The sequence below is a fragment of the Syntrophotaleaceae bacterium genome (assembly GCA_041390365.1).
GTDB lineage: Bacteria > Desulfobacterota > Desulfuromonadia > Desulfuromonadales > Syntrophotaleaceae > JAWKQB01.
The window spans coordinates 288,358-345,601 of sequence record JAWKQB010000002.1 but is presented as its reverse complement, the minus strand read 5'-3'; the positions used below and the strand labels follow the sequence as shown (position 1 = coordinate 345,601).

The following is a 57,244-nucleotide window of genomic DNA, read 5'->3' as shown; positions in this document are numbered from 1 at the left end:
GTCGGTCACCACCAGATCGAACTGACCCGGCCGGAAACTGTCTACCGCCTCATAGGACCGGGTATTGTACTCGACACCGTAACCGCTGTCCGTCAGCACCGCTTCCATCATGCGGCACATCCCCTCTTCATCGTCAATCAACAGAATCCGGTTTTTATGAGGCATAGGCGGGAACCTCCTGTCGTAACGGCAGACGGATCACGAAACGGGTCCCCTTCCCGGCTTCGCTTTCAACGGCGATACTGCCATGATGAAGCGTTATGATCTGCCGGGTTATGGCAAGCCCCAGGCCGGTGCCGCTTTTTTTCGTGGTATAGAAAGGCTCGAAGATCTTTTCGATGTGCTCGGGATCAATACCCACACCGTTGTCCTCGATGGTCAATAGAATATTCTGGTCATTCTCTCTCGAGGTCCGGACCGTAATCTCTCCCCCTTCGGGCATGGCCGATCCGGCATTGAGAATCAGGTTGATCGCCACCTGGCGTATCTGATCGCCGTCCATCATGACCGGCGGCAGATCCCCGGCCAAATCCTTTCTCACCAGAACGTTCTGCAGGTCGGTATGGTTTGCTGCAAAATCGACAATCTGCTCCAGCAGCTCGTTCAGGTCAACCTCCTCGAAAACCGGCTTGGGGATGCGGGCATAGCTGAGCAGATCCTGCACGATCTTCTTGCAGCGCTTGCTCTCCCGCTTGATTTCGTGAACGAAGCGGTAATGAGGATTGTCTTCACCCATTTTTCCTTCGAGGTACCCGGCGTAACCGAGAATGATACCAAGGGGATTGTTGATTTCGTGAGCGACCCCGGAGGCAAGAACGCCGAGGGAGGCCAGCTTGCCCTGTTGGGCCAGGCTGGTCTCGAGCTCCCGGTTCTGGCGGATAATGTCGGCCATATGATTGAAGTGCGTGGCCAATTCACTCATTTCATCATTGCCGGGAACCTCCATGCGTTCCTCCAGGCGACCGCTTTTCACCTTATGTATGACCTCGATCATGTTATGGATCGGATCGGTCAGCTGTTTGGCCGCCTGACAGACAAGGGAGACGGCGATGACGCCAACGAAAAAGGTCAGAACCAGCAGGCTGGCGATAATGTGCCCCTTGATCAGATTGGCCTCCCGGTAGAACTCGTCCTCATAGGAGCCGACCGCGACCACCCAGTCCCAGGGTTGGAAATAGAGATAACGGACGATTTTCATCCGCGCTTCCGGTTCGCCGAGGTTCTGCCAGGGGTAACGAATCCAGCCTTCTTTGTTGCGGACCATTTCCTGAATGAAGAAATTGCCGTCGGTGTCCTGGGACCCCCGGATATTCTCACCCTCCTGCTCGGGATGAATGGTCAGACGCCCGTCGCCGTCCAGAGCGTAGATATAGCCTGTCTGCCCCACCCTCTTCTGCTTGATCCGCTCCTTGAGTTGCGCGAAGGAGCGTTTTTCGAATTCAATATCCTCGTAGGTTTCTTCCAGGTAGCCGCCGGTGGCGATGATCCAGTCCCATTGCGGAAAATAGCGATAGGCGACCATTTTTTTGCGGGGCGCCACATCGCCTAAGATCGCATTACGCCAGGGGTAGACGGTAAAGAGCACATCCCCCGGAGAGGAAGCGAGGGCGGACTGGCACATGGAGCGGATGAAATAGCGGCCGTCCTCGTCCTGTTCGTCATAGATATTGTCGCCTTCCCTGGCAATGTGCGCCACCAGCTGCCCCTTGCTGGTCATGGCATAGATGTAACCCGACTCTCCAACGTTGACTTCCTTCAGCGCCTGCCGGGCGGCGGATTTCGCCGCGCCCAGGTCCAGTTGCCCTTGGGAATAGAGACGGTGCTGCGCTTCCACAAGGTTATAGGCCAGGTTGGTCAGAACCGTCATCTCCTCCTGAACCGTCTTCTTTTTGTCTTCCTTGTAGACCTCGAACTGCCGGTAGTGCGCATCGAGCAGATCGATGGTGAATTGCGCCATATGGTCGAGGTCGTCCTTGCTCGTCTGGGTGATGCCGAGATAGGCCTGGCGATAGGAGATGAAACCGGCGAGTCCGCCGACAATGATCAGCGGCAAAACCACCAGAGGGATGACCAGCGCCAGCATTTTGCTGCGCAAGGTGTGGAGGTGAAAAAATTTCTTCAGAAAATCGCTCATTTGCCGTCCGGATCAGTCGTTACCGAATAATAGAAACATGCTCCTGCAAAAGTCAAGCAGCGCTCGGGATCACTCACTTTGATCCGCTGCATCCAATCGAAGCCTCATCATTTTTCGTTCACGCCCGGGAGATAAACCGTCCTTCCCGGGTATCTATCTTGATCCTCTCGCCCGCCTCGAGATATCCGGGCACCTGAATCTTCAGTCCGGTCTCCAGCACCGCTTCCTTGGTCTGGGCGGTGGCGGTTGCATGTTTGATGGCCGGAGCGGTTTCCGCAACCGTCAGTTCCACCGTCAGTGGCAGGTCGAGGCTGACCACCCGGCCTTGAAACAGGCCCAGCTGAACATCGGCTCCCTCGAGCAGATACCCTTTGACCTCGTCGAACATCGCCCCTTCCAGTTCGTACTGGTCGAAACTTTCGAGGTCCATGAAAACCCCGCCTTCCCCCTGGGGATAAAGATACTGCCCTTTGCGCTTTTCAAAATCGGCTTCTTCGATCCTCTCGCCCCCTTTGAAGGCCTTTTCCAGGACCTGACCGGTGAGCAGGTTCCGGTATTTGGTCTTGACCAGGGTGCTGCCGCCGCGGGCGGAAGGGGTTTGGGTATTGACATCAAGAACCAGGCAGGGCGCCTGGTCGATCTGAATGACCAGTCCGCGTTTCAGGTCGGCGGTTGTCGGCATTTTTGTCTCCTGTTGCTGAAAGTCGGTGAAAAATCCCGGGAAATCTAGCACAAACCGGTTGTCTCTGGCAATCTTTCACCTCGCTGCGAGCCGTGGTTTTATATACAAAAAGGCCGAAAGCCGATTTCGATTTCGATTTCGATCCCGATTTCGATTTGAATTATTCATCCTAAGGCCTGAACCGGTGATCGATCGGCCATGCTATACTTTCGGGGAGCGAGGAACCATGACACCCAGACCGGATCAGGAACCGGAAAAAAATTCGGGGGCAAAAGAGGGCAGCGACCAGACCCGTCGCGTTTGTCCGGAAAAGAGCTCCGAGGTGGAGCTGCTGGACGCCTATTCGCGGGCGGTCATCACCGTTGCCGAGACCATCGGACCGGCCGTGGTCGGCATTTTGGCCGGTCCTTCCGACGTTACCGGGCAGACGGGAACGGTCGGTGCCGGATCGGGGGCGATCATCGCTCCGGACGGTTATCTTCTGACCAATGCGCACGTCGTGCAGAACGCTCTGCAACTGGAGGTCCTGCTTGAAGACGGCTCCCGTCTGCAGGCGACCCGAACCGGGATCGATCCGGCAACGGATCTGGCAGTGCTGAGAGCGGCCGGGTCCGGGCTCCCCCATATGACCCTGGGAGACTCCTCCCGCCTTCGGGTCGGGCAGTTGGTGATTGCCATCGGCAATCCTTTCGGGTTCCAATCCACTGTCTCCACGGGCGTCGTCAGCGCTCTGGGCCGTGCCCTGAGGAGCAGGGAGGGGCGCCTGATCGAGAACATTATCCAGCACACCGCGCCCCTCAACCCGGGCAATTCCGGGGGGCCGCTGGTCGATTCAAGAGGGAGGCTGGTGGGCGTCAATACCGCCATCATCGCGCAGGCCCAGGGAATCGGTTTCGCCCTGCCCGCCGCGACCGCTCACATGGTCGTCTCCCAACTGATAAGCCACGGCCGGGTGCGAAGGGCGCATCTTGGTCTGGCCGCCCAGCAACGTCCTCTCGCCCGGCAGGTGGTGCGGATCCTCAAATTGCCGCAATCAACCGCGGTGGAAGTGGTCGCCGTCGATTCTCTGGGGCCGGCGGGCAAAGCGGGCATCAGGCAAGGGGATCTGATCCTTGCTCTCGCCGGGCAACCGGTGGAAAGCGTGGACGATATCCACCATTTTCTCGCAAAATGGACCATCGGGGAACCCCTCTCCCTGACCATCCTGCGTTCCGGCGAAACCACCCATCTCGAGATCATACCGACGGAGGCGCCGGCATTCAAAAGCTGAAGCCGGCAGAGACGACTCGCCCCCTTTCACTTATTTGAATCTGCTTGATCCACCTGGTACAAGAGGTTATAAACAGAACATCCTTTTTATTCACTTGCTCAAGAGAGCGTACCGGACTCCCTAATCGAAAAAACAGTTTCGATACCGACACCGCTCCCATGCAACTGAAAGACTGTTCGCATCGAACCGCTCAAGGTTTGCCGGCATGAATACTCCCCCCAATCATCATCTGCTCGTGGTTCAGAGCGTTCCGCGCGAACAGGAAAACCTGTCGGCATTGATAGGGAAACTGGCAGAACAAAAGGCCGTCGATCCCTTTAACGCACGCCAACGACTTATAGGGCGTGGACCCAATCTTCTCGCCCAGGGCTCCAGAAAGGATCTGGAACCGCTGGGGAGACTGCTGAACACCCACGGCTTCGTCTGCTGGATCATTCCGGCCAACCGTCTCTACAAGGTGCCGTCGCAACTGAGCGGATTGCATTGCGGGCCCGAATACCTGACCCTGTTCACATCCGTCGAAAAAATCAGGCTGCAGCGTGGCGACCGGGTCATGGCGGTACTCGCCGACCTTTCCGGAAGCGCCGTGGACAAACAGCTTCGCAGGCAGATGGCCGGCAGAATCTATAACGGGACGGAAACGGTCGCGGCCCTGGATGATGAGGACCTTTACAAAGTCATTCTGCGAGGAGCGCCGGTTCTCGATTTCTATCTTTTCGACGGCCCGGGCAAGGTGCGCAATGCGGTTCGGGTGCAGGCGGGGCGGTTCGACCCGAGCGGCCTCGGCGAACGCAAACAACTGAGCACCGCGGCCAACCTGGAGGAAATTGTCAAACTCGTCCGTGAGTATGCCGGCACCTTCATGCTGTCCCTCGATTTCGGCTTCGCCAATCTGCCCGGCTGTTCTCTCCAGAAGGCAGCCGGGGAGGATCTCCGACTGCAGCGGAACAACCTGCAGAGCTTGACCCGCTTCGGCGCTCTGTTGACGGAGATGACCAGCGCCGGCCCTTTTTCAGGGGCATCAACGTCCCGGGATGTCACAACGTCAGTCTCAAGCGGGGGCCGGGGCGATCTTGAAGATGTTCAGGGGTTGCTGGATGAAATGCGTGGGGAAATCCCCGCCAAGCCTGCCGAAAATTTGCCGGGACCATCCTCCTCCCTGCCGCCGCCTCCCGACCGTCCCCACTTCAGAAGGCCGAGCAGAACTTTCTGGTCCCTGTTTGCAGGGTCAGCAGGAGTGGGCTTCTATGTTTTCGGAGAAAACCGGATTTTCTGGCATTTGATCTACCGCTACGGCATTCGTCCCGGCATCATCCCGGCCCTGCTGGCAGGCGTCTGCCTCTGGGGCGGCTTTTATTTCCTGCGCCTCAAAAGAAGGGTGGAGAATACCCCCACCAGCCGCATCCGCTCACTGGCCATGGGGCTGGTGGAGGTCCAGGGACGGGCCCGGCGCAAATTTGCACTGGTGTCCCCAATGACCCATCTCCCCTGCGTCTACTATCGGCTGCGCCGTTACAGTCGGGACCGGCGCAACAACTGGAGACTGACCTCCACGACGGATAGCGGCCATGTGCCCTTCTATTTGGAGGACAACAGCGGGGTCGTGACTGTCGATCCGGCCAAGGCAAGCATCCGCACCGGTTACAGCCAGACCGGTTATGGCGGACCATCCGATCTTTTTTTCACGTCCGCCGCCCACCTCGACCGGGATGAAAAATGGGTGGAGGATACCATTCCCGAAGGCACCAAACTGTACATTCTCGGCGAAGCCACCGAAAACCGCCTCGGCCACCTTCCTCTGAGGGAGCAGCTGACCCTGGCCCTGCGTGCTCTGAAAGGAAACCCCGAAGCCCTTGGGCGCTACGACGAAGACGGGGACGGAAAGATCAGCACCGAGGAATGGAATCGGGCCCGCCGGGATGTGGAAGAGCAGTTGCTGCATCAAAATCTGAACAACCGCGAACCTGATCCGGACCGGAAGGATCGGGTTGTCATCCGCCGCCCCCGCCGGCGCTCCCTGCCCTTCATCCTGGCTGAAACCAGCTCGGAAGCCCATTTGGTCCGCGGTTACGGTCTCTACTCCATCCCCCTTTTCGCCGGCGCGCTGGTGGCCGTGATCTGGACTGTGGCCATGCTGGCCGACTTTTTGCAAATCTATTGAACCGAAACTTTGTGGAGACCTTTGCCCTTTTTTGAATGTTTTGAGCTGACAAGGAGAAAATCATGATCGTCCTGATTGTCCTCGGCATCCTGCTGCTTCTGCTGGTCGTACTGATCGTTTACGGCATCACCATCTACAACGGCCTGGTCGGAATGAAAAACGACATCGACAAAGCCTGGAGCAACATCGACGTGCTGCTCAAGCAGCGCTTCGACGAAATCCCCAAACTGATCAAGGTTTGCGAGGGATATATGCAGCATGAGCGGAAAACGCTTGAAGCGGTGATCAAGGCCCGCTCCATGGTTCAGCAGGCCGGCAACGATAAGGACCGGATGGAGGCCCAGAACGTGTTGACCGAAACCCTCCGCTCCCTGTTCATGGTGGTGGAGCGTTACCCCGACCTCAAGGCCGACAAGGCCTTCCTGAACCTTGGCGCCCGCATCAGCGAGGTCGAGGATATGATCGCCGACCGCCGCGAGTTCTACAACGACTCGGTCAACATCTACAACATCCGCATCGCTCAGATCCCCGACGTGCTGATCGCCCGGGCGGGCAATTTCACCGGCCGCCCCCTGTGGCAGATCGATCCCGCCCATCGGCAGGATGTGCAGGTGAGTTTTCAGCACCTGTGATGGGGAACTCTCCTCGTTGTCGTTGTCGTTATCGTGGTCGTCCATAAAAAATTCGATCACGATGACGACAACGACAACCCTTCCGCTACCGCTCCACTGACAACGAGTCGATCATCATATAAACCGCTTCATCAGTTCGGCACAGATCTCCTCCACGTTCTCGGGAGTCGCCCCCAGTTGTTGGCCCAGCTGTTCGGCTGCCGCCAGACGGCTCGGCTCCCGCATGTCGTTCAGCCCCCGGAAAAAGCCGGCCCTGCGACCCAGCAGGTAAAGGGTGCGTCTCTCTTCGTTCAGGGCCGCAAAGACGCGCAGCAGGTCGACCATCCGATGTTTGTCTCCGGGCAACTTACCTTCCAGATCCTCGAACAGATTCAGGGCGTGATCGCTGGCTACGTAACTGCCAATTCCCTCCAGGGATTCAATCAGCGACAGCAGTTCTTCGGCGATCTGCAGGGAGTTGCAGGGCTCGAACCGCCCTGCCCGGAGGTCCTCCTCCAGCGGACTTCCGGGCGGCACCGCCAGGGTGCGCAGGCGGATGAAATGCGGATCGATCTGGTTGAGGGCCGAGGCTGTCTCCCGGGCATGTATGCCGGAAAGCGCTCTGCCCCCCAGCCCCGGCATGACATAGACCGACAGTTCCATCCCGGCCTCCCGTGTCATTCGACCTGCCCGGATATGCAGCGCCCGGCTGGCCCCCTTGCGTACCATCCGCAAAACCTGGTCACTGCCCGACTCCAGCCCCAAATGCAGTCGGTCCAGACCCGCCCAGCGAAGGTTTTCCAGTTCCTTGGGGGTGTAACCGACGATCGTCGCGGACCGGCTGTAGCAGGTGACTCTCGCTACCTGCGGGAATACACGGCGCAGGTGTTCCAGAACGCTTTTCAGTACCCCGTAGCCCGCGGCAAGAGCGTCGGCATCCTGCAAAAAAACCGACTGCAGTCCGTTCAGGAGCCAATGGGCCGCGGCCCGAAACGGTGCCTTTTCCGCCAAAGGCAACCCCTCATGCCATTGCCGCAATTGGGCGGGATGCAGCATCCCGCCCGCCTCCTGGCGCTGCCGCAGGGTCTCCACGTGGCGGGCCACGGCATCGATGTCCTCCACCACCTCGCTGACTGGCCGGACGGAAAAATCCTGTCCCTTGTACAAGGTGCAGAATCTGCAGCGGTTCCATTGGCAGTTGCGCGTCACCCGCAGCAGCAGACTGCCCGCTTCGCTCGGCGGCCGGATCGGCCCCTGCTCGAAGGGACGGGGCTCTTCGTTTTCCATAGTCACCTCCCGACGAAACATCATAACATCCGGCTGTGTCATAATGAAGACAGACCTTGCAGCGGAGCCGGTATTGTGGTAGATACGCCAACCACTCCTCCCCGCCACTGCACCTTTATCCAGACTCCCTTCGGAGGCATCATGTATCGGATCGGACAAATAAACACCCTGCAAATCCATCATTTCGACGAAGAAGGGGCCTGGCTGCAGGCTGGACGTTACCATATTCTGCTGCCGGCGACCGAGATTCTGCCGGAGATGAAAAAGGGTGACAAACTAGCGGTGTATCTCTACCGGGGAGGGTCGGGCGATGTTGAGGCAACGCTCAAAAAGCCGTTGGCGCAGGTCGGCGAATTCGCCCTGCTCAAGGTCAGCGCCGTCACCCAGTACGGCGCCTTTCTGGACTGGGGTCTGGACAAGGAACTGCTGGTCCCCTTCAGCGAACAGCCGGAGCGGATGCGGACGGGGCGCAAGTATCTGATCAAGGTCTGCCTCGACAGCCAGGGACGGACGGTCGGAACCGCCCGCATAGATCGGTGTCTTGAAACGGAAAAGATCGATCTCGTGGACGGACAGGAAGTTTCGCTGATCCTGTGGGAATTCACCGACCTTGGAGCAAAGGTGATTATCGACAATCTCTATCCCGGCCTGCTCTACCAGGATGAGCTCCTTCCGGGAAAGCGGCGAGGGGACCGACTGCGGGGCTTTATCAAGCGAATTCGCGAGGACGGCAAGATCGACGTGACCCTGAAAAGGGCCGGCGCCGGGGGAATCGAGGAGGCCAAAAAAATGCTCCTAGCCGCCCTGCGGAGCGAAGGCTTCCTGCCCCTGCACGACCAGAGTCCGCCTGGCGACATCAAGGCGCGTCTGGGCATGAGCAAGAAAATGTTTAAAAAAGCCGTGGGCGGACTCTACAAGGCAGGACTGGTAGAGCTGACGGAGCAGGGACTCCGGCTGAAAAGGCAATAACCCGCGACCGGACAAAAAAAAGACGCGTTGCTCAGGAGACAGAGGCAACGCGCCAAAAGATGGAGGTTTTGATCCCACGGCGGGTTCGCCGTCGAATCGCTTTCACTATATCCAAGGAGCTCCGTCGTCACCACGTGGCTTCCCGTAAAAGATCGACGGCGGAAGAACGCTTCCGACTGTGCATATGAACAGAATCGCATCTCATCCCCGGGCGGCTTGAAAACACCCCTGTCCTTTCTTATAATTATTTATGTTCGCCGGGCAATTCTTCTGGTATTTCACAGGCCTTCGAACCGGCGAAGGCCAGCGTCCGGCTTTCTTCTATAGAAGTTGAATCCGGTGGAAAGGAGATCGAAGCATGGCAGAATCGATGGAAACCGCTCGCCAAAGATCCATGGAAAGAATCGTAGAAGCGGCTCGTCATCTGGAAAGAATTCTGTCCAGCACCACCCATCCGGGAATCGAGAACGAAAAATCACTGGCGCTGGACGGGCTCAAAAGGCGGGTCCACGAACTGGATGAAATCGAAGGGAAACGGGAGCCTGTCGGCAAAATGGAAAAATGGCAGGAAGATATGGCCGGTCCCAAATAGAGCCTTATGTCTTTCGCATTCGCAATCCCTTGCAAAGGTGGTTAAATCTGCCCGAGGCCCCGGCAGCATCTGCCGGGGCTTTTTCCGTCAACTTTCCTGATCACGAGGATTGTTCATGGTTCTTTTTCTGCTGACTTTTCTGACGCTCTACGCGTCCATGCACGCCCTGGTCTTCTGGGGCATTTATCCTCTGTTGACCGGCCATCGGGCACTCCCAACCCTTGTCGGGGTCTGGATGGGTATGATGATTCTGGCGCCGGTGATGGTGCGTCTCCTCGATCGCAACGGCTACATCCTGTCGGCCCGGGGTTTGGCCTGGATCGGCTACAGCTGGATGGGAATGCTGTTTCTCGCCTTCAGCGTCCTGGCGCTGGTCGGGGTCTGGCATTTGATCGCTCTGGCCCTGAGAGGAATGCAGCCTGGGTGGCCGCTGCTGAGCCCCTACGGCCCGGCTTTCTCCTGTCTGCTGTTGCTCGTGGTTCCAGCGGCCGGCATCTACGGTTTTTTCGAGGCCACTGACCTGCGGGTGGAAAAGGTTGTCATCCACACGGAAAAGCTTCCGGCCTCCGCTGAGCCTCTGCGTGTGGCCCAGGTTTCAGACGTCCATCTCGGACTGATCCATCGGGAAGAGACCCTGGCCCCGATCATCACGAGGCTGCAGGAACTGAAACCGGATCTGCTGGTGTCCACGGGCGACATGGTGGATGCCCAGATGGATCATCTCGACGGCCTCCACGATCTCTGGCTGCGGATCGATCCACCCCTGGGGAAATTTGCGGTCACCGGCAACCACGAGTATTACGCAGGGCTTGATCAGGCGATCGCCTTCAAGGAGAAAAGCGGATTTCGTGTTCTGCGGGGAAACGCGATCACCATCGGCAACCGGCTGACCTTGGCAGGGATCGATGACCCGACCGGCAAATCCGCCGCGGATGAAATTGAAGTTCTGAAGAAAGCCGATAGCAGCCTTTTCACGATCCTGCTGAAACATCGTCCCCGTTTTGAAGAAAAATCCGCCGGTCTGTTCGACCTGCAGTTGTCCGGACATGCCCATCGCGGTCAGATCTTTCCCTTCAACTTTCTGACAGGCCTTGAATATCCAATGCAGAACGGGCTTTACGAGTTGACGGAAGGAAGCCGTCTCTATGCGAGCCGCGGCACGGCGACCTGGGGCCCGCCGATGCGCATCGGCTCCCCGCCGGAAATCACCCTGTTCGAAATCGTTGGAACCGGAAAACGGACTAGAAAAACCGAAAGTAGAGAAAAAGACTGATCAGGGACGTCAACAGGAGCAACCACAGATTGATCCGCCATTCGTCGCTGCTGCGCCGCCGACGCGAGGCGTTGGCCGCCAGCCCCAGCAGACTGATGACGAGCCCCGCCCACAGCAGGGACTGCATCCGCCCGGCCATTTCCGCATCCCACCAGGTGCGCAGGTGGATGCCGAAATGCCGCTCGAACACCGTCGTCGTTTCCGGCTTTGCCTGATCGAAAACAAAGAGGGTCGCAGCCATCAGGCCCCATCCGGCCAGCGCCAGCCAGCGCAGGGAACGCAACATCATATCGGGGCCCTTGCGGCGACAGGATTCGGACAAGGTCCTTCTCGGTAATTTTTTCATGACAAACCGCCGTACGCTGTGGTTTAATAGCGGACTTTTGGAAAATCATCGCATGCCGGTATTTTAATCCCTGAAATAATAGCATCAAGATAAGGCACAAAGGAGAAAATTCATGCTGACCTGTTCCGACCTGCGCAAAGGCTCCAAACTGATGATCGATGGAGAGCCGCATGTCATTGTCCAGTTCGATTTCACAAAGCCCGGCAAAGGCCAGGCTCTCTACAAATGCAAGCTGCGCAACATGATCACCGGCTCCCTTTTCGACCGCACCTACCGCTCGGGCGAGTCCTTCGAACCAGCGGCCCTCGAAGAGCGGGACATGCAGTACCTCTACCGGGATGAAAACGGCTACGTGTTCATGGACCAGAAGAACTACGAGCAAATCACCCTGCCGGAGGAAGCCCTCGGAGACCAGCAGTACTTCCTGGTCGACAACATGGAAGTGAAGATTCTCATGTTCGGTGTCCGGGGCATCGGCATCACCCTGCCCAATTTCGTCAACCTGCGCGTCACCCAGTCCGATCCCTGGGTCAAGGGCGACACCGCCGCCGGCAACAACAAGCCGGCTACCGTGGAGACGGGCTACACCCTGCAGGTGCCTTCCTTCGTCGAGGAAGGCACCCTGATCCAGATCGACACCCGCACCGGCGAATACGTCACCCGGGTCAAGGAATAAACCGGCAATGGAACAGAACTGGACGCTCGCCAGGAAGCGTCCCCGGCTTGAACAGAGGGCCCGGATCGTACAGACGGTCCGGGCTTTTTTCATCGAGCGGGGCTACCTGGAGGTGGAAACCCCGCACCGGGTGCCGGGCAACGCCCCCGAGGCGCACATCGATCCAGTGACCAGCGACGGCTGGTTTCTGCAGACCAGCCCCGAGCTCTGCATGAAAAGGCTCCTGGCCGCCGGCTATCCGCGGCTCTTCCAGATCTGCCGCTGCTGGCGGGCCGAGGAACGGGGCGGCCGCCACCTGCCGGAGTTCGCCATGCTCGAATGGTATGCCGCCGGTTGCGACTACCATCACCTGATGACCGAATGCGAAAGTCTGCTGGGGGTGCTGGTGCCGAAAGGAGCTCTGAACTACAAAGGCAGCCACATCGACCTGATTTCGCCCTGGGAAATGCTGACGGTGGCCGATGCCTTCGAACGTTATGCCTCCTGCTCCCTCGAGGAGGCCCTGTCCGCCGGCCGCTTCGACGAAATCATCGCCCTGGAGATCGAACCCCGGCTCGGCATCGACCGGCCGACCTTTCTCCTCGAATACCCGAGCGAACTGGCCGCCCTGGCCCGCCGGCATCCCCACCGCCCCGGCGTGGCCGAACGATTCGAGCTGTACATCGCCGGCCTGGAACTCGCCAACGCCTTCTCCGAACTGACCGATCCCCTCGAGCAGCGCCAGCGCTTCGAGGCCGAAGAATCCGCTCGACGATCCGCCGGCAAAATCCCCTATCCTTTCCCCGAACGGTTTCTGCAGGAACTGGCCGCCATGCCGGAAGCCGCCGGCATCGCCCTTGGCCTCGACCGGCTGGTCATGCTGCTGACCGGCGCCGACACGATCGACGAGGTGGTGGCTTTTACGCCGGAACTTCTGTAGGGGCAGGTCTCAGACCTGCCCTTGGCTTTTCAACAGGAACCTGATTGGACCTGAAGGCGGGTCTGAGACCCGCCCCTACATTTTTAATGACCGTTGCACGCCTGCCGGGACGCGACCCGGCCGCCCTCCTACTCCCCCTTTTCCTTGATCAGCAAAGCCACCCGGCTCCACCCGATGGGCGGGCTGTCCGACACCTTGAAACCCACCTTCTCGGCCAAATCCAGGGTCTGGGTAAATGTTGCAACGGAAACATGTCCACGCGGTTCTGCGAGCAGGCATTCCCCGCCCGGCTTCAGCAAGCGGAACAGGTCGGCATAGAGCTTCTCTTCGTCCGGCACCTCGTGCACCACGGCGAAGGCCAGGGCGAAATCGACAGCCTTTTCATATTCGGCCAGATCCAGGGAGGTCGGCTCGCAAACCCGGGTGACGATTCTGTCGTCCAGACCGGCTCTGCATGCTCGTTTGTGGAGCTTTTGCAGCAGCTTTTCATGGATATCAACCGCCAGGACCTTGCCCTTCGGACCCACCAGTCGGGCCATCGGAAGAGTGAAATATCCCATCGCGGGGCCGACATCCAACACCCTCATTCCTTCCGCGACAAAAGGGCGAAGAATTTTTTCGGGATCCTGTATCATCCTTCGCAAGGGGGTAATGAGAAAAAACCCTACCCAGTAGGGACATCGATGAGCCATGGTTTTCCCTCCAGAAGCCTGGTTTTATCTGGTTGTCGCTGTACCGATCAGACCTCCCTGAACAGATCCCCTTCGAAAGCCGCCACCTTGCGCACCCTTTCCCGGTCTTCTGGAAGCGCAAGTGCAATGTCCGCCCGGGCAGCGGCCAGGCGGGCATGATAAAGAGCGGCATCCCGCAAGGTCAGATCTCCCATGGAAGCAAGAGCATGAAAAGCCTTCAGCAGGCGGATCACGACCTCGATACTGTCGGCGCCGCTGTCCGCAATCGGAGTGTAGATATCATCCAACATATCCCAGGTGGATAATCCCGGAACCTCCACCCGGTCATGTTCGATCTTGTCCCGTGCTTCAACCGGCCCTGTCCATAGAGCGAAAAGACGTACCGAGACATTGATGACATCTATGGCGGTACCCGGATCATTGACGGCCGGAGACAGGGCCCGATCCGCAATTTCCGCAAGTACAATGAATCCGAACCGGGGATCCTCATCGAATGTTCGATCCTTGCCAACCCGGAACGCCTTGGCAATTGCCCTGGTATCGATGTCCGGAGATTCCCCCGTTTCTGTCCTGACCCAGACCAGGGGTTTGCCCGGCACACAGAATGTGCCGGGCAGTGAGGCAACGGCAATTCTGACCTCCTGCTTTTTGGCCACGGACTGCAATTCGCTGACATCCACACGCTGTACATATCCGATTTTTTCGCTGTAAACGGGAAGGCCGGAAATTTCGCCCGCAGACAGAGGAAGGGCCTTCATATAGGGAGCCCCCCGTCGCCTCAGCAAGGCTTCTGTCGTGGCCGCTTCGACCTTTGAAATCGTCGTTCCGAGCCGCCCCAACCGGGCAATGCGATCGATCCACCTCACCAGGGTCAGAACGACGATTACCAGCGCCACGAGGGTCAGAGCGAACAGGGCAAACCGGCCGGCTATGTCGTAATAACCGTTTTTAAGTGGAATGATGGCGATAATGCTGAAAATGAAGACGCCGATAAAGGTCGACAGGGCATTCTGGGACACATCGTCAGCGACGATCAGGGAAAAGCAGCGCGGGGTTGCCGTCTTGCTGGCCGAGGCATAGGCCTGGACCATCGAACCGACGGCGAAGGTGGCGATCACCAGCATACTGGCGGAAAGGTTGACGAGGAGAACCTCAATCGATTCCCGGGTGATATCCGGAAAAAACTCATCCAGCCCGGCATAATCGACCGTTTTTGTCAGAAAAACCGCGGCGATGGAAAAAATGCACATCACCAGCGGCTTGACCCATAACTTTTCGCCAAGACGTCTCAGAAAAAACCGTATACGATCGCCCATGCCTCTCCCCGACACTAGTGTCCCGTGCGGTTAATCCTGCCTTCAAATTCCGGCCCTTTTGGCCGCTGTTTGCGTTGCGCCTTCTCGGCTTAACTCAGGCTAGGCCTGCGGCGGCGCGCCTTAACAGCAACCAAAATGCCTCAGAATTTTTTGACATGACCAACCGCAAGGGGCACTAGGGATGAACAGCCAGTACAAAAGACCCTCCAATTAGAATAGCGCACAAATCCGGGATTTTCCCAATTGCGACAAGCAACTTTTCAATCCCGCCACATCCGGTTCCATGAAACACCAGCCGATCTCCGGGAAACTTGCCAGGGGGACCATTGTGGCCAAACGCAAAGAAAACAGCCACTGACGAGTCCAGAGAAACTCCTTGCCACTTTCCACCATAACTGGTAATTATTATTTCCAGATTCATATATTCCCGGAAAATTTTATAGCCGGAGCTTCCCTATGATTGACATGCTCAAAGAAATAATCCTCGATTTACAGGAGATTGACCTGCCCACGGGTGTGCCCAGGCGGGTTGCGGTGACGCCCTTGCCTGGCAAAGCCACGGTTTGCATCGGTGTGCGCCGCAGCGGCAAATCGACCTTCATGTTTCAGCTCATGAAGAAGCTTCAGGAATCAGGCGTTTCCCGTCAGAACATTCTCTATCTGAATTTTTTCGATGATCGTTTGCACAATCTGCAACACGACAACCTGGGCGTGATTCTGGAAGCCTACTTCTCGCTCTATCCGGAAAAAAAGCACGTCGAGATGGTTCATTGCTTTTTCGATGAGATCCAGGTCGTGCCTGGATGGGAGCCTTTCGTCGAGCGTTTGATGAGAACCGAAAAGTGCGAGGTGTACATCACCGGGTCATCGGCTCAAATGCTCTCAAGAGAGATCGCAACGCAGATGCGCGGACGAGCGCTCTCCTGGGAAATGTTCCCGTTTTCGTTCCGGGAGTTTCTCGATTACAAAGGAATCGAGAGCGACGCCCCACTCTCGACCAAAAAACGCCTGACCATCCAGAAAGCATTCGAAGAGTACTGGGAAACCGGCGGCTTTCCCGAAGTTGCCGGCCTTGACCGGATGCTGCGAATCAAGACCCACCAGGAATATTTCAACGCCATGCTGTTCCGCGACCTCATCGAGCGTCATGATATCTCACACCCGAAGGCGGTCGCGGATCTGGCGCATTGGCTGGTGGACAATACGGGGTCCCTCTATTCCGTCAACAACCTGACCGGCTACCTGAAATCTCTGGGTCACAAAGCGCCGAAATCCGCTGTGTCCGATTATCTCGAATGGCTCGAGGATGCTTATGTTCTTTTCACTGTGCGCATCTTTGACGCCTCGCTGGCCAGGGCCAATACCAATCCAAAGAAGGTTTACTGCATCGACCACGCAATGGTGACTTCGATCAGCTCCGGCATTCTGGTCAACTCGGGTCATCTGCTGGAAAACCTTGTGTTCACCGCACTTCGCCGGGTTACGCCGGATATCTTCTACTACAAGACCAAGGCGGGCCGGGAGGTTGATTTTCTCGCCGGGCGCCAGGGGCCGTCCCGCATGCTTGTTCAGGTCTGTCAGTCGATGGCCGACCCGCAAACCCGCAAACGGGAAACGGCCGCGCTGGCCGAGGCCATGACAGAACTGAAACTCACGCAAGGCATCATCGTGACCCGTAACGAGGAGGAGCAGATACAGGTCGAGGCCGGAAAGATTGACGTGGTGCCTGCCTGGCGGTTTTTGCTGAACATGCCGGAAAGCAAATAAATCTGAAGATCCTCTCCCCTCCAAAGGCGCGATCGAAAAACGCACAAATCCTGATTTTTCCCATCTTCCGGCGAGCAACGTTTCAGTCCCGAACATCCGGCTCCATGAAACACCAGCCGATCTCGGGGAAACTTTTCCTGATCTCGGCCTCCAACTCGTTAATCTTCTCGCAGGCCGCTCCAATGGTCAGCCCCTCCCGCATGCCGATCTTGGCCGCCAGCATCACCTTGGCCCCCATCTGCAGAGTGATGACATGGAATACTTCCCGGATATCATCATCACCGCTGATAGCCGCCTCCAGGGCTGCGACCAGTTCGGGCTCGGCGCTGCGGCCGATGAGCAGGGACTTGACCCGGATCGACACGAACACGGCGACCACGATGAGCAGAGTCCCGATGCAGATGGAACCGGCGGCATCGAACCGCGTGTCGCCGGTGATGCCGGCAACCACCAGAAAGCAGAAAGCCAGCACCAGGCCGAGCAGGGCCGCCAGATCCTCGCCGAAAACAACGATCAGCTCCGAACTGCGGCTCTGGTTGATCCACCGCCAGAGGCTTCTCCCATTCCGGACCTTGTTGATTTCCCTAAGGCAGCCGGCCATGGACACCCCTTCCAGGGCGATGGAAATCCCCAGCACAAGCAGCGCCAGCCAAAGATGATTCAGCGGCTCCGGCGAATGCAGCTTGTGAATGCCTTCGTAGACCGAAAAAAGGCCGCCGATGCTGAACAGCATGATAGCGACCATAAAACTCCAGAAATAGCTGACCTTGCCGTACCCCAGGGGATGCTCCAGGTCGGAGGGCCGCCCGGCCCGACGCAGCCCGATCAGCAGCAGCACCTGATTCCCCGTATCGGCAAAGGAATGAATCGCCTCGGCCATCATGCTGCTCGACCCGGAAAACAGAGCGGCGACGGTTTTGGCCAGGGCGATGCTGAGATTGGCGGCAAAAGCAAAGAGGATAGCTTTGACAGGATTAGCGTGACCTGCGGACATGGTGCGGAACCTCCTGAAAATAATTTCAAAAGCATTTCAAAAATCGATTGTCTGAAAAAAAACAACCTATTCTCAACCATGCGGGATGAGGGAGTCAACATGAAGCGGGTTTTTATTCCGGGGTTGGAATGGAGGGGGCCAGGCGGGGAGGAAGGCCAGGGTCTCAAGACGGATGAAAACAAGTTTTTTAATCTTGTTTTTCATAAAAGCTTTCTCTAATATCAGCAGGTGGAAAAATCAAGGGGATTTCAACCTTTACCCCTTTAATATTGCAATAAGTGGAAAATAGTGCCTGGTATAAGGGTGATAACTGGAAAATTTTCCACTTAACCACAATGTTCGAGGAGAGAGAAAAGCATGGACAAAATTGAATTGCTCAAGTCGGTTGACTTTGGTGAGTCCGTTGCCGAACTTGAAGCAGACAATTTGCGTAACTACTTTCTTGAGACCCATCACTGGCAACAAATCCGACATGGCGAAGTCGATGTTGTCTATGGCCCAAAGGGGTCAGGCAAGAGTGCTATCTATTCACTCATAAACGACCATGAACCTGATTTCTTCCAAGAAAACATTATATTAAAATTTGCGGAAAACCCTAGAGGTGCTACCGCGTTCAGTGCTCTCCAGACGGACCCACCAGCAAGCGAAAGGTCTTTTATATACCTCTGGAAACTGTACCTCCTGAACCTTATCGGTGAGCATATAGAGTCGTTTGGCGCTCAAACTGAGTCGGGGAAAGCTGTAGTATCTGCGCTGAAATATTCAGGGTTTCTTCTAGAGACCAACCCTCTCCGGGTATTTTTAGGCAAGGCCTCCAACTACATCAAGAAATACTTCAACCCTGGTTCCCTTGAACCAAATCTGTCATTTAATGATGCAACAGGATCTATAACTGGCGCTGGCATCAAAATATCCTTCGCCGAACCAACTCCTGATCATGCTGCCACAGGAGTGCAGTCCATTGACACGCTACTGTACAAAGCAAATGAGGAACTCGATAGCAGCGGATTCTCTCTCTGGTTTCTTCTTGATCGTCTAGATGTTGCATTCGTGGAATCCCCTAAACTTGAGGAAAATGCTTTACGAGCTCTGTTCAAAACCTATTTGGATTTAGGTGGCTTCGACCGAATTCGGCTTCGAATATTTCTACGAAATGACATTTGGGAAGCAATTACGCGAGATGGTTTCAGGGAAGCAACTCATATTCAGAAAGCAACTACGATTTCATGGGACCGTGCAGGATTGCTGAATCTTATCATGTTGCGGTTCTCCAGCAACGAAGCCATCTGTAAGGCATACAATATTGATTTGGAGAAAATTAGATCTTCGCAATCCTATCAAGAATCATTATTTTACCAAATGTTCCCAGGCCAAGTAGATACGGGACGTAACCCGAGAACGCTGGACTGGCTGATTAGTCGCGTGCAAGACAGCGCCGGTTACTCCGCACCGAGAGATGTCATTAACCTTATCAATGCAGCCTTAAGGCGACAGATACATTTTATTGAAGTTGGCGCTGAAAACCCGGAAGGTTCATTGCTTTTTACTCGTCGAGCATTAAAGGAGGCTTTGTCTGAAGCTTCAAAGGAAAAAGTCCAAAAATATTTGTTCGCCGAACACCCAAGCATCAGAGACAAACTCGAACTTCTGAAAGGGCGAAAGACAAGCCAAACTGCACAGACTCTTTCGGAGCTGTGGGGCGTACCAATTGAAGAAGCCCGTAGCATTGCGAATATTATTGAAAAGGCTGGTGTGTGGAAGACAGAAGGTGATGATCCTGTTAGGTACTGGACCATGTTTATTTTTCGCGATGGCCTTGAAATGATTCAAGGGCAAGCTGAATAATCTCGATCAAGGCAATTAACAGGAAAATTTGGCCTTCGGCCAATTTTCCTGTTATCGCTCCCGTTCGACAAAATACTTCTGATGAGAAATTGAGGAAGGGTCATCTTGAATGAAAATATTCCGAGGGCCAAAAACAGCAAAAAAATGGAGCGAGACTGACTCGCGCGAACTCTCTGATTTTGAATGGTCGCCAAATTCTGCCATATGTTTCGATGCAACGGTGGATAAAAATGGGACTCGACACACAGATCTTGGAATTAACATTTCTGAAAATGACATAATTAGCCTGCATGAAAAGCTAATTACACACTATAAAAAGAGAATTGAGGCATTAGAGGCAGAGATTAAATCAGCATCTGAAGAAAACTCAAAGTATTTTGATGCACTTGGGAAAATATCGAATTTGGTTTCACTTCATCGAGACAAAGCACCATCGGGTGATGATCTCTTACTGTTGATAGAAAATATTTCTGATTTTTACAGGTTTTCCTTTCTAGAGAAAGAAGAGGATCTGAACGTTAGTTGGATAGACCTAGAGAATCTCTAGATGAAAAATTGAAACACTGTCGAACCAGCGCATCCACCGGACAGGGATACGGAAGTGGCTCTCGAAAGATGACTACTCGATTCACCGGCGGTTGGCTGCCGGTGATGCTTTTCGTTGGGCATCAGAAAGATTATAAAATGGACAAACACATAGAGCAGTTGATAGAGAAAATGACTACTCCAAATCAACCAAACGTCGATCCAGAAAATCAAGTTAGCTGGTCTGCATGCGCTATAGCTGAAAAACTGAACGATTTATACATAATTGATGATTTGCTGGAATATCTCCCAAATGCTCCAAATATAGAGCAAGAATGGGTGCCATACACACATAAAAGTGCTGCATATTACATAATTGGTAAAATATCAAAAAATAATCGTAGCATGCTCTTAGCTGAAAAGCTGTTGGATCTCTTATTAAGAGAGCCAAATGTTTCATGCAAATTTATCTTACTGGAAGCGATAGCTGAAATGCCAAGGATCGGTCCAATAGACGTTAGTTCGATCTTTCCGCTTCTCAGAAGTGATAATTATCTAATACAACGAGCAAGCATCTACGCTGTAAGTTGTAGCACTAAACCTATGGCCGAATCAGCAATTATCAATTTATTAGAAGAACCAGTTGGAAATGAAAATTATATCAGTTGCTATGGTACCTTAAGTCGTATTGGCACTGAGCGAGCTATACCATACATTGAAAAAGGATTAAATTCATCCGTTCGCCATCAGCGTGTTTGCGCACAATTAAGTATCGATTCGATAAATAGGAGATTATTTGCCCAACAAAAGCATTGAGAGGGACTGGGAAAAGCGGCGCGCCCTTCGGTTGCGCCGCTTTTTTAAACCCCTCATGCTTGGCGTTGGATGAGAGATTGCGCTGGGGCTCTGGGGTCGGACCTGGACAAGTCGTTGGTTTGTAAAAGTAAATTCGAAAAATAAGCCCTTATTTTGCCCTTAGAGCCGCCATTTCGACCCTGAAATGAACAAAGGGGGGAAAGACTTGAGTAACTTGCCCTGGGGTCGGACCTGAACAAGTCGTTGGTTTATAACAATAAATACGAAAAATAAGCCTTTATTTTGCCCTTAGAACCGCCATTTCGACCATGAAATGAACAAAGGGGGAAAGACTTGCCGAGAGCCAATCGATATTACTTGCCGGACCATATCTGGCATATCACACATCGATGTCACAAGCAGGATTTTCTCCTTAAATTTGCCTTTGACCGCAGGGCCTGGCTCAGATGGTTGTTTGAGGCCAAAAAGCGATACGGGCTCTGTATCCTGAATTACATGGCTACCTCCAACCATATCCACCTGCTGGTCAAAGATAGAGTGAACCTCTTTCTGGGGTCGGACCTGGACAAGGCGCTGGTTTGTAAAAGAAAATTCGAAAAATAAGCCCTTATTTTGCCCTTAGAACCGCCATTTCGACCCTGAAATGAACAAAGGGGGAAAGACTTGTCTCCTCCCTCTGGGGTCGGACCTGGACAAGCCGTTGGTTTATAATCATAAATTCGAAAATCAAGCCTTTATTTTGCCCTTAGAACCACCATTTCGACCCTGAAATGAACAAAGAGGGGGAAAGACTTGCCGAGAGCCAATCGATATTTCTTGCCGGGCCATATCTGGCATATCACCCATCGATGTCACAAGCAGGATTTTCTCCTTAAATTCGCCTTTGACCGTAGGGCTTGGCTCAGGTGGCTGTTCGAGGCCAAAAAGCGATACGGACTCTGTATCCTGAACTACATGGTTACTTCTAATCATATCCACCTGCTGGTCAAAGATAGAGGGAACAACGCGATTCCCAAAAGCATGCAACTGGTCGCCGGGCGAGTCGCCCAGGAATTCAACCAAAGGAAAAAACGCAAAGGGGCCTTTTGGGAAGACCGCTATCATGCGACGGCCGTTGCTTCCGACCATCATTTTGCCAGATGCTTGACCTACATCGATCTGAACATGGTCCGAGCCGGGGTGGTTGATGATCCGGCCGATTGGCCGGAGAGTGGTTACGCCGAACAGATGCAGACAAAACAGCGGTACCACAGCTCATGAAGAAGCTTCAGGAATCAGGTGTTTCCCGTCAGAACATTCTCTATCTGAATTTTTTCGATGATCGTTTGCACAATCTGCAACACGACAACCTGGGCGTGATTCTGGAAGCCTACTTCTCGCTCTATCCGGAAAAAAAGCACGTCGAGATGGTTCATTGCTTTTTCGATGAGATCCAGGTCGTGCCTGGATGGGAGCCTTTCGTCGAGCGTTTGATGAGAACCGAAAAGTGCGAGGTGTACATCACCGGGTCATCGGCTCAAATGCTCTCAAGAGAGATCGCAACGCAGATGCGCGGACGAGCACTCTCCTGGGAAATGTTCCCGTTTTCGTTCCGGGAGTTTCTCGATTACAAAGGAATCGAGAGCGACGCCCCACTCTCGACCAAAAAACGCCTGACCATCCAGAAAGCATTCGAAGAGTACTGGGAAACCGGCGGCTTTCCCGAAGTTGCCGGCCTGGACCGCATGCTGCGAATCAAGACCCACCAGGAATATTTCAACGCCATGCTGTTCCGCGACCTCATCGAGCGCCATGATATCTCACACCCCAAGGCGATCACGGATCTGGCGCATTGGCTGGTGGACAATACGGGGTCCCTCTATTCCGTCAACAACCTGACCGGCTATCTGAAATCTCTGGGTCACAAAGCGCCGAAATCCGCCGTATCCGATTATCTCGAATGGTTCGAAGATGCTTATATTCTTTTCACTGTGCGCATCTTTGACGCTTCTTTGGCCAGGGCCAATACCAATCCAAAGAAGATTTACTGCATCGACCACGCGATGGTGACTTCAATCAGCTCCGGCATTCTGGTCAACTCGGGTCATCTGCTGGAAAACCTTGTGTTCACCGCACTTCGCCGGGTTACGCCGGATATCTTCTACTACAAGACCAAGGCGGGCCGGGAGGTTGATTTTCTCGCCGGGCGCCAGGGGCCGCCCCGCATGCTTGTTCAGGTCTGTCAGTCGATGGCCGACCCGCAAACCCGCAAACGGGAAACCGCCGCGCTGGCCGAGGCCATGACAGAACTGAAACTCACGCAAGGCATCATCGTGACCCGTAACGAGGAGGAGCAGATACAGGTCGAGGCCGGAAAGATTGACGTGGTGCCTGCCTGGCGGTTTTTGCTGAACATGCCGGAAAGCAAATAAATCTGAAGATCCTCTCCCCTCCAAAGGCGCGATCGAAAAACGCACAAATCCGGATTTTTCCCATCTTCCGGCGAGCAACGTTTCAATCCCGCACATCCGGCTCCATGAAACACCAGCCGATCTCGGGGAAACTTTTCCTGATCTCGGCCTCCAACTCGTTAATCTTCTCGCAGGCCGCTCCAATGGTCAGCCCCTCCCGCATGCCGATTTTGGCCGCCAGCATTACCTTGGCCCCCATCTGCAGAGTGATGACATGGAATACTTCCCGGATATCATCATCACCGCTGATTGCCGCCTCCAGGGCTGCGACCAACTCGGGTTCGGCACTGCGGCCGATGAGCAGGGATTTGACCCGGATCGACACGAACACGGCGACCACGATGAGCAAGGTCCCGATGCAGATGGAGCCGGCGGCATCGAACCGCGTGTCGCCGGTGATGCCGGCAACCACCAGAAAGCAGAAAGCCATCACCAAACCGAGCAGAGCCGCCAGATCCTCGCCGAAAACGACGATCAGCTCCGAACTGCGGCTCTGGTTGATCCACCGCCAGAGGCTTCTCCCATTGCGGACCTTGTTGATTTCCCGCAGGCAGCCGGCCATGGACACCCCTTCCAGGGCGATGGAAACACCCAGCACGAGCAGCGCCAGCCAGAGATGGTTCAGCGGCTCCGGCGAATGCAGCTTGTGAATGCCCTCGTAGACCGAAAAAAGGCCGCCGATGCTGAACAGCATGATAGCGACCATAAAACTCCAGAAATAGCTGACCTTGCCGTACCCCAGGGGATGCTCCAGGTCGGAGGGCCGCCCGGCCCGACGCAGCCCGATCAGCAGCAGCACCTGATTCCCCGTATCGGCAAAGGAATGAATCGCCTCGGCCATCATGCTGCTCGACCCGGAAAACAGAGCGGCGACGGTTTTGGCCAGGGCGATGCTGAGATTGGCGGCAAAAGCAAAGAGGATAGCTTTGACAGGATTTGCGTGACCTAAGGACATGGGGCGGAACCTCCTGAAAAAAATTTCAACAGCATTTCAAAAATCGATTGTCTGAAAAAATCGATCCATTCTCAACCATGCAGGATGAGTGAGTCAACATAAACGGATTTTTATTCCTGGGTTGGGACGGAGGGGCCGGGCGGGGAGGAAGGCCAGGGATTCAAGCCGGATGAAAACAAGTTTTTTAATCTTGTTTTTCATAAGAGCTTTCTCTAATATCAGCAGGTGGAATAATCGAGGGGATTTTTTCCACTTTTACCCGTTTAATATCGTGATATGTGGAAAATTGTGCCTGCTATAAGGGTGATATTGATGCACTATTTTCCACGTATCCCACTGTTAGAGAATAAGAAGGACGTATTTTTATGTACATGTGCTATGTCGATGAGAGTGGTCATTGCGGAAAGAAATATAACCCAGAGCAGCCTGTGGAAGTGCTGTGTGGTGTTCTCACGGACACGACAAAGCTCTTTAAAACTCAGAGAGAGCACGCTGAAATCCTGCAGATTCTTAAAGAGCGTAACATCCCACTTGAAGAATTGAAAGCAAGTGAAGCGTATCGTGGCAGAAAGAGTTGGGCTAATGTTCCCCCTGAAGTAAGAGACAGGGTTTTCGAACTGATTTTGGTGTGGGCGCAGGAGCGGGTCTGCAAATACATTGTGTGCCCAATCGACACAAAGAAGTTTTTTGATCAAAAAGAGGCTGGTTGCACAATCTCAAAGAATCTTTGTCACCCCTACGAAACTGGCGCTATGAACGTTGTGCTTGCTGTCGAAAGGCTTCAGAAAACAAAAAAAAATAACAAGGGGAAAACACTTGTTGTTTTTGACGAACAAAAAGAACACGACAAAAACATTTTGACCCTATTAGAGGGCGACCTAAGCTTTACCGATTCGTATCGTCGGTGCTGATGACTCCAGAATATTGTTCGCCGCAGAAAGGGGTAGGATTAGGGCCTTCCATTCTTGCACCAAACCGAGAGGCGACGATCCTGAATGTCCGCATGGAAGAAAAAGACTAAAGTATTTACCTTTATCGCCCTGGTTGGCGCTGTCGTACTGGCAGGCCTGTTCCTCACCACCCCGACCCATGAAGGGGAATGGCAGGAAGCCCAGAAGCTTCTTCCCGACGTGCAAATCGAGGGTCATCGTTACCTCCTGCGCAACATTCGCGACTTCAGTTATCTCCCCGACAAAAGCATCGGGCGCGCCCGCTATCTGGAACAGGAATTTTCTCCCAACAACCTGAAGCGGGTCTGGCTCGGCCTGTCGCATTTTACGGATTACGGCTTCGCGCACAGCTTTCTGAGTTTCGAATTCGAGGATGGCCGGTACCTGGTGGCCTCGGTTGAAGCGCGGAAACGACCGGAGCAGACTTACTCCCCCCTTGCGGGCCTGTTTCGGCGCTATCATAAAATAATTGTGCTGGGCACCGAACGGGATATTATCGGGGTGCGAAGTCATGTAGGCGGCCAGCGGGTGTTGCTGTATCCCCTGGAGTTGACCGCTGCTCAAGGCCGACGGGTGTTCGCCGGCATGATGCAGGACGTCCGCACGCTCCGGGAAAAACCATCTTTTTACAACACTCTCTTCGACAATTGCACCACCAGCCTGCTACGCTACGATCCCGACCACCGTTTCTGGAAGAATATTCTGGACTATCGGATCCTACTGCCCGGGTTTGCCGACGATTTCGCGGTGGAACGGGGCTGGATACGGGACAATGAGGGCTTGGAGGAACTGCGCCGGAAGGCGGTCGTGGACGCCGGCGTGGATCCGGATGATGAGAACTTTTCCAAAGGGATTCGGCACACCGGCATCTGCCGAATATCGGAGGCGGACCAGGGAAGGTTGGTGCAGCCTTGCGCTGGGCCGGGCAACTGACCGCTTGCCTTGCTTTCCAGCGTCCCTCCATGTGGTCGATAACTGCAACGGCCGCGCTTGTATCGCGCGGCGCCAAGAGAAAGTCTATCGATGAGTGAAGAACTGCGTATTCCCATCAGTGCCAGCGGGCGTCATGTTCACCTTTGTCGCAAGGATGTGGAGGCGCTTTTCGGCGCCGGCCATCAGCTTACGCCAAAGAAGGCGTTAAGCCAGCCCGGACAATTCGCCTGCGAGGAGACGGTCAATGTCTGCGGGCCCAAAGGCCGCATCGAGCGCGTGCGCGTGCTCGGCCCGGAGCGCCCGGAGACGCAGCTGGAAATATCGCGCACCGACGAGTTCAAGCTGGGCATCGATGCGCCGATTCGCGCTTCAGGTGAGATCGAGAACACTCCCGGCATCCGCCTCGAGGGTCCAGCAGGCACAGTGGAGCTCGAAAGTGGCGTGATTCAGGCGGCGCGGCATATCCACATGACCCCGGCCGACGCCAAGCGCCTGGGCGTCGAGGACAGGCAATGGGTGATGGTGCGGGTGGGCGGTGAGCGGGGGATCATTTTCGATGACGTGCTGGTGCGGGTCAAAGAGAGCTACGTGCTCGATATGCACCTCGACACCGATGAAGCCAACGCCGCGGATCTCGGCCCCGACGCCTGGGGCATTCTGATCAAAGGCCCCACCGAGGTTGCCCCCGAGCCTGGCGATTGAATTACAGGGGGACAGGCCCCGATGCTATCCCTTGATCCGGGTGTCGAGAAGCTCGGCCGCCTCCTTGACGCTCAAATTCTGATGGATCAGGCCCTGCACGGCGGCGAGCAGGGCTGCGGGGTGAGGGCTTTGCCAGACGTTGCGGCCCATGACGATCCCGCGCGCACCGTCCTGCAGGGCGCCGTGGATCATCTTGAGGGTGTCGAGATCGGTTTCGCACTTCGGTCCGCCGGCGATCATGACCGGCACCGGACACCCGGCCACCACCTTGTCGAAATCGGTTTCCGTGTAGTAGGTCTTGATGATGTCGGCGCCGTGCTCGGCGCCGACCCGCGCGCCCAGGGCGATGAAACGGGGATCCTTCTTCTTTTCCTCGTTGGTTTTGCCCAGGCCCATGACCCCCAGCAGCGGCACGTTGTAGCGCCGGCAAGCCGTCGCCATGAGTGCAGTGTCGGCCAGGGTCTGGTGTTCGAACTCCGAGCCGATGAAAGCGGAGACGGCCACGGCATCGGCCCCCAGGGACAGAGCCTCCTCGACCGTCGAGGTAATCCCCTCGTGGGTCAGGTCCGGTCCGGCAATGGTTGCCGCGCCGCTGGCACGCAATATCACGCCGGGCTGCCCGGTCGGGTCGAAGGCGTAAGTGAACATCCCCTTGGTAATCAGCCAGGCGTCGATCAGGCCGGTGGCATCGAGTTCGCTGACGGTTTTCTTCAGATCGACGATGCCGGTCATCGGCCCGAGGGCCATGCCGTGATCGACGGCGACCACCAGGCTGCGGCCGGTTTCCTTCTTCATGATGCGGCGCAAGCGCCATTCCATGCCGTTCATGGGATTATCTCCTTCATTTGAACTAAATCGGTATCGGTATCGGTTTCGGGGTCGAAAAAAGCCTGGTCGATCCTGCGGCGACTTGAATAAGTGCAGCAGGATGTCCCTTCTATTCGAACAGAACAATCCCCCGGATCATCTCCTGATTCTTGGCCCGCTCGACGGCATCGAGCATGCTGTCGAGGGTGAAGCGATCGGAAATCAGGTCCTCGACTTCGAGCTCCCCCTCGGCGATCAGTTCAAGAGTGCGACGGAAATCGTCCGGGGTGGCGGCAAAGGTGCCGGTCAGGACGATCTCCTGGTAGTGCAGCCAACGCGGATCGACGGTGATCGGCTGCCCGGCGGGAGGGCCGCCGAAGATATTGACGGTGCCCCCTTTGCGCACCAGCTTGAGGCTCTCCTCGATCACCGCGGGGATCCCCAGGGAGACAATGACCACCTCCGCACCGGCGCCCCCGGTGGCTTCCGCGACCTTTTGCGCCAGATCCCCTCCCTTGGCATCGATGCACAGATCGGCCCCCATCTGCTGCGCAACCGCCAGCCGGCGATCCAGGAGATCGGTCACAATGACCCGGGCCCCGGCCCATTTGTTCAGCTTGAGGTGGATCAGACCCATCGGTCCGGCTCCGACGATCAGCACGGTATCACCTGATTGAACCCGGTTTGCCCGCAGGGCCGCCAGGCCGCAGGAGAGGGGCTCGGCCATCACGGCCTTTTCGAAAGACAGACTGTCAGGGATTTTGACCACGCCGCCGATATTGACGATCTCCCTCGGCAGACGGACGTATTCGGCAAAGCCGCCGTCGATGCCGTGGCCGAGACCGAATTCCTTTTCGCAGAGATTGTGCCGCCCCTTGCGGCAGAACACGCATTCGCCGCAGACCGCTATCGGATAGACCGCGACCCGATCGCCAGGCGCATACCCGGCAACCCCACCCCCCAGTTGATGGACTTCGCCGACCACCTCATGACCAAGGATGGTCGGCAGATGCTTCGGCAGCCCCTGACCGAGCAGGGTCTTGATGTCCGTCGCACAGATTCCCGAAGCCTTGATGCGGACGACCATCTCTCCCGGCCCCGCTGTCGGGTTGGGGTATTCCTCGATGCGGATATCGTTTTTGCCGTGTACCACAGCGGCTTTCATAAATTCATTCCTTTTTCTGATTCAACATGGTCAAGGCAAAAACGATGTGCCGCCCACATTAGAAACGGGCAGATTTGTTTTGGTTTTTTGCCTTTCAACAAGCAGCCTCTTAACGCCGGGTTGAAAGAGGGGAAAAGGCTGACTTCCACCGAACTTCTCGCAGGAGTGAAAAAGCCGGCAGAAACCTGAGCCGAACGCGTTTGCCAGCGCGACTGCAGGTTTGCTGACTGGTGACGCCCACTGCAAGTGCAAGGCCTTTTCTTTGCTGACTTTCTTTTCGGCCTTGAAAAGAAAGTTAGCCGGCTGCCGGCCGGGACCGGCGAAGTAGATTTTGCCCTGTTTTTCAGCTGATTATTTGACCTCGGTCGCTTCGTACCGCCCTCATCAACGCCGCGACCTTGAGCGGATCCCGCAGCCCGGGCTGCGCTTCGACCCCCGAGCAGAGATCGATCCCATCAGGGGCCACCGCTTCGATGGCCGCCGCCACATTATCCGGAGCGATTCCGCCGGCGAGCAGAACCGGCACCTCGCCGCGAATCTGATCAAGGGTCTCGCGGATCACCTGCCAGTCGGCGATCATCCCGGTGCCGCCGTACTTTTTTCTGCCGTCGACGGTGGCGGCGGTGTCGAACAGCAGCAGATCGGCTCCGGCGTCGATGTAGCTGCGCACCGATGCCATCACCTCCTCGCGGGAAACGGCAACCCCGGCGGGCGGCAGATGGATCGACTGCCAGAGCTGCACCCCCGGAAAGTCATCCTTGAGGCGGCGCAGCAGGTTCGGATCCTCCTGGCTGAGAAACTGCACGGCACAGGGGTTCAACTCCGCCATCAGGTCCCGCACACGCGGCTCAGCCATTTCGAAAACAAGTGCCACGGCCGGGATCGGAGGATCATGAAAAAGCGGGCGGGCCGCCTCCAGGCTGAGCGAGCGGGGCGAGAAACCGACCTCCACCACGACCCCGAACCAGTCGGCGCCGGCCCTGGCGGCCAGCTCGGCATCCTTGCGGCTGGTTGTGCCGCACAGCTTAACAGTGCAGCCAGCCGTCATGAGCGAAGACCCGTTCCACGCCGTTTTCGATGATCCGGCTGCCGATGTTGTCGACGGCGGTTTCGATGATGCGGCTTTTCGGAATACCCTGGGATTCGAGATAGCGGAGGATGCGCCGGTAGGTGTCGTCGCTGCGGGTCAGGGCGAAGATGGTCGGCCCCACCGAACTCATGCCGGAGACCTCGGCGCCGATTTCGCGGAAGGTGCTGATGTAGTTGTAGACCGGTGCGCCGTGGGATCCGTGCTGCTCGCACTCGGCGCGCTTGGAACCGAGAAAGGTGAGATCGAACATGGCATCGCCGATGGCCTTGAGATCGCCCTTGATCATGGCCGGGAGCATATCGTAGAGGACCAGTTGCGACTTGACGCCCGATTGCATCGAGTCGAGATAGCGGGCGCGGCGCAGCAGCAGCTCGACTTCCGATTCGGCGGCGGTCTCCTTGCCGAGGAACTCGTCTTCGAGACTGGGAACGTCGGGGATGAAAACAATGCATTTGGTGTCGGGGAGGGGGACCCGGTACACCATTTCCAGATCGTCAGTGCCGAGGATCCAGCCGCCATTGACCCCGACCATGGCGCCGATGCCGGTTTCGAAGGCCGGCATCAGGTAGCCGTTGTTGTTGGGGCTTTCCTCGCAGGAGTGATAGCCGATGATGCGGCGCAGTTCGCGACCGTTGAAGGGGCGGCCGAGGACCTCGTTGATGCCGATGCAGGCGGCGACCATTGAGCCGATTGAGGAGCCGAGGCCGACATGGCGGCGTTTATGGTCGTGCAGCTCGATCTCGAATCCGCCCCGATAGCCGAGCAGTTCTTTGAAGATATGGCAGAAATGCTCCATGATCAGGGTACGTTCGCCGCTGACGAGGAATTCCGGCGCTTTCAGGGAGCGGACCCGGGCGTGAAAATAGACCTGGATGCCGATCCCGATCCCCCCGCCGCCGGCGCGTTGCAGGTTGAAGCGGTTCATGTCGAGCACGGTGGGGTGAAGCCGGGCCGGGACCCTGATCTCGACTTCCCTCTCGGCCACCTCCGCAACCGTGCGGGGAGTCACTCCGAAACTTTCGAGGGGTCGGATAAAGTCTTTTTGCCCCGGCTCGAATTCGCTCAGGACAGTGGTGATCCGGTCGAAAGGTCCTCCGATGATACCGATTTCGAGGCTCTGCTTCTCGGGCTTCAAATTTACAGCCGCCTTGCTGCTCTCCATGACGCTCCGTCCTCCCCTGCTGGTTTGATAACGATCCGAATTGGTCCGCCGTGGCAAATCCCTGCCGCCACAGACCCGTGGTTCTCCTTTGTGATCCCTTTAATGCTGTCGGAAAAAGAGGATTAATAAGCTCTTTAAATGGATGGCATATTACCCGTGTCGAGGAAGCGTGTCAAACCGTAACTGAAATCAGCCCCATTCCTGTTGGGGAATGGGGCTGATCAGAGAGCGGCCGGCAGTCAACCGGAAGGTTGGCTCCGAAAAAGCGGCGGGTACGGAAACTATTCAGAACCTCCCGTGGCGAAATGCCATTCGGTGCTCCAATCGGACCATTGGCCCTGATTATCACGTGCACGGACCCGCCAGTAATAGGTGGTCGCCTCATCCAGGTTCTGCAGGTCAAGACTAATGGCGGCGTCGCTTTCCTCACCATCCTGTCCACTGCTGCTGCTTCCACTGCCGCCGCAACCGTTGAACAGCAGCAAGACCAGTGCCGCACCCGTCACCAGAACCGCCACCCGGCGGCGCCGTCCGACGAAGGTGCCTGTGGACAGAAGCAGTGCGGCAAAGCCAAGACCGGATGGCAGTAAAGCCCCGGTTGCCGAAACACTGAATTGCTGAAGCCCCACGACAAAGTCCGGGCTGGTAGCCACCTGTACCTGGTACTGAGCGACTTCCTCTCCATCGGGACCTGGAGCGGGTAGCCAGGCCAGGGTCGGGTTGAGATCGGCAATGGTGTCTCCGTCAACGGGTGCCAGCAGGGACGGAGCCACGGTTGAAAAGGTCTGCCAGCTCAGGAAGGGGAAGGTATGATCCTCGACGATCTTCCACACGCCGGGGAAATCCCAATCGATAAAGGCGGCCTGCTTGCGCATTTCGTCCGTTGTCGCCGGAGTGCCTTTGCCTGCATCCACTTGCCCGGAGGTCTCGCTGTTGTAGTAAGACGTCTCGACCGTTCCGCTATTCCCTCCGACCAGGCCGCCCACCGAATCCCCACTGCCGACAACCCGGCCGACCGCATAGGCCCTGGCAATGGAAGCGCTGGTATTGTTCAGACCGACCAGGCCGCCGCAGGCGCCCACTCCTTCCACGCGCCCCGTGGCAAAGGCATCGGCGATGCGAGCCGTACCGGTATTGTTCCCCACCAGGCCGCCAAAGAAGGTATTCCCGTTGGCGTTCGCGGTCACATGACCCGTAGCAAAGGATCGGGAAATCGTGGAACTGCCGCTATGCTCTCCGGCCAGGCCGCCGACGGACTCCCGCCCCACCGCATCTCCCGTGGCGTAGGAATCGACCATGCTGGAAGCATACAGGGTGCCGACCAGCCCGCCGATCCGCATCGATCTGCCGCTGACCGAACCTCGGGCAAAACAGGAGGAGAGAGCCGAGTCGTTCTGCACATTGCCGATCATACCACCCACATCGGTCCCGCCTCCATAGGTGTCGCTGCCTCCGGATATTTCCGCATCGGCGCTGCAGTCGGCGACTGCCGTTTCTCGGATACGCCCGGCCAGACCGCCCACGGCATTGGCGGTGGCCGTGACCGTACCGGTGACCTGAACATTGGTGATGGTACCGGGCTCGATATTGCCAACCAGGCCGGCAACAAACGATTTGCCGGTGATCGCCACCTGCAGGCGCAAATTTTCCAGCACTGCGCCGCTGGCCCAGCCGAACAGGCCGACATAATCTTCATCGGGCCGACTGATGGAAAGGTTGTCGATGGTGTAGCCGGCGCCGTCCAGACTTCCCGTGAAGGGCGCGTTGTCGGGGTCGCCGAAACCGAAATAATTCCCGATCGGCTCCCACCCGGCTCCCGTGTTGTAGGGCGCGACATCCAGATCGATATCATTGAGCAGAATGAAATGGGCATCGAGATGATCCCGTATCGCATCGAGCTGTTCCGCCGTGGCTATCTGAAAAGGATCGGCGGCAGATCCGTCTCCGCCGGCAAAGGAAACCGACGGGGTGGGCGGATGGACTTCGAACTCTGCCAGGCCGACATAGGCAAAATGACTGTTCGTGCTGGTATAACGGACATAGCGGGCCAGGTAGGGGGCTGTCTCCGTAACCTCCAGTTCGGTGTTGAAGGGGAAGGCGAGAGACTGGTTCAACCGCTCGGTCCAGGAGCTGTTGTCGAGGGATGTTTCCACCAGCACCGAGGCCGCCTGAAGCGGAATAAACCGGTAACGCCCGATCTCCTCCTCGCTGCCCAGATCCAGAACAAAAGAGACCTGGTTGTTAATTCCCTGATAACTGTACCAGACGGTCGTATCGTCTCCGTCCACAATATTGTCCGGGTGGTACACGGCCACCGGGGCGGTGTTGGTGAAAGGAATAACTGTCTTGTTCAGGGCAAGATTTTCGGCCTGCGCCGGCCCCGCTCCCGGCGTCGTCAGCACAAACCCCAATAGGATGGCACTGAAGGTCCGCACGGCTCGCAAAAAAAAGTTTATTGTTCTGTCCTCAGGTGCTGCCTGCATCTGTTTGCTGATCGAGAGTCTCTTCGGCATGATGTCTTCCCCTCCAAGTCCTGATTGAAAACCATTCCCTACAGGGTATTAATAGCAGGAGTCGCCCGTGGAGAAATCACCCATATGGGTGAATTTCACCAAAAATGACCGCAATCGGTCGTTGTTTCGCCGGCGGATTGAGACGGAACGCCTAAGCTCTCGGATTCCCATTCGAGTTCCTTAAGCCGGAAGATCTGAACAGCCTTCTATTGATTTCGAAATATTAAAGGGGTTATCCTTTGTCGCATCGAATCGGACACAACAGAATTTCTTTCAAGGAGGAGTATGCATGGACAGCTTGAGGGCTCTGATTCAGAAGCGGGTCACCTGCAGGAAATTCACCGACGAAACCCTTTCCAGGGAGCAGATTACCGGGCTGATCCAGGATGCGGTCTGGGTGCCGAGCGGTTCAAACAACCAGCCCTGGCGGTTCGTGGTCGTCACCGACAAAGCCAGAATGAAGGCCTATTCCGATGCCGCCAAGCAGGACTGGCTGGACAAGCTGGCCTCCTGCCCCTACATCCAGCAGTACGAGGAACAACTCAAGAATCCGAATTACAATATCTTCTACGATGCCCCCGCTTTGATCATCATCTATGGTGACAGCCAGGCCTTCTGGCATGTCTATGACTGCAGCATGGTCGCCTACAATCTGCATCTGCTGGCCGAAGAGGATGGTCTCGGCTGCTGCTGGATCGGATTTGCCCACAACCTCTTCTCCGATCCCGCGGTGAAAAAGGAACTGGGCGTGCCGGAGGGCTGGGAACTGGTGGCTCCGATCATCCTCGGCCACCCAGACGGGGCCGGAAAGAAACCGACCAGAAGAAAGCCTTTCGACATTACCTTTGCCTGACCCACTACATTGAGCGGCGGAATTCGAGGAAAATCTTCACCGCCGTCTCCATGGGGTCCAGTTCCGGAGGGCGGTTTTCTTCGACTTTTTCCAGGATCAGATCGAGGGCGGGAAGCAGCGTCCCCTCCGCATAGGATTGCAGGATTAGCGGGTGGATGTAGTACTTGCGGCTGGCGGCCGGACGGTTGCCCAGGAGTCCGGCCACCTGGCGCAGGGCCGCAGCTATGTTCTTCTTTTCCTGAGAGGCGGATTCTGCCGGTCCCAGGGACCGCAGGGCGTCCGCGGCACCAACCGTGGCATGCCAGGTCCGGATGTCCTTGGCGGTAAATTCCGAACCGGTCGCCGCCTGCAGGTATTCGTTCACATCTTCCGAAGCGACGGTACGCAACTCCCCCTCGTCGTCCAGATAGCGGAACAGCTCCTGCCCGGGCAGTTCGAGGATTTTCCGCAAAACCCCGGCGACTCGCCGGTCCCGCACGCTTCTCTCATGCCATTTGCCTGATTTTCCCCGGAAGGAGAAGCGGATCTCCGCAGCGGTCACTTCCACGTGCTGACGCCGGAGGGTGGTGAGGCCGAAGGAGTCGTTCTCCCGCCGGTAGGCTTCATTGCCGACCCGAATCAGACTCTTTTCCAGCAGCCGGATGACGGCGGCAAGAATTCTCTCCCGGGTAGGCCGTCGCTGGCGCAGGTCCGCCTCCACCCTGCGCCTCAACAGGGGCAAGGCATCGGCGAACTGCAGGATATGGGAGAATTTGACCCGGTTGCGAAACTCTGCCCACTCCGGATGATACAGATACTGCTTACGCCCCCGTTCGTCCCGGCCAGTGGCCTGCAGATGACCATCGGAAGTTGGGCTGATCCAGACCTCGGTCCATGCCGGCGGAATGACCAGGCTGCGGATGCGCTCCAGGATCAGCTTGTCGCGGATGGTTTGCCCATTCTGATCCAGGTAGGTGAACCCTTTTCCGTGCCTTCGGCGCCGGATGCCGGAAAGACCGTCATGCATGTAGCGCAGACCGACGGCCTGTGCCGATGCTTCCGGATCGCGCAACAGGTGATCCCCCTGACGGAGATCCTCTCGTAACCGCTTCATCGATAGCTGCCCTCGCGTCAGACACCCCATTCTAGCATCTTGGGAAAAATCGTGCCGAAGGTCCGCGTTGAAACCAAGGGGGTGATTGAGGATGTCCGGATTACAAAATGGCAGCGATCACCGAGGAATCTCCCGGCAGGTCGAGGGCCAAACGGCGCAGATCCCGGAATCCGGCCGACCGCAGAAAGTCGAATAGCTGCGTTTCGGAATAGGATCGCCCTTCCCGGGTGCCAAGCAGCATGTTGAGGGAAAAGAGGGCCGGAAACAGCGGTCCGGCCAGATCGTCGTCGAGGACAAATTCATGGATCAGGAGAAGGCCGCCGGGCTCCAGAACGGAAGCGGCCTGCTCCAGAATGATGCGGACATCCCCGGGTCCTTCCCCATGCAGGATGTGGGAAAGCCAGGCAACGTGATAGCTGCCCGGGATTTTTTCTTTGAGGAAGTTGCCTGCCTGGAAGGAAATGCGGTCGCTCAAACCGAAGCGGGCGATGGTCTCCTCGGCGAAGGGACGGGTCGTGGGCAGATCGTAGACAACCGCTTCAAGTTTCGGGTTTTCAAGGCAGAAATGAATAGCCCAGGTTCCCGGGCCTCCCCCAAGATCGATCAGTCTGCGTCGGTCCGACAGATCGATCGCTGCGGCCATTTTCGGAGCCAGCAGCCTGGCGAGGTCGAACATGCCGAGCAGAAAGTTCCGCCGCCATTCCGGATCATCCCCGGCATAGGGCTGTCTGACCGGCAGGCCGCTTTTCACCGCCTGGCTCAGCCGTTTCCACGATTCCATCAACTGCTGATGGTGCAGTACGATATGACCCAGATAGCGAGGGGATCTCCGGGACAGCAACTGAGCTACGTTCTGAGGGCAGGTAAACTCGCCATCACCCTTCTTAACCAGCAGTTTCATCGCAGCAAGGGCACCGAGGAGCCTTTCCAGGGCATCACGGTCAGCCCCGATCAGCAAGGCAAGAGTCTGCGGTGTCTCGCTCCTTTCATCCAAAGGCGTGAACAGATCGAGCTCGACCGCGGCATGCAAAACGCAGGTCTGCCAATAGCTATTGGATGTCGCCAGCAGGCTCCGCGGACTCCATGATTGGTCGGCCATCCCGCCTTGCCCCTTCGAAAAAAGTTTTACCGAGCGTCGGTGTGGTCCCAATTGGTGGGCGATGTTGCGCCCGTTCAAAAGTGTATTAATATATTAGTAAGTGGGGCGCGAAAAACAAGCATCGATACCGGGAGGCACTCCATGTACCAGCTCGAACTGAACCCGATGGAAAAGGAAATTCTGGTCAGCATCCTTGAAGTGGAACTCAGCGACCTGCGGATGGAAATTTCCAATACTGACAGCCAGGACTATCGAGATGTGCTCAAGGAGCGCAAGCAGGTGATCATCAAGACTTTAATGGCGTTGGGCGTATCTCCGGCCTGAACGTAAACCGCATTGTCCATGCTATCCTCCTATGAAAGAAATCTACTCTTCTTGGTTGTAAGGTTCTGTTTTCAGCTCTCTTTCAGGACGAAATTCGGAAAGTCCTCAAAGACCCACTTGTTCTTCAGTGTCAGATAAATGATGCCCAACAGTTTCTTGGCCGTGGCGATGATCGCCTTGCCCGACCCCTTCTTCGCCTTGAGCTTCTCGTAAAACGCTTTCAGGTACGGGGAATAACGAATCGCTATCAGTGTGCACTGCACCAGCGTGGTTCGGCCCAACTTGCTCCCGCGCTTGGTGATGCGCCCCTGGCGGTTGGTCTCGTTGGAATTGCTGACCCGAGGGACAATGCCGAAGTAGGCTGCCAGTTTCTTCTCGTCCTCAAAGTCTTCGATGTTGCCAATCACGCTGAGCAGGATCGCGCCGCCCTTGTCGCCCACCCCCTTGATGCTGGTGATGTTCTCGTGGCCATCGAGTTTCTTGCCCTTGTCGGCCAGCTCCTGGTCGATCCTGGCGATGCCGGCGTCAAGCCCCTTGATCTGCTCGACGATCACTTCCAGTTCGATGGCGGCCACCGCGCTGATCGGATGATTGAGGACCTTCTCCAACCCCTTGCGGCTCGACAGGCTTTCCTTCTTCGTCACAATTCCCTGGGCGTTGAGGATGTTGTGTATCTTGTTCTTCAGCGCCGTACGCAACTGCACCAGCTTGTGCCGTGTGTTGGCCAGACTCTCAAGCTCTGCGTAGTGTTCGTCCTTCATTCGCACTTCCGGCAGCATCCCCTTGCTCAGGAAAAACGCCATGGTCTCGGCATCGTTGGCATCCGTTTTCTTGACCGACTGGCTGACCACCTTGAACTGCATGGTGTTGATCACGTGGATTGAGCCCACCGCATCCCGGATCTGTTTGATGAAACTCCGGGTGTTGGTCGTGGTCTCCAACGCCAATTTATCATCCCGGCGCAACTCCGACCGAAACCGATCCATCTCGCCAATCTTGTAACTCTCCAGCCGCTTCTCTTCGCCCTCCAGAAAACAGACCGTAAATGCCGTCTTGTGAAGGTCAATCCCGATAAATCTAACCATTGTCTCTACTCCTGTTCTTGGTTGTGTGGAGTAGATGCGAATCGGTGACCACCAGCCTCCTATCCAGGGTCCAGGCCCCACGGTGACGTTTCAGCTACAGGCAAAGTCTAATCTCCTTTTCAGGGTCAACGCCCCAGTACAACATCCAGCCTATAGCCTATCTACTCCGGAAAGCTCTATCTTACCCCCGGAGCGGTCAACGACCGCTTTCTTTCATATCATCTCCTTTATTACGTCCCGGCGGCCCCCCTCCCCCGGGGCGTTCTTTTTTCAAGAAGCCGAAAGCATTACCTTTAAGGTGAGAGCGATCCGTTAATCAGAGCTCGCTCTGTTGGGAAAGACGATGGGTTCCCCCCCGGGCGTGCGAAGTAGCGCCTGATCGCCGAGACGGATCAGGTATTCCGGCTGCAGAGGGATTTTTCCTTTGCCCCCGGGTGCATCGATGACGTAATGCGGGACGGCGAGACCGGAAACAGGACCCCGCAGGGCGGCAATGATGTCCAGCCCGGTTTCGATACGGGTTCGAAAATGGCCGGTGCCGGCGACAAGGTCCATATGATGCAGATAGTAGGGCCGCACCCGCATCTTCAAAAGGCCCTTGACCAGCTGCCGCATGACGGCGGCGGAATCGTTGACTCCCTGCAGCAGGACGGTCTGGTTGCCGAGAGACAGACCGGCGTCGGCCAGCCGGCCACAAGCTTGTGCGGCGGCCGGGGTCAGCTCCCTGGGGTGATTGAAATGAGTGTTGAGGTAGACGGGATGGTGCCGTCGGAGCATGCTGCAGAGGGATTCGGTGATACGTTCGGGCAGGGTGACGGGAACCCGGCTGCCGAGGCGGATCACTTCAACGTGGGGAATAGCCCGCAGGCGGGACAGGAGCTTTTCCAGCCGGTCGTCTTCGAGCAGCAGCGGGTCGCCCCCGGAAACGATGACGTCGCTGATCTGTGAGTTGCGGGCAATGTATTCCAGTGCAGCTTCCAGACCCGATTCGGATACCGCCATGCCGGGACACCCGATCTTGCGTTTGCGCGTGCAGAACCGGCAGTAGACCGCGCATTCGCCGCTGGCCAGCAGAAGAACCCGGTCTGGATACCTGTGAACCACCAGCGGCACCGGAGACAACCGCTCCTCATCGAGAGGATCGGGAATGTCCTGGCTGATATCCAGCTCCCGCACATCGGGCACGCACTGTCGCCAGACAGGGTCGCCGGGCCCTTCGATCAGACCGAGATAGTAGGAGGTGATGCGCATGGGATAGCGCCGCACCACTTCCCGCAAAGGCGCCGGATCGATCGCGAACCGATCTGCCAGTTCGGCAGGATCGGTGAGAGCCGCTGCGAGTTGTCGCTGCCAGTCGTTCATAAATGGATAAATTCTCCCAAAGTGATCTGAGGCCGGTTTATCACAAGTGGCATTGGAAGTCTATTTTTGGTCTCGGGTGAAAAACCGAAAAATTCATTTCACCACAACTTCGCTTCGCTCACTTGAGGACACAGAGACCCAGGGAAACTTTTAATTTGGTGGACACCTAGTGCTCCGTGCGGTTAATCCTGTCTTCTAATTCTGGCCCTTTTCGGCCCTGCCTGCGTTGCGCCAATTTGATTTAGCGCACGGCTAGGCCTGCATTGGCGACGCCTTGGCAGTACCAAAAATGTCTCAGAATTATTTGACACGACTACCCGCACGGGACACTAGCCCCGCTTCTGGCCGAAGAACATCGCATGGTTCGAGGTGAACAGCGGCGGGGTGCGGTGAACGATGGCGCGGATGGCCGGCGAGGCGAGCAATTCCCGCTGCAGGAACCGGCGTGCGGCGCGGCGCTGGACGGCTTCTTCGTCCACCGGGCGATAGAGGGCGAGGGAGTCCTCCTTGGAATCGGGCAGTGACCCCTCTCCCGGCAGCACCGAATCCTTGGGCAGGTTCATGATCGCCAGGTTGAGGAAATCGATGCTTGCGGCGTGCTTTTCGAGAAAGGCCAGGGTCAGGCGCCGATCCTCCTCCGTCTCTTCAGGAGTCCCGAGCATGATGTAGACATAGGTAGCGATGCCGGCTCCGTGCAGGTTGTGCAGAACAGCAGCAGCGGTCTCCAGCCGGGTACCCTTCCCGAGCCGGTCCAGCACCTCTTGCGAGCCGCTTTCCAGGCCGAGCTGCAACATACGGCACCCGGCGCGGGCGAGATCCGCGGCCAGGGCAGGGTCGGCAAGCCCCGGCTCGAAACGGACGAAACCATACCAGGAAAAATTTTTCAGCTCCTCCTTGCGTGACGCCATGGCCCGCAAATGGGGGATCGGCAGGGCGTTGTCGGTGAGATGGAAGTGCCCTGTCCGCCACTGTTCGGCAAGTCCGATTATCAGCTCGGGAAAGGCGCAAGGTTCAGCGGCGGCAAAAGGGTGCGTTGGAGCCACCGCTTCCGGACAGAAAAGGCATCGCTCCCAGTAGCATCCCCGACTGGCGGTCAAGGGCAGGATCGGATGGGGATTCAGGTATTCCGCGGGATCGAGGCCACTGAAATCGGGCTGAAAAACCAGTTCCGCAGCGGATTCGAGGAAATGTTCGGCCCTTCTCCCGTCCATTGCGAGTCGGGCAAGGACGCTTTCACCGGGACCGAACGCGATGTGATCGAAGGGGGGCAAAACCAGATTCCGCTGCAGCAGGACAGCCTTCCAGGAGGTGAGCAGGCCACCGCCGGCCACCAGCAGAGCCCCCGGAAAGCGGCGGCGCAGCAGACCCGCCAGCTCGAAGGCCGGCAGCACCTGATGCCGATAGTTGATCGAAAGGGCGATGAGCCGGGGGTTCCTGTCGGCAATGTCAGGCAGCAGCTTTTCGTGAAAATAGGCGCTGAAGAGGGTCGATTCCTTGCCTGTTGCCAACCGTGCAAGATGCTCTGGTGAAAACGCCGAAAGCCGGCTGTGGCTGTAATCGCCCAGGGTCAGTCGCTCCTCACCCTGAAAGCCCCGATAAACTCCCAGGGCCGTGTTGAGATGTCCCACTGCCGTCTGGTAGCGGGCGAAAGCGGCCGCAGCGGCAGGGGATCGAAGCAGTTCCAGGGCCCGGGGGACATGTCTTATGGCCCTTGCAAGGGCAGTACCGGGGTCGGGGCCGGCTTGATTCGCCAGGCGGCCGGGTTCCAGCAGATAAAGACAGGCTTGCAGATTGGCATCGATAGCCGAAACGGAAATCCCGCGACTGCGCAGATGGCCAAGCAGCACGGCAATTCCCAACGGGGGGCCGGCGGGCTTGACCGCCGGAGGATGCAGCAGCAGAACCGGCATGCCTCAGGTGGCTTTTATCCCGGACTGGAAAAAGGTCACCACGGCCAGGACCATAATCCCCAGGTCCCGCACCAGGGCTGCCTGGGCCGTGGTATGCCCCTCTCCCGCCGGTCGGAAACAGCCGCAATCGATGTCGAGTCCACGGATGATGACCGAAATCAGGGCCACGATGAAGACGGTATTCATTGCACCCAGCACCAGGGTGGCCGGGCGCACCTGGCGGTTAAGGAGCAGCAGCAGACCCGCGACCATCTCCACGTAGGGCAAACCGGCAGCCACCAGGAAATTCAACTGATAGGGAAGGATTTTGTAATTGGCCACGCTGCCGGCAAAAGCGGTGACGTCCAGGGCCTTGACGATGCCTGCATACAGAAAGATGCCGGCCAGAGCGAGGCGGCAGGCATGAGGGAAGAGCGGGTAAAATCGCCTCACAACTCCCCCTTTTCCACGGGCAGGCCGGCATCGATCCATTCGGGCACCCCGCCTTCGTACACCCGGACATCCCGATAACCGGAAGCAAGCAGTTCTTCGGCAAGGATAAAGGAATCCGGACAGCCATAGCCGCTGCAATAGAGGATCAGCGGCCGATCCGGAGGCACTTCCCGGCGAAAAGCCTTCAACCGCTTTGCATCGGCGCCCAGCGGCAGGGACACGGCGCCCGGAAGATGTCCTTCGAGATAGGCCTCCGGTGTACGGGCATCCACCAGCAGGGTCTCGCCGCCGACAAGCTCCCGCACCTCGTCCAGTTCCACCGGCAGCGGCAACAGCACTTCGGACCCGGCGGCCGGGGAGGCTTCCGAGGAGACCGTTCGCCCGTTGAACACCTGCCAGAGCAACCTGCCGTTCACGGCCAGGCCAAGCGCGAAGGCTGCCAGTGAGATCAGCAGGGCGTTGCGGACCACCGGACGCCAGTCGAATTTCAACCACGTGCTATTCATCGGGGGATTCCGTCGAATCCGGAGCAAGAGCCCTGAGCATTTCCTGCAGCATCCGGTTGTCTCTTTCCAAAAGAGCAATCCGTTCGTTGCATTCCGTCACCACCTCGTTGAGCTCCTCCAAAAGGCGCAACTGGTGCGAATAACGAATCTCCAGCTCAGTGAGACGATCGATGATTTCCTGCATGTTTCTCCCATGAACCATTTTTCAATTTAATCTTCGTGGCAAAGCAGGTCACATGCTATCAAAAGCTTGAGACCCGCGCAATATTTCCCTCCACTATCCAGCTTCCCCTGTCGGTATCGGTATCGGTATCGGGGTCGGTATCGCGGTCGGGGACGGCTTCGGATACCAACAACACACAAAACCGGCCGCTGCATTGCAATAGGCATCCTCTTCCCGTATAATTTCCGGTGATTACTGTGCATTCTTGATAGTGACCCCGAGACCGAACCCGACCCCGATTGAGCGGTTTCGATTACCCGGAAACTTGAGTGACCAGCAAAAAAGAAAAAGGGAAAACAATTTCACCGATGAGCTTTCTAAAATCAAAATCATTGGGCCTGCCATTTCTTCTGTGCCTGACCGGTCTTCTCATGACCGTCTTACTGCTGCGGACGGGTATAGCTGAGGCGGCAGCAGAAAATACCCGACCAGAAGCGGCCAAGCATGCCCATTCCGATCATTCCGATCATTCCGATCATTCCGATCATTCCGATCATTCCGATCATTCCGATCATTCCGATCATTCCGATCATGACGCCGCCCACTCCAGCCAGGTTACCGGGCAGGCGGAGCACGTACATCCTGTGCCCGATTCAACAACTGACGCAAAAGTCGGTTTGCAGGAACGCCTGGGGGAGAGCATCCCTCTCGATCTGACATTCACCGATGAAGAGGGGAATCCGGTCGTTCTGCGCGATCTGATCACCGGTCCGACCATCATCGCTCCGGTCTATTACAGTTGTCCCAACGTGTGCAATTTCCTGCAGGCCGACCTGGCCCGGACCCTGCCGCAGGTCAGACTGAAACCGGCGGAGGACTACCGGGTTCTTTCCGTCAGCTTTGATGAACGGGACACTCCGGCGGCTGCCCGGGCGGCCCGAAAAACCTACCGGACCGCTATGAACGATGCATACCCGCTGGACGCCTGGCGGTTTTTGACAGGAGAGCCGCAGGCGATCCGGAGCCTGACCGATGCCGCCGGTTACCATTTCCAGCGCCAGGGGAATGATTTCATCCATCCCGTAGCCATCTTCGTCGTATCGGAGAGCGGCAAGATCGTCCGCTACCTGCACGGCACCCACATGCTGCCGATGGATCTGACGCTGGCCCTAACCGAAGCAGGCGAAGGGCGCGTGGGGACCACCATCCGCAAGGTGGCCAGCTTCTGTTTCAGCTTTGATCCGGAGAAAAAGCAGTACGTCTTCAACTACCTGCGCATCGTCGCCATCGTCGTCCTGCTCACCGCAGGCGGCTTTCTCCTGTTTCTCGTCGCGGGCGGAAGGAAAAAAACTTGACCCGGATGTAAACCGGGCTGGAATCGTCGACGACCCCGTCAAACAAGGAACGGATTTTTATGAGCACGATCGCAAACAAGGGGTTTTTGGCCCCTTCAGGCCGGCAACCGGCCCTTTTCGACTGGATCTTCTCGACCGATCATAAACGGATCGGGCTTCTCTACCTCTATTCGGTCATCGCTTTCTTTCTGGTGGGGGCCACCCTCGGCGTATTGATGCGCCTGGAACTGATCGCTCCCGGCCCCACCATCGTAACGGCCCAGACCTACAACGTCATCTTCACCCTGCACGGGGTGATCATGATCTTCCTGTTCATCATCCCCGGCCTACCGGGAGCCTTCGGCAACCTTATGCTGCCATTGCAGATCGGCGCCCGGGATGTGGCGTTTCCCCGTCTGAACCTCCTTTCCTGGTGGCTCTACATTCTCGGCGCGGGATTGGCCATCGCCTCCCTGTTCAGCGGCAGCGGGCCGCCCGACACCGGATGGACCTTCTACCTGCCCTTCAGTGCCGAAACTCCGACCAACGTCTCCCTGGCGGTTTTCGCCGTATTCATCATCGGCTTTTCCTCGATTCTCACGGGCATCAACTTCGTCACCACCATTCACCGCCTGCGAGCTCCGGGCCTCGGCTGGTCCCGCCTGACACTGTTCCTTTGGGCCCTGTACTCCACCGCCTGGGTGCAGATCCTGGCCACCCCGATTCTCGGCATCACCCTGGTCCTGATTCTGGTCGAGCGCATCATCGGCCTGGGGTTGTTCGATCCGGCACGGGGCGGCGATCCAATCATGTACCAGCATCTGTTCTGGATCTACTCCCATCCGGCAGTTTACATCATGGTCCTGCCGGGCATGGGGGTCGTATCGGAAATCCTGCCGGTCTTTGCCCGCAAACCGATCTTCGGCTACTGGGCCGTGGCCATCGCAAGCCTGGCCATCGCCGCCGCCGGTTCCCTGGTCTGGGGCCATCACATGTTCGTCAGCGGCATGAGCGACACGGCGATCCTGGTCTTTTCCCTGCTGACCTTCGTGGTTGCCATACCGTCGGCGGTCAAGGTCTTCAACTGGGTGGCGACGCTGTACAAGGGATCCATTTCGCTGGCGCCGCCGATGCTTCATGCCCTGACCTTCGTGTTCCTGTTTTCCATCGGCGGGCTCACCGGCCTGATCCTCGGTTCCGCCGCCACCAACATTCATGTTCACGACACCCATTTCGTGGTCGGGCATTTTCATTACACCATGTTCGGCGGCACCGGCTTCGCCTTTTTCGGCGCGCTGCACTACTGGCTGCCCAAGGTCTACGGCCGGATGTATAACCACAAAGTGGCCACCGTTGCCTGGGCACTCCTGTTCATCGGGTTCAACATTCTCTATTTTTCGATGAAAATCGTGGGTCTGAGGGGGATGCCGAGACGCTATTACGACTATCTGCCCGAATTCCAGAATCTCAATGCGATCTCGACGGTGGGCTCCTGGATTCTGGCAGCCGGCCTGCTGTTGATGTTCTTCAATTTGTACCGCGGCATGCGTAAAGGTCCCCTGGTGGGCAACAACCCCTGGCGGGCGGCGACACTGGAATGGCTCACCACCTCGCCTCCCCCGACGGAGAATTTTGAAAAAATTCCCGTAGTGACCCACGGTCCATATGAAATCGACAAGGCAGGGCGTCCATGAACGATGTGGCCCATCGTGACCTTGTCGGAGCCAGAATGGGGATGTGGCTGTTCCTGTTTTCGGAGCTGCTGCTGTTCGGCGGGCTGTTCATCCTGTACGCGGTCAATCTGAGCCGCTATCCTGAGGAATTTGTCCAGGCCGCCAAGGATCTTGACCTGGTTCTTGGAACAGCGAACACTCTGATCCTGATTACCAGCAGTCTGACCGCCGCCATGGCCCTGACCGCTTTGCAGCTGGCCCGGCGCCGGCTCTGCCTGGGGCTTCTGACATTTACGGTGGTGGCGGCGGCGGTTTTTCTGGTCAACAAGGGGTTTGAATGGCGAGCCAAATATTCTCACGGCCTGTTTCCGGGAACCGAACCTTTTCAGGAACTGTCACACGGCAAAAACATCTTCTATGGTCTTTATTATCTGACCACCGGACTGCACGGCCTCCACGTCGTGGTCGGCGGAGCCCTTCTGATCTGGAGCTGGGGCCTGCTCTGGAAAAATCGCATGAGCCGGGACAACAGCATCGTGCTGGAAAATTGCGCCCTTTACTGGCATCTGGTGGATTTGGTCTGGATTTTCATTTTTCCTTTGTACTATCTGCTGCTTTGATGGGGGAGTGCATGACTGAAGGACAGGAGCGGCATGTCATCGGGTTCAGCGGCCTGATTGCCGTCTGGATCGCGCTGCTGTTATTGACCGCTGTCACAGTGACCGTCTCGAGGCTCGATTTCGGCCCCCTCAATATCTGGGTGGCCCTCGGCATCGCCGCCCTCAAGGCGGCCCTGGTCAGCGCCTATTTCATGCACCTGAAATACGAGAGCCTGCTGTTCAAGATGTTTTTCCTGGGTGTAGTGGCTACCCTGGCCATCTTTATCGGCCTAACGTTTTTCGATGTCCTTTACCGTTGAGGGAACATTGTGAACCCCCAAATACCCAGCACCATCGAAACCGTCGACCAGGTTTTCCTTTATATCTTCGGCATCTCCGCGCTGCTGCTGATCGGCATCACCGCGACCATGATCTATTTTATCGTTCGCTACCATTGGCGCCGGCACCCCCACGCCGAGCCCAGTCCGCGGTACAACATCTGGCTGGAAATCACCTGGACGACCATCCCGACCCTGATCGTGCTCGGCATGTTCTGGTACGGCTGGAACGGCTATCTGACCCTGCTCAACGTGCCGGAAAATGCCCTGGATATCGAGGTCACGGCCCGCAAGTGGGATTGGACCTTTACCTATGAAAACGGGAAGACCAGCAATCGGCTTGTGGTACCGGCGAAGCGGCCCATACGCCTCGCCATCACCTCGCTGGACGTGGTCCACAGTCTGTACATCCCGGCATTCCGGATAAAAAAAGACGCCCTCCCGGGTTTCACCACTTATGTCTGGTTTGAAGCGCCGAGAGCGGACACCTACGATCTTTTCTGTGCCGAATACTGCGGGGTGGCCCATTCATCGATGATAACCGTTGTGGAAGCCCTGCCCGAGGAACGTTTTTCCCGATGGCTGGTGGAGAAGGCGGAGAAAGAGGCCGATGGCGAGGCGGAACCCGGCAGGGAGCTGTTGACCCGCCACGGCTGCAATGCCTGTCACTCCCTGGACGGCACGAAAATGATCGGCCCCACTTTCAAGGGCCTGTTCGGCCACACGGTCACCGTCACCACCGACGGCCGGAAACGGGAACTGACAGTCGACAGGGACTACCTCCGCCGTTCGATTCTGGAGCCGGGAGCCGATCTGGTGGAGGGCTATCCTCCGGTCATGCCACCTTATCAGGGCCGGATTTCCGATGAGGAACTGGATGCCCTGGTCGAGTTTCTGGCCGAACAGACCGGTAACGGAACATAGGCAATACGATGGGGAATTTCATCACAACCTCTCTGGCACCGTTGATCCGGGTCCGCATTGCCCTCGCCGTGACCTGCGCGGCACTGGCCGGCTTTGTTCTCGCTCCCGGCGCCTTCCCGACCAGCCGGGCGGCCCTGCTGGCATGGGGAGTCTTCCTGCTGGCCGCCTCCGGTTCGATCCTGAACCAGTTTCAGGAGCGACAGAGCGACGCCCTCATGGAGCGCACCCGCCAGAGGCCTATGGCCTCCGGCCGCATGAATCGGTTCGTCGCGCTGATCTGGGGATTGATTGCAGGAAGCGGAGGAATAGTCATTCTGCTGCTGCTGGACAGGAAGGCGGCCGTCGCGGGTCTGCTGGCGCTTCTTTTCTATAACGCCCTCTATACCCCGCTGAAAAAACGGTCTTTCCTCGCTCTTCTGCCGGGGGCCCTCTGTGGCAGCATGGCGCCGGCCATCGGCTGGTTGAGTGCCGGAGGACGTCCGGAAGACTATCGGATGGTTCTCCTTTGCGGACTGCTGCTGCTCTGGCAGATCCCCCATTTCTGGCTGTTCGCTCTGGAAAACCGGGATGACCTGGAACGGGCGAACCTGTTCCCCGGTCTTCCGACCGCTCCTCGGAATTACGCACGAGCTCTGATCCTGGTCTGGATTTTTGCACTCCTGGCAGGGACGCTGCTGCTGCCGGCCCTGAAGGTGGTCCCCCTGCTGCCGACGGGAATGCTATTATTGCTTGTCGCTGCTGGGTTGACGATCAGGAAGATTCAGATCAGAAACCGGCAAATGGAGTCATCATAAAACCGGAATGATTCAGGAAAACATGGCTCTATTTCGTCTCTTCCTCGATAACCTGAGAGGGACTGACAAAGGCATGCACCTGGCCCCCAACCATCACGCATTCGATGATAGGGACGTTAACATCCCTGGCAGCCTTCCAGCGAATAAGGAAATTTGCGCCCACCCCGCCCTTTTCGTCCCGATCTGAAAGATACAGATATTCTGTTTGAAGGGGAGCAAGTTTAACCGGCTGGGTAAAATATTTTTTGATCAGCTCACCTTTGGTATCATAGTAATCCGCCTGCAAAATCTGGATCTCGTTGTGAATGTCCGTGTTTCGTATGATCACCGTGTTGGAGAGATGCACGGGTACTTTCCTGGGGCCGGCAATGACATTGGAATAGACCGGAACATAAACGGTCTGACCTTTGGAAAGGGAGACCTCAGCAGCCGCGAGAAAATTCGATTGGAATATTACAGAAGTAAAAGTTAAGAGGATGAAGGATAATTTGAAAAAGATTTTCTGGTTGCTCATCACACACTCCCCGGCATGACAATTTACGGTTCTTTTCCAGCTCCTGAATCGACCCTGACCGGCGTCTGGAAACCTGGCGGCTTAATGGCAAGGACCGAGCATCGGAGCTGATCGAGGATGGCTTCTGCGGTATTGCCGATGATCAGCCCCGATATCCCCGTTCGCGCCACCGTTCCCATAACCACCAGATCCGCCTGCAGCTCTTCCGCCACCTGCGCAACCATTTTCTTTGGTGATCCCTTGATCAGATGAAGGGTGGGCGCAAGATATTCATAGGATTCTTTGCCGATCCAGCCCTGGAGCTCGGCAACCAGCTTGTAGAGCCCCTGCCTGTGCTGGGCATGCTCCTTCTCAACGTAGCCCCCTACATCCTCCCCCAACCCGCCAGCCCTTGACAGTGTTGTTTTCTCCGCAAAAGGTTCCCACGCATGGACCAGGTGCAAGGAAGCAAAGTTGGAAAGGGCGAGCGAGCAGGCCAGTTCCAGGATTTCCCGGTTGAGGTCCCGGTCCGAGCCCACAGGGTTCAGCGGATCAAAATCCACAGCCGCCAGGATGGTTTTATAATCCGGCTTTTCCGGTGACTTCATGAGCCAGATCGGACAGGGGCATTTACGCAGCAGATGCAGGTCGTCACTTCCGAACAGCCTTTGCGACCAGGTGGGGTTTTCCGCCGGTTTTATCACCAGATCGCAGGCGTTCTTCAAAACAGTTCGAATCACCTCCAGGAAGGTTCTTCCCACCAGGACATCCAGGCGGACAGGGCTATGTCTGAAGGATTGAACCAGGGATTCCAGATCCTTCCGGTGATCGTCGAATACGGCCTTCCGCCGCGCGTCGGATACCGTTTCGTCCGAAGACAGACCGATTCGCTCCAGAAAACCGGGTGGGATGACATCCAGGATTGTCAAATCGGCCTGATTCTGTTCCGCCAGCGAAAATGCTCGGGCCAAAGTCGAGGACTGGCCGACCGTCGGTTCGTTTACATAAAGGATGTTTTTAAAACGTTTCATGCTCACCTCACCCGTTCACTCCAGTTGCCATTACAAGGGAGCCTGGTCCTTCAACTGCCTGACGGCACCTGATCTGCCAATCACGATCAGACGATCACCACCCTGCAGACGCTCAGCGGAACTGATTGCCGTCACCTGTTCCTTGTCCCTCCCGATGCTGACCAGGGTGGCGCCAAATCTTTGCCGGAACTGCAGTTCTTCCAGGGATTTGCCTGAAAGCGCCGATCCTTCAGACACCTTGATTTCCGCTATTTCAAACCGGTCAGCATCTTCCTGTTGTTCCTTGTCAGGCTGATTGAGCATGTGCTCCGCCTCTTTCAGCCCGGCCGGATGCCCCATGAGGAGCAGGCGGTCGGCCGGAAAAATCCTGAATTCCGAATCCGGCTCATAATAGGCGCGGCCTCCCCGGCTGACGGCAAGGACCGATACGCCGGATGTCGACAGAGGGAGTTCGCGCACGGTCTTGCCGGCCGCCGATGCATCAGACCGAATCCGCACCTCGAGAAACGAGATCGGCAAATCGATGTCTTCCGGCAAAAAATCCATGGCATAGGTGAGGGCGTCGGCCGCCTGTTCCGTTGCGTCTCGAAAAGGCAGAAACACCAGGTGGGCACCCGCCTTTTCGAATTCGGCGGCTTCCTGCCGGTTGATCGCGGTCAAAGCCACTTTTCCGGCATAGCCCTCTTTCTCGAGATTGCGGATAAGCGCCAGGTTCATCTCCTTGGAACGCACGGTGCTGATGACCCACCGCGCCCGGTTCAGCGGCAAGTGTTCGGGCATGTCCGGGTCCGCCATGTCTCCATAAATGACCGGCACGCCTCGCTTGCGCCATTTTTCCAGAGCCATTGGATCGAAGTCGAACCCGACCACCCTTTTTTCCCGCCTTAGGAGGTGTTCAAGCAGTCCGCTGCCGTAATTTCCCAGTCCCATCAGGAGGACATCGACCGCTCCCGTCCCCTGAGGGGTATCGATGGCGGCTTCCCGATAAGGATTGCGCCTTTCGAAGATCCTCAGAGGATCGGCCAGGAAACGGTAAAGCGGGTCGGAATAGAGGATCATGTAGGTGGACAGAAAAATGGTCACCACTCCCACCAGGGTGATCAGCCCGACCGTCTCCTCCGTAATATGGCCGATGCTTAATCCGAGGGCGGCCACGATCAGCGAAAACTCGCTGATTTGAGCCACGGTCAGCCCGGCAAGAAAACCGGTGCGCCGGCGGTAGCCCATCAATCCCATGATGATCAGGACAATCAGCGGATTGCCGATGAGCACAAAGATGGAAAAAACCAGAGATGCACCCAACTGCGAGCCCACCATCGACCATTCCAGGCGCGATCCGAGGTCGATAAAGAAAAACAGCAGCAGAAAGTCTCTCAGGGTGGTCAGGCGCGATCCTATGGATTCCCGGAAGGTGGTGGATGCCAGAGAGATGCCGGCCAGAAATGCCCCAACCTCCTTGCTGAATCCCAACAGATCACTGCCGGCCCCGAGCAGAACCGCCCATGCGATTGCGAAAAGAGTCAACAGCTCCAGCGAATGGGCAAGACGTTGGGTCAGGTACGGGATGACATATTTCATCAGCAGGGCGACGACAACCAGCAATCCCAGGCCCTTGGCGCCGATGATCAGAAAGGAGAGATATCCGGGTGCCTCCCCGGCAACGGTCGTTCCAAAGGTGGTCAAAACGACCAGAGCCAGGATGGCGGCGATATCCTGAACAATCAGAAAGCCGAGAGCAATCTGACCATGGAGAGAGTCGATCTCTTTTTTGTCGGACAGGAGCTTGACGATGATGATGGTGCTGGAAAAGGTGAGAGCCACCGAAACATAGGCTGCGGTCAGATATGACATCCCGACAACCACGGCGATGACGAATCCGATCAGCGAAGTAAACACGATCTGACCGAGACCGGTCGCCAGAGCGACAGGTCCGGTGGTTCGAATCAGATGCAGATCGAGTTTGAGTCCAACAATGAACAGCAGGAGGGCTATGCCCATGTGGGCCAGAAGCTCAATCTGCTCATAACTCTGGATGATTCCGAAAACCGAGGGACCGGCCAGAATACCCGTCACCAGAAACATGATAATCAAGGGCTGCCGCAGTTTCTGCCCGACGATCCCAATCACTGTCGCCAGACCCAGGATAGCGGCAATTTCCACAAAAGTTCCGGTCATTCGACTCGTATCTCCAGTTGCACTTCTTTCTGTTTTTTGAAGCGATCCCTCGCAAGGCTTTCAATTTATCCGCCTTCCGATTTTTTGGATCATGTGGCTTTCATCCTATCAGTTTTTTAAATAATTTCCGTACCATGCATTGTTTTTTTGGACAGCTCAGGCAGCTATTCATCCAAGATATCGCCGCGACGTCCTCGTTTGACATCCGCCCTGCGATGCTTGGCCGCCAGCCGCTGTTCCCGGGAAGCCTGGCTTGGCCGGGTGGAAATTCTCAGGACCGGCTTTTTGTGCAAAGCCTTCAGCCTGGCCCGCAGCCGACCAAGGGCCCGCTCCAGATTCATTTTCCGGGAACGGGACTCAGTGGCCGTTACCGTGATGCCGGTCGGCAGATGCCGGATACGCACCGCCGTTTCCGTCTTGTTCTTTTTCTGACCTCCAGGGCCGGATGACCGGAAAAAACCGATTTCAAGATCCTTTTGCTGAAACATCTGATGTTCTCCATTCTTGCGTTCTTGACCATATAATTGGATTTCTGGCAATTTTGGCCCGTTCGTGCTAGAAAGCCGGAATTGTTATACACTCTGCGCAGAGGCATCGAAAAGACTTTCGACCACGCCCCCCGATAACACTCTTGCCACCAGGAGCCCGTCATGAACCATTTCGCCCTGACCATCATCGGCCGGGACCGCCCGGGCATCGTCGCCGAGGTCACCGAGATTCTCTACCGCCTCGGCTGCAATATCGCCGACTCGAGCTGTTCAATTCTCGGTGGGCAATTCGCCATGATTCTGATTATTTCTCATCCCGAGTATACCGGCAGAGAGAGCTTCGGCCAAGCTTTCGATCCTCTGGAAAAACACGACCTGTCGGTGTTTTTGCGTACCTTGAAGCCCGGCGGCGAGGCAGCACAGAAACTCAGCGGGGAGATCTGCCTGATCTCCGTATACGGTTCGGACAAACCGGGAATCGTCTATCCCGTGGCCCGAGAACTCGGCAACCGGAAGATCAACATCACCGATCTCAACACCAAGCTGATCGGCCCTTCCGAACGGCCCGTCTACGTGATGATGATCGAAGCCGTGCTGCCTTCCGGAATGACTCTGGAAGAGATCTCCGCAGTCCTGAACGACCTGAAAGACAGGTTGAAGGTCGATATCTCGGTACGGGACATCACTCCCGTGGAGTTCTAGCAATGGCGGTCAGGGACATCCTTATTTACCCGGATCCGCTGCTCAAGACCCCCTCCGAGCCGGTGGAGATCTTCGATGAGGCAACGGACAGCCTGGTCCAGGATCTGGTCGACACCATGGTTGCGGCGGGACACTCCGTCGGCGTCGCAGCCCCCCAGATCGGCATCAATCGACGGGCCGCGGTGGTGGACGTGTCAGGAAGCAAACAGGGCAGGGATAACAATCATGGTCTGCTGGTCCTGATCAATCCCGAAATCCTGGAAAAGGCGGGATCAAGAACCCTGCGGGAGGGGTGCATGAGCGTTCCCGACTATACCGGCAACGTGACCCGTGCAGAAGAGATCCTGGTGCAGTTTTTCGACCGCAGGGGACAGCTCCAGGTCATCAGGGCTACGGGATTCGAAGCGATTGCCATTCAACATGAAATCGATCATCTGGACGGATTTCTCTTTCTGGATCGGGTATCGAGCCTTAAAAGCGACATATTCCGCCGCAAGCGGTGAATCCTGCAGCCTTTCAAAGATTTCCGAAACTTGCTCCGGTCCGACAATTCAGTATACTCCTTCCGATTACCCATCCCCTGAAGGAAAAGACCCGATGCAGCCAGAAGCTTTCATTCTTCCCGGCAACGACAACGATCGCGCCCTGCTGGAAAACATCCACCCGCAGGGCTGGCAAAACCCGAAGCCGGCAAAATGCTACAACCTGGTGGTGATCGGCGGCGGTCCCGCCGGACTGGTTGCGTCCCGCACAGCTGCCGAACTCGGCGCGAAGGTCGCCCTCGTGGAAAGCAATCTTTTGGGGGGGGATTGCCTCAATCTGGGCTGCGTGCCATCCAAGACCCTGATCGGCTGTGCCCGGGCCGCTCACAACGTCCGCAGCGCGAAACTCTTCGGCGTGACCGATAACGATCAGAAACCCGAATTTACAAAGGTTATGGAACGCATGCAGATCGTGCGAGCCGGTCTGAGCGTCAACGATTCGGCTCATCTCTTAAGCCGGGAATTGGGGATCGATCTGTTTTTCGGTCAGGGCCTTTTCCGCGGTCCCGACACGATCGAGGTCGATCAAAGTCTTTTGCGCTTCAAAAAGGCGGCCATCTGTACCGGTGCCAGGGCAGCCGTTCCTTCGATTCCCGGGTTGGATGAGACCGGCTTTCTGACCAGCGAAACGGTCTTTTCCCTCACTGCCCTTCCCCGACGCCTGGCGGTGATCGGAGCGGGCGCCATCGGCTGTGAGCTGGCTCAGGTTTTCTCCCGTCTCGGCAGCGCAGTGACTCTGCTGGAACCCGGCCCCCGGCTGCTTCCCCGCGAGGACAGGGACGCTTCGGAGGTGGTTCAAAGGGCGTTCGAAGCGGAAGGGATACGCCTGCTGTTTCATTCCCGAATTTCGCGGGTTTTCGCGCGAGAGGGTGAAAAAGCAGTGCTTTACAGCCGCAACGGCGGGGAATCCGAACTGGCGGTCGACGCCATCCTGGTCGCCGTCGGACGGGCCCCCAACCTGAATAATCTTCATCTCGAAAAAGCCGGCGTGCACTACCATCCCCGGTCGGGCATCAAAGTCGATGCCTGTCTGAGAACCAGCAACCGGAAAATTTTTGCCGCCGGGGATGTCTGCTCGATTTACAAGTTCACCCATACTGCTGAAGCCCAGGCGCGCACTCTTGTTGCAAATGCCCTGCTCCCCATGCAGCGACGCAGTCTGAACAACGTTATATCCTGGTGTACCTACACCTCTCCGGAGCTGGCTCATGCAGGATTGTACGAACAGGAAGCACAGGCAAGGGGGATAGAGGTAACCACCCTGACCGTCCCCATGAGCGCGGTGGACAGGGCCTGGATGGACGGGGAAACCGAGGGATTTGCGAGGGTGCTTCTGAAGAAGGGGACCGACCGGATTCTGGGTGCGACTATTGTATCCCGGCATGCCGGCGAGATGATCGGCGAACTGACCCTGGCCATCAACAGAGGACTCGGCTTGAAGGCCATCGGCCACACCCTGCATCCCTATCCGACCCAGTCGGCAGTCATCAAAAAACTTGCCGACGCCTACCTCCGCAGCCGCCTTAAACCCTGGTTGAAAAACGTGCTGCGGGCCTGGATGCGCTGGCAAAACCGTTGACTGTGGGGCGACTGTTTTAGAGGTTGCATTGGGTCGATACCTCTGAGTTTTGTTCCTGAATGCAGGAAAAGAACACTGCAGGTTCCCTGCCGGCGATCACAATCTGGTTCCTGCCTCGGGCCTTGGCCTCGTAAAGAGCCTGATCGGCGCGCAGAATAATGCCTTCGGCCGTTTCGCCGGGGACCATCTCGGCCACACCGATGCTCAAGGTCACCAGGGCGTCCTTGCCTTTTGTCCCGAAACGGCATTTGATGATTTCGGCATTGATCCGCTCATAGATTTCAATGGCTGTCGAGTTCCTGCCGCCGGGCAGGATGATGGCAAACTCCTCCCCTCCGTAACGACTGGCGATGTCTCTTTCCCGAATGCAGGAGGACATGATTTTTCCCAGTGTCGCCAGGACCCGATCTCCCTCCAGATGACCGTGGGTATCGTTCAGGAGTTTGAAATTATCGAGGTCCAGCATCATGAGGGTCAGTTTCTGATCCGTTCTCTGGGCCAGTTCCATCTGCACATCGATCTGGGTTTTGAAGTACCGCAGGTTGAACAATCCGGTGAGAACGTCGGTAAAAGCCAGTTGCCGGTGCCGGCGCTCGCTGTTGCTCAGCTCTTCCCGTTCCCGACGGAGAAGATTGATCCGGTCGGCCAGGGCAAAGGAAAGCAGGACCGCATCCGCGGCGGTGCCGATCTGGAAGCTGTGAAAGGTGTAGACGTTGAAGGGGATGATTCCCAGAAAGGTCAGGTCGTAGACCAGTCCGCCGACACCGAAAAATATCCAGGAAAGAACCAGGAATCGGGCTGGACGATATCCCCTGCGCCAGCAGATGACCGCAGCCGAGATGATCAGCACCGGCACGGCCAGACAAATAAACGAATAGAGGAGGTTGAGAACCTTGACGGGCGCGAACAGGACCGGCACCATGAGCCCCGTCTGCATCAGGGTCATCCCGAGGAGCATGCGGTCGGCTTTGGGTGCCCGTTGGCTGGTCTGCAAAAAACAACGGGCGAACAGCAGCAGCGCCACCAGACTCAGGGAAAGGAAACCCAAATTGAGACGCAAGGCTCCCGACGGAGGAAAATCGGTCAGAAATTCGTAGGTCAAACGGTTGGTACCGAGAAAATAGAACCCGACGGCGGCGAAGGAGAGGACATACCAGAGATAGCTGCGATCCCGCAGACCGAAAAACAGGAACAGGTTGTACAACAGAAGCCCCAGGAGGAGTCCGAAATAGGCACCGAACCAGAGCATCCGGTAGACGGAACCGGTGAAATGGTCCCGGACGGTGGTTATGACGGGATTAAGAAAAAAGGCGCCGTCTGCTCGCAGCTTCAAATAGATTGTCTGTTCGGTCGAAAGCAGTTCGGGCAATCGGATAACCACTTCCGGTTTTTGCCCCGCCTCGCTTCCGGCGAAAGACCGGACGCCGCTTATGGGTATCTTTTCTATTCTTCCTGGCTGGCCCAAGGCAGGTCGAATAACGTAGGCCTCCATGCTGTCGAAGAAAACATATCCCAGATCGAGCAGGAGCGGCTCTTTTTTCCCCTCCCTCCCGGGAATGACCGGCGGTTCTCCGGCTATTCCGAAACGAACCCATACAGTCGTGTCAGTTATTCCAAGATTGAGGGTTGCAGAGCCCAGGGGGGAAAAACCGGAAAGGAATGACGGCGAGGATATCTCTTCAATACTCCAGCTGTTATCCGGATCGAGCAGAAAGGCGCAATGGGGGCCGATCTCGTAACGTTCCTGGTGACCGAGCAACTGGACAGGCGGGGGAATCGGTCGATTCAGGGCGCGACCGACCGTCGGAAGGCAGAGCGAAAGAAGCGCCAGTGCCATGAAAAACGGCAGAACGCCATTTCTTTTATGGAGGAAAAATCCCATTTTCTTGAAACCGAAAGTAAGGAAGATTCGCTGCCGGATGCAATCTGGTGGCTGGCCAAGGCCTATCTCTGTTTCATTTGACAGGCTTATGTTTAAAAACGCTTTATACCATAAGCAGTGGGCCTGATGTTAGAAAAAAATGTAGTGGTTTCGGATAGATATTTGTCCGAAAAGGTCCTCCCCTTGACAAAAACCGGGCAAGTCGTTAAATTAGCGACGATAATATCCATTGGAGGTTCAGACATGCCCGTATACGAATAC

General features: G+C 56.7%; 56 protein-coding genes (2 of these 56 running past the window's edge). 29 read left to right on the top strand and 27 right to left on the bottom strand.

The genetic code is table 11. The features are described 5' to 3' along the window. The 3 genes from R2940_08905 to R2940_08895 form a co-directional block, all read right to left on the bottom strand. On the bottom strand, positions 1–165 hold the beginning of the coding sequence (locus R2940_08905) for a sigma-54 dependent transcriptional regulator (protein ID MEZ4599895.1). Its footprint begins 1,239 nt before the window's first position; only the first 165 of its 1,404 coding nucleotides appear in the window; it begins with the start codon at positions 163–165; its stop codon lies beyond the left edge, outside the window. Beyond that, complete coding sequence (locus tag R2940_08900) at positions 155–2,134, bottom strand: cache domain-containing protein (protein MEZ4599894.1); 1,980 nt, start codon at positions 2,132–2,134, stop codon at positions 155–157. Before R2940_08900 ends, R2940_08905 begins: the two co-directional genes overlap by 11 nt. A 118-nt stretch (positions 2,135–2,252) precedes the next feature. After that, positions 2,253–2,816: an elongation factor P gene (locus R2940_08895; protein ID MEZ4599893.1), complete on the bottom strand. Its 564-nt coding sequence runs from the start codon at positions 2,814–2,816 to the stop codon at positions 2,253–2,255. A 226-nt stretch (positions 2,817–3,042) separates the two neighbouring features. Between R2940_08895 and R2940_08890 the strand changes: the two genes are divergently transcribed. From R2940_08890 to R2940_08880, 3 genes are all read left to right on the top strand, one after another. Then, entirely contained in the window at positions 3,043–4,086 is a 1,044-nt protein-coding gene (locus R2940_08890) for a trypsin-like peptidase domain-containing protein (GenBank protein MEZ4599892.1), read from the top strand. A gap of 205 nt (positions 4,087–4,291) precedes the next feature. Next, a complete protein-coding gene (locus R2940_08885) occupies positions 4,292–6,247 on the top strand; it encodes a GIDE domain-containing protein (protein ID MEZ4599891.1) in 1,956 nt (651 codons plus the stop codon). 62 nt (positions 6,248–6,309) lie between these two features. Beyond that, positions 6,310–6,879, top strand: a complete 570-nt coding sequence (locus R2940_08880) for a LemA family protein (protein MEZ4599890.1) — start codon at positions 6,310–6,312, stop codon at positions 6,877–6,879. Positions 6,880–6,993: 114 nt separating this feature from the next. Here R2940_08880 and R2940_08875 read toward each other — a convergent pair whose 3' ends face one another. Further along, positions 6,994–8,145, bottom strand: a complete 1,152-nt coding sequence (locus R2940_08875) for a radical SAM protein (GenBank protein ID MEZ4599889.1) — start codon at positions 8,143–8,145, stop codon at positions 6,994–6,996. Between the two features lie 75 nt (positions 8,146–8,220). On the opposite strand from R2940_08875, the gene R2940_08870 reads away from it, so the two are divergent. From R2940_08870 to R2940_08860, 3 genes are all read left to right on the top strand, one after another. Next, positions 8,221–9,114 carry a S1-like domain-containing RNA-binding protein gene (locus R2940_08870; protein ID MEZ4599888.1) on the top strand — a complete coding sequence of 298 codons (894 nt, stop codon included), beginning with the start codon at positions 8,221–8,223 and terminating at the stop codon, positions 9,112–9,114. Between the two features lie 358 nt (positions 9,115–9,472). Continuing rightward, entirely contained in the window at positions 9,473–9,706 is a 234-nt protein-coding gene (locus tag R2940_08865) for a hypothetical protein (GenBank protein MEZ4599887.1), read from the top strand. A 115-nt stretch (positions 9,707–9,821) separates the two neighbouring features. Beyond that, positions 9,822–10,979, top strand: coding sequence for a metallophosphoesterase (locus R2940_08860; GenBank protein MEZ4599886.1), 1,158 nt, complete (start codon positions 9,822–9,824; stop codon positions 10,977–10,979). On the opposite strand, the gene R2940_08855 is transcribed toward R2940_08860, so the two are convergent. Continuing rightward, on the bottom strand, positions 10,948–11,325 hold the full coding sequence (locus tag R2940_08855; protein MEZ4599885.1) for a hypothetical protein: 378 nt from the start codon (positions 11,323–11,325) through the stop codon (positions 10,948–10,950). The genes R2940_08860 and R2940_08855 overlap by 32 nt on opposite strands. Positions 11,326–11,437: 112 nt before the next feature. On the opposite strand from R2940_08855, the gene efp reads away from it, so the two are divergent. Further along, positions 11,438–12,001, top strand: a complete 564-nt coding sequence (gene efp / locus R2940_08850) for an elongation factor P (protein ID MEZ4599884.1) — start codon at positions 11,438–11,440, stop codon at positions 11,999–12,001. Between the two features lie 7 nt (positions 12,002–12,008). Then, positions 12,009–12,920: an EF-P lysine aminoacylase EpmA gene (gene epmA, locus R2940_08845; GenBank protein MEZ4599883.1), complete on the top strand. Its 912-nt coding sequence runs from the start codon at positions 12,009–12,011 to the stop codon at positions 12,918–12,920. Positions 12,921–13,048: 128 nt separating this feature from the next. Here epmA and R2940_08840 read toward each other — a convergent pair whose 3' ends face one another. Then, complete coding sequence (locus tag R2940_08840) at positions 13,049–13,612, bottom strand: class I SAM-dependent methyltransferase (GenBank protein MEZ4599882.1); 564 nt, start codon at positions 13,610–13,612, stop codon at positions 13,049–13,051. Between the two features lie 47 nt (positions 13,613–13,659). Beyond that, on the bottom strand, positions 13,660–14,928 hold the full coding sequence (locus R2940_08835; protein ID MEZ4599881.1) for a DUF2254 domain-containing protein: 1,269 nt from the start codon (positions 14,926–14,928) through the stop codon (positions 13,660–13,662). 456 nt (positions 14,929–15,384) lie between these two features. Between R2940_08835 and R2940_08830 the strand changes: the two genes are divergently transcribed. Beyond that, positions 15,385–16,695 carry an ATP-binding protein gene (locus tag R2940_08830; protein MEZ4599880.1) on the top strand — a complete coding sequence of 437 codons (1,311 nt, stop codon included), beginning with the start codon at positions 15,385–15,387 and terminating at the stop codon, positions 16,693–16,695. Positions 16,696–16,777: 82 nt separating this feature from the next. On the opposite strand, the gene R2940_08825 is transcribed toward R2940_08830, so the two are convergent. Continuing rightward, positions 16,778–17,689, bottom strand: coding sequence for a cation diffusion facilitator family transporter (locus R2940_08825; GenBank protein MEZ4599879.1), 912 nt, complete (start codon positions 17,687–17,689; stop codon positions 16,778–16,780). A gap of 357 nt (positions 17,690–18,046) precedes the next feature. Between R2940_08825 and R2940_08820 the strand changes: the two genes are divergently transcribed. The 5 genes from R2940_08820 (at position 18,047) to R2940_08800 (ending at position 23,286) form a co-directional block, all read left to right on the top strand. Further along, a complete protein-coding gene (locus R2940_08820; protein ID MEZ4599878.1) occupies positions 18,047–19,534 on the top strand; it encodes a hypothetical protein in 1,488 nt (495 codons plus the stop codon). Positions 19,535–19,643: 109 nt separating this feature from the next. Further along, complete coding sequence (locus R2940_08815) at positions 19,644–20,081, top strand: hypothetical protein (protein ID MEZ4599877.1); 438 nt, start codon at positions 19,644–19,646, stop codon at positions 20,079–20,081. Positions 20,082–20,149: 68 nt separating this feature from the next. Beyond that, positions 20,150–20,875, top strand: a complete 726-nt coding sequence (locus R2940_08810; GenBank protein MEZ4599876.1) for a hypothetical protein — start codon at positions 20,150–20,152, stop codon at positions 20,873–20,875. 792 nt (positions 20,876–21,667) lie between these two features. Further along, positions 21,668–22,135: a transposase gene (locus tag R2940_08805; protein ID MEZ4599875.1), complete on the top strand. Its 468-nt coding sequence runs from the start codon at positions 21,668–21,670 to the stop codon at positions 22,133–22,135. Further along, positions 22,132–23,286, top strand: coding sequence for an ATP-binding protein (locus tag R2940_08800; protein MEZ4599874.1), 1,155 nt, complete (start codon positions 22,132–22,134; stop codon positions 23,284–23,286). The genes R2940_08805 and R2940_08800 overlap by 4 nt, the downstream gene beginning before the upstream one ends. 82 nt (positions 23,287–23,368) lie before the next feature. Here R2940_08800 and R2940_08795 read toward each other — a convergent pair whose 3' ends face one another. Further along, on the bottom strand, positions 23,369–24,280 hold the full coding sequence (locus tag R2940_08795) for a cation diffusion facilitator family transporter (protein MEZ4599873.1): 912 nt from the start codon (positions 24,278–24,280) through the stop codon (positions 23,369–23,371). Between the two features lie 371 nt (positions 24,281–24,651). Between R2940_08795 and R2940_08790 the strand changes: the two genes are divergently transcribed. The 3 genes from R2940_08790 to R2940_08780 all read left to right on the top strand — a co-directional run bounded on the left by R2940_08790 (position 24,652) and on the right by R2940_08780 (position 26,865). Then, positions 24,652–25,191, top strand: coding sequence for a DUF3800 domain-containing protein (locus R2940_08790; GenBank protein MEZ4599872.1), 540 nt, complete (start codon positions 24,652–24,654; stop codon positions 25,189–25,191). An 84-nt stretch (positions 25,192–25,275) separates the two neighbouring features. Then, positions 25,276–26,163: a DUF4105 domain-containing protein gene (locus R2940_08785; protein ID MEZ4599871.1), complete on the top strand. Its 888-nt coding sequence runs from the start codon at positions 25,276–25,278 to the stop codon at positions 26,161–26,163. A 90-nt stretch (positions 26,164–26,253) separates the two neighbouring features. Beyond that, positions 26,254–26,865, top strand: coding sequence for a phosphate propanoyltransferase (locus R2940_08780; GenBank protein MEZ4599870.1), 612 nt, complete (start codon positions 26,254–26,256; stop codon positions 26,863–26,865). Positions 26,866–26,889: 24 nt separating this feature from the next. On the opposite strand, the gene R2940_08775 is transcribed toward R2940_08780, so the two are convergent. The 5 genes from R2940_08775 to R2940_08755 form a co-directional block, all read right to left on the bottom strand. Continuing rightward, positions 26,890–27,693, bottom strand: coding sequence for a 2-amino-3,7-dideoxy-D-threo-hept-6-ulosonate synthase (locus tag R2940_08775; protein MEZ4599869.1), 804 nt, complete (start codon positions 27,691–27,693; stop codon positions 26,890–26,892). A gap of 109 nt (positions 27,694–27,802) precedes the next feature. Then, positions 27,803–28,837 carry a zinc-dependent dehydrogenase gene (locus tag R2940_08770; GenBank protein MEZ4599868.1) on the bottom strand — a complete coding sequence of 345 codons (1,035 nt, stop codon included), beginning with the start codon at positions 28,835–28,837 and terminating at the stop codon, positions 27,803–27,805. A gap of 343 nt (positions 28,838–29,180) precedes the next feature. Beyond that, positions 29,181–29,885, bottom strand: coding sequence for a phosphoribosylanthranilate isomerase (locus R2940_08765; GenBank protein ID MEZ4599867.1), 705 nt, complete (start codon positions 29,883–29,885; stop codon positions 29,181–29,183). Beyond that, positions 29,863–31,089 carry a hypothetical protein gene (locus R2940_08760; GenBank protein ID MEZ4599866.1) on the bottom strand — a complete coding sequence of 409 codons (1,227 nt, stop codon included), beginning with the start codon at positions 31,087–31,089 and terminating at the stop codon, positions 29,863–29,865. Before R2940_08760 ends, R2940_08765 begins: the two co-directional genes overlap by 23 nt. Positions 31,090–31,370: 281 nt before the next feature. Next, the gene (locus R2940_08755; protein ID MEZ4599865.1) at positions 31,371–33,602 is read right to left on the bottom strand and encodes a hypothetical protein; all 2,232 of its coding nucleotides are present in this window, start codon (positions 33,600–33,602) and stop codon (positions 31,371–31,373) included. Between the two features lie 289 nt (positions 33,603–33,891). Here R2940_08755 and R2940_08750 point away from each other — a divergent pair, with 289 nt between their 5' ends. Next, the gene (locus tag R2940_08750) at positions 33,892–34,455 is read left to right on the top strand and encodes a nitroreductase (protein MEZ4599864.1); all 564 of its coding nucleotides are present in this window, start codon (positions 33,892–33,894) and stop codon (positions 34,453–34,455) included. A gap of 4 nt (positions 34,456–34,459) precedes the next feature. Here R2940_08750 and R2940_08745 read toward each other — a convergent pair whose 3' ends face one another. Both R2940_08745 and R2940_08740 read right to left on the bottom strand, forming a co-directional pair. Next, complete coding sequence (locus R2940_08745; GenBank protein ID MEZ4599863.1) at positions 34,460–35,548, bottom strand: hypothetical protein; 1,089 nt, start codon at positions 35,546–35,548, stop codon at positions 34,460–34,462. A gap of 100 nt (positions 35,549–35,648) precedes the next feature. After that, positions 35,649–36,647, bottom strand: coding sequence for a methyltransferase (locus R2940_08740; protein ID MEZ4599862.1), 999 nt, complete (start codon positions 36,645–36,647; stop codon positions 35,649–35,651). Positions 36,648–36,788: 141 nt separating this feature from the next. Here R2940_08740 and R2940_08735 point away from each other — a divergent pair, with 141 nt between their 5' ends. Further along, positions 36,789–36,971 (top strand): hypothetical protein, encoded by a 183-nt coding sequence (locus R2940_08735; GenBank protein ID MEZ4599861.1) that lies wholly within the window; start codon positions 36,789–36,791, stop codon positions 36,969–36,971. A 71-nt stretch (positions 36,972–37,042) separates the two neighbouring features. On the opposite strand, the gene R2940_08730 is transcribed toward R2940_08735, so the two are convergent. The 6 genes from R2940_08730 to R2940_08705 all read right to left on the bottom strand — a co-directional run bounded on the left by R2940_08730 (position 37,043) and on the right by R2940_08705 (position 42,450). Then, on the bottom strand, positions 37,043–38,056 hold the full coding sequence (locus R2940_08730) for an IS110 family transposase (protein MEZ4599860.1): 1,014 nt from the start codon (positions 38,054–38,056) through the stop codon (positions 37,043–37,045). Positions 38,057–38,368: 312 nt separating this feature from the next. Further along, the gene (locus R2940_08725; GenBank protein MEZ4599859.1) at positions 38,369–39,418 is read right to left on the bottom strand and encodes a KamA family radical SAM protein; all 1,050 of its coding nucleotides are present in this window, start codon (positions 39,416–39,418) and stop codon (positions 38,369–38,371) included. A 329-nt stretch (positions 39,419–39,747) separates the two neighbouring features. Beyond that, complete coding sequence (locus tag R2940_08720) at positions 39,748–41,328, bottom strand: radical SAM protein (protein ID MEZ4599858.1); 1,581 nt, start codon at positions 41,326–41,328, stop codon at positions 39,748–39,750. A 3-nt stretch (positions 41,329–41,331) separates the two neighbouring features. Continuing rightward, complete coding sequence (locus tag R2940_08715) at positions 41,332–41,760, bottom strand: MauE/DoxX family redox-associated membrane protein (protein ID MEZ4599857.1); 429 nt, start codon at positions 41,758–41,760, stop codon at positions 41,332–41,334. Continuing rightward, positions 41,757–42,266: a rhodanese-like domain-containing protein gene (locus R2940_08710; protein ID MEZ4599856.1), complete on the bottom strand. Its 510-nt coding sequence runs from the start codon at positions 42,264–42,266 to the stop codon at positions 41,757–41,759. Before R2940_08710 ends, R2940_08715 begins: the two co-directional genes overlap by 4 nt. After that, the gene (locus R2940_08705) at positions 42,259–42,450 is read right to left on the bottom strand and encodes a SlyX family protein (GenBank protein ID MEZ4599855.1); all 192 of its coding nucleotides are present in this window, start codon (positions 42,448–42,450) and stop codon (positions 42,259–42,261) included. The genes R2940_08710 and R2940_08705 overlap by 8 nt, the downstream gene beginning before the upstream one ends. 347 nt (positions 42,451–42,797) lie before the next feature. Here R2940_08705 and R2940_08700 point away from each other — a divergent pair, with 347 nt between their 5' ends. From R2940_08700 to R2940_08675, 6 genes are read left to right on the top strand one after another with little or no spacing between them, the layout of a single operon-like run. Then, complete coding sequence (locus tag R2940_08700; GenBank protein ID MEZ4599854.1) at positions 42,798–43,784, top strand: SCO family protein; 987 nt, start codon at positions 42,798–42,800, stop codon at positions 43,782–43,784. 59 nt (positions 43,785–43,843) lie between these two features. Further along, entirely contained in the window at positions 43,844–45,457 is a 1,614-nt protein-coding gene (locus tag R2940_08695; GenBank protein MEZ4599853.1) for a cbb3-type cytochrome c oxidase subunit I, read from the top strand. Further along, a complete protein-coding gene (locus R2940_08690; GenBank protein ID MEZ4599852.1) occupies positions 45,454–46,056 on the top strand; it encodes a cytochrome c oxidase subunit 3 in 603 nt (200 codons plus the stop codon). The genes R2940_08695 and R2940_08690 overlap by 4 nt, the downstream gene beginning before the upstream one ends. Positions 46,057–46,067: 11 nt before the next feature. Further along, on the top strand, positions 46,068–46,355 hold the full coding sequence (locus tag R2940_08685) for a cytochrome C oxidase subunit IV family protein (GenBank protein ID MEZ4599851.1): 288 nt from the start codon (positions 46,068–46,070) through the stop codon (positions 46,353–46,355). A 9-nt stretch (positions 46,356–46,364) separates the two neighbouring features. Beyond that, positions 46,365–47,297 (top strand): cytochrome c oxidase subunit II, encoded by a 933-nt coding sequence (coxB, locus tag R2940_08680; protein MEZ4599850.1) that lies wholly within the window; start codon positions 46,365–46,367, stop codon positions 47,295–47,297. A gap of 8 nt (positions 47,298–47,305) precedes the next feature. After that, positions 47,306–48,091 carry a UbiA family prenyltransferase gene (locus R2940_08675; protein MEZ4599849.1) on the top strand — a complete coding sequence of 262 codons (786 nt, stop codon included), beginning with the start codon at positions 47,306–47,308 and terminating at the stop codon, positions 48,089–48,091. A 28-nt stretch (positions 48,092–48,119) separates the two neighbouring features. Here R2940_08675 and R2940_08670 read toward each other — a convergent pair whose 3' ends face one another. The 4 genes from R2940_08670 to R2940_08655 all read right to left on the bottom strand — a co-directional run bounded on the left by R2940_08670 (position 48,120) and on the right by R2940_08655 (position 52,278). After that, positions 48,120–48,605, bottom strand: a complete 486-nt coding sequence (locus tag R2940_08670) for a DUF3124 domain-containing protein (protein ID MEZ4599848.1) — start codon at positions 48,603–48,605, stop codon at positions 48,120–48,122. 23 nt (positions 48,606–48,628) lie between these two features. After that, complete coding sequence (locus R2940_08665) at positions 48,629–49,615, bottom strand: universal stress protein (protein MEZ4599847.1); 987 nt, start codon at positions 49,613–49,615, stop codon at positions 48,629–48,631. 30 nt (positions 49,616–49,645) lie between these two features. Further along, entirely contained in the window at positions 49,646–51,790 is a 2,145-nt protein-coding gene (locus tag R2940_08660) for a cation:proton antiporter (protein MEZ4599846.1), read from the bottom strand. Positions 51,791–51,954: 164 nt separating this feature from the next. Beyond that, positions 51,955–52,278, bottom strand: coding sequence for a peptide chain release factor-like protein (locus R2940_08655; protein ID MEZ4599845.1), 324 nt, complete (start codon positions 52,276–52,278; stop codon positions 51,955–51,957). Between the two features lie 162 nt (positions 52,279–52,440). On the opposite strand from R2940_08655, the gene R2940_08650 reads away from it, so the two are divergent. The 3 genes from R2940_08650 to R2940_08640 all read left to right on the top strand — a co-directional run bounded on the left by R2940_08650 (position 52,441) and on the right by R2940_08640 (position 55,101). After that, positions 52,441–52,980 carry an ACT domain-containing protein gene (locus tag R2940_08650; protein ID MEZ4599844.1) on the top strand — a complete coding sequence of 180 codons (540 nt, stop codon included), beginning with the start codon at positions 52,441–52,443 and terminating at the stop codon, positions 52,978–52,980. 2 nt (positions 52,981–52,982) lie between these two features. Continuing rightward, the gene (def, locus tag R2940_08645; protein ID MEZ4599843.1) at positions 52,983–53,483 is read left to right on the top strand and encodes a peptide deformylase; all 501 of its coding nucleotides are present in this window, start codon (positions 52,983–52,985) and stop codon (positions 53,481–53,483) included. A gap of 94 nt (positions 53,484–53,577) precedes the next feature. Further along, positions 53,578–55,101, top strand: coding sequence for a mercuric reductase (locus R2940_08640; protein MEZ4599842.1), 1,524 nt, complete (start codon positions 53,578–53,580; stop codon positions 55,099–55,101). Between the two features lie 16 nt (positions 55,102–55,117). On the opposite strand, the gene R2940_08635 is transcribed toward R2940_08640, so the two are convergent. After that, positions 55,118–56,983: a diguanylate cyclase gene (locus R2940_08635; GenBank protein MEZ4599841.1), complete on the bottom strand. Its 1,866-nt coding sequence runs from the start codon at positions 56,981–56,983 to the stop codon at positions 55,118–55,120. Between the two features lie 243 nt (positions 56,984–57,226). Here R2940_08635 and R2940_08630 point away from each other — a divergent pair, with 243 nt between their 5' ends. After that, positions 57,227–57,244 carry the start of a zinc ribbon domain-containing protein gene (locus R2940_08630; protein ID MEZ4599840.1) on the top strand. 237 nt of this gene lie beyond the right edge of the window, so the window shows 18 of its 255 coding nt (coding positions 1–18); the start codon lies at positions 57,227–57,229; the stop codon falls past the right edge of the window.

Coding starts and splice junctions, on each gene's coding strand:
- R2940_08860 (MEZ4599886.1), top strand. CDS start 9,822: ATGGTTCTTTTTCTGCTGACTTTTCTGACGCTCTACGCGTCCATGCAC.
- R2940_08795 (MEZ4599873.1), bottom strand. CDS start 24,280: ATGTCCTTAGGTCACGCAAATCCTGTCAAAGCTATCCTCTTTGCTTTT.
- R2940_08710 (MEZ4599856.1), bottom strand. CDS start 42,266: ATGAATAGCACGTGGTTGAAATTCGACTGGCGTCCGGTGGTCCGCAAC.
- R2940_08815 (MEZ4599877.1), top strand. CDS start 19,644: ATGAAAATATTCCGAGGGCCAAAAACAGCAAAAAAATGGAGCGAGACT.
- R2940_08745 (MEZ4599863.1), bottom strand. CDS start 35,548: ATGAAGCGGTTACGAGAGGATCTCCGTCAGGGGGATCACCTGTTGCGC.
- R2940_08865 (MEZ4599887.1), top strand. CDS start 9,473: ATGGCAGAATCGATGGAAACCGCTCGCCAAAGATCCATGGAAAGAATC.
- R2940_08790 (MEZ4599872.1), top strand. CDS start 24,652: ATGTGCTATGTCGATGAGAGTGGTCATTGCGGAAAGAAATATAACCCA.
- R2940_08780 (MEZ4599870.1), top strand. CDS start 26,254: ATGAGTGAAGAACTGCGTATTCCCATCAGTGCCAGCGGGCGTCATGTT.
- R2940_08885 (MEZ4599891.1), top strand. CDS start 4,292: ATGAATACTCCCCCCAATCATCATCTGCTCGTGGTTCAGAGCGTTCCG.
- R2940_08890 (MEZ4599892.1), top strand. CDS start 3,043: ATGACACCCAGACCGGATCAGGAACCGGAAAAAAATTCGGGGGCAAAA.
- R2940_08635 (MEZ4599841.1), bottom strand. CDS start 56,983: ATGGGATTTTTCCTCCATAAAAGAAATGGCGTTCTGCCGTTTTTCATG.
- R2940_08855 (MEZ4599885.1), bottom strand. CDS start 11,325: ATGAAAAAATTACCGAGAAGGACCTTGTCCGAATCCTGTCGCCGCAAG.
- R2940_08810 (MEZ4599876.1), top strand. CDS start 20,150: ATGACTACTCGATTCACCGGCGGTTGGCTGCCGGTGATGCTTTTCGTT.
- efp (MEZ4599884.1), top strand. CDS start 11,438: ATGCTGACCTGTTCCGACCTGCGCAAAGGCTCCAAACTGATGATCGAT.
- R2940_08655 (MEZ4599845.1), bottom strand. CDS start 52,278: ATGTTTCAGCAAAAGGATCTTGAAATCGGTTTTTTCCGGTCATCCGGC.
- R2940_08830 (MEZ4599880.1), top strand. CDS start 15,385: ATGATTGACATGCTCAAAGAAATAATCCTCGATTTACAGGAGATTGAC.
- def (MEZ4599843.1), top strand. CDS start 52,983: ATGGCGGTCAGGGACATCCTTATTTACCCGGATCCGCTGCTCAAGACC.
- R2940_08840 (MEZ4599882.1), bottom strand. CDS start 13,612: ATGGCTCATCGATGTCCCTACTGGGTAGGGTTTTTTCTCATTACCCCC.
- R2940_08650 (MEZ4599844.1), top strand. CDS start 52,441: ATGAACCATTTCGCCCTGACCATCATCGGCCGGGACCGCCCGGGCATC.
- R2940_08740 (MEZ4599862.1), bottom strand. CDS start 36,647: ATGGCCGACCAATCATGGAGTCCGCGGAGCCTGCTGGCGACATCCAAT.
- R2940_08875 (MEZ4599889.1), bottom strand. CDS start 8,145: ATGGAAAACGAAGAGCCCCGTCCCTTCGAGCAGGGGCCGATCCGGCCG.
- R2940_08820 (MEZ4599878.1), top strand. CDS start 18,047: ATGGACAAAATTGAATTGCTCAAGTCGGTTGACTTTGGTGAGTCCGTT.
- R2940_08825 (MEZ4599879.1), bottom strand. CDS start 17,689: ATGTCCGCAGGTCACGCTAATCCTGTCAAAGCTATCCTCTTTGCTTTT.
- R2940_08730 (MEZ4599860.1), bottom strand. CDS start 38,056: ATGGTTAGATTTATCGGGATTGACCTTCACAAGACGGCATTTACGGTC.
- R2940_08685 (MEZ4599851.1), top strand. CDS start 46,068: ATGACTGAAGGACAGGAGCGGCATGTCATCGGGTTCAGCGGCCTGATT.
- R2940_08900 (MEZ4599894.1), bottom strand. CDS start 2,134: ATGAGCGATTTTCTGAAGAAATTTTTTCACCTCCACACCTTGCGCAGC.
- R2940_08690 (MEZ4599852.1), top strand. CDS start 45,454: ATGAACGATGTGGCCCATCGTGACCTTGTCGGAGCCAGAATGGGGATG.
- R2940_08800 (MEZ4599874.1), top strand. CDS start 22,132: ATGAAGAAGCTTCAGGAATCAGGTGTTTCCCGTCAGAACATTCTCTAT.
- R2940_08835 (MEZ4599881.1), bottom strand. CDS start 14,928: ATGGGCGATCGTATACGGTTTTTTCTGAGACGTCTTGGCGAAAAGTTA.
- R2940_08760 (MEZ4599866.1), bottom strand. CDS start 31,089: ATGGAGAGCAGCAAGGCGGCTGTAAATTTGAAGCCCGAGAAGCAGAGC.
- R2940_08785 (MEZ4599871.1), top strand. CDS start 25,276: ATGTCCGCATGGAAGAAAAAGACTAAAGTATTTACCTTTATCGCCCTG.
- R2940_08755 (MEZ4599865.1), bottom strand. CDS start 33,602: ATGCCGAAGAGACTCTCGATCAGCAAACAGATGCAGGCAGCACCTGAG.
- R2940_08660 (MEZ4599846.1), bottom strand. CDS start 51,790: ATGACCGGAACTTTTGTGGAAATTGCCGCTATCCTGGGTCTGGCGACA.
- R2940_08775 (MEZ4599869.1), bottom strand. CDS start 27,693: ATGAACGGCATGGAATGGCGCTTGCGCCGCATCATGAAGAAGGAAACC.
- R2940_08720 (MEZ4599858.1), bottom strand. CDS start 41,328: ATGCCGGTTCTGCTGCTGCATCCTCCGGCGGTCAAGCCCGCCGGCCCC.
- R2940_08725 (MEZ4599859.1), bottom strand. CDS start 39,418: ATGAACGACTGGCAGCGACAACTCGCAGCGGCTCTCACCGATCCTGCC.
- R2940_08700 (MEZ4599854.1), top strand. CDS start 42,798: ATGAGCTTTCTAAAATCAAAATCATTGGGCCTGCCATTTCTTCTGTGC.
- R2940_08670 (MEZ4599848.1), bottom strand. CDS start 48,605: ATGAGCAACCAGAAAATCTTTTTCAAATTATCCTTCATCCTCTTAACT.
- R2940_08640 (MEZ4599842.1), top strand. CDS start 53,578: ATGCAGCCAGAAGCTTTCATTCTTCCCGGCAACGACAACGATCGCGCC.
- R2940_08765 (MEZ4599867.1), bottom strand. CDS start 29,885: ATGACGGCTGGCTGCACTGTTAAGCTGTGCGGCACAACCAGCCGCAAG.
- R2940_08750 (MEZ4599864.1), top strand. CDS start 33,892: ATGGACAGCTTGAGGGCTCTGATTCAGAAGCGGGTCACCTGCAGGAAA.
- R2940_08705 (MEZ4599855.1), bottom strand. CDS start 42,450: ATGCAGGAAATCATCGATCGTCTCACTGAGCTGGAGATTCGTTATTCG.
- R2940_08735 (MEZ4599861.1), top strand. CDS start 36,789: ATGTACCAGCTCGAACTGAACCCGATGGAAAAGGAAATTCTGGTCAGC.
- R2940_08675 (MEZ4599849.1), top strand. CDS start 47,306: ATGGGGAATTTCATCACAACCTCTCTGGCACCGTTGATCCGGGTCCGC.
- R2940_08880 (MEZ4599890.1), top strand. CDS start 6,310: ATGATCGTCCTGATTGTCCTCGGCATCCTGCTGCTTCTGCTGGTCGTA.
- R2940_08695 (MEZ4599853.1), top strand. CDS start 43,844: ATGAGCACGATCGCAAACAAGGGGTTTTTGGCCCCTTCAGGCCGGCAA.
- epmA (MEZ4599883.1), top strand. CDS start 12,009: ATGGAACAGAACTGGACGCTCGCCAGGAAGCGTCCCCGGCTTGAACAG.
- R2940_08895 (MEZ4599893.1), bottom strand. CDS start 2,816: ATGCCGACAACCGCCGACCTGAAACGCGGACTGGTCATTCAGATCGAC.
- R2940_08665 (MEZ4599847.1), bottom strand. CDS start 49,615: ATGAAACGTTTTAAAAACATCCTTTATGTAAACGAACCGACGGTCGGC.
- R2940_08770 (MEZ4599868.1), bottom strand. CDS start 28,837: ATGAAAGCCGCTGTGGTACACGGCAAAAACGATATCCGCATCGAGGAA.